Genomic DNA, 56,940 nt, shown 5'->3' with positions numbered 1-56,940 from the left:
TCCACGCGTCGTTCGCGATCATCGGCCCGGGATTGGCGGCTTTTACGTAGTCGCAGGTGTCGCTGGCGAAGCGGGTCCAGCTGGCCTGCGACTTCGCGAGCGCGCTGGCTGCGTCGGGGCTGCGCGCTTCGAGCTTGCGCGCGAGCGACTGGTACGCGCTGTCGACTGCCTGATGGTTGTGGTCGAGGATGCAGGCCCGCACGTTGTCCATCGTCGGGCCTTGCTGTTCGCAATCGGCGGCGGCGAAAGCGTGGCCGGTTGTCAGCGCGGCGATGGCCAGGAAGCGGGCGGCGAGTCGGATGGCGTGGCGCATGCGCGGCACCGTCGAGAAGGGGGCGCTTACTGACTGTTGCGCGCCGACGCAGGGGGCGACGTATCGCTGACCGGTATCAGGCGGGCCTTCGTGTCGCTCGGCGCTTTGGCGGCTTTCGCGTCGTCGTCGGGTTCGAGCACGAACCGGAACGAATCGACCCGCTGCATCACCTTTGCCGCATACGCGTTGGAACCGCCGTAGCTCTTCAAGCCGGCCTGCACGTTGCCGCCGGCCGCCCTCACGTAGCCCGACAGGATCGCGGAACCGGCTTCGACGTTCGCATTCGGCTCGGTCAGATCCTTCACGTTGCGCAGCATGCCGCGATGCGCGGCTGGCACGACCTGCATCAGCCCCGTGGCGCCATGCTGGCCACGCGCCTTTTCCTGGAAGCGCGATTCGATCGAAATAATGGCGTAAACGAGTGCCGGCGGCAGCGAATATTTCGTCGCAGTGACGCTCACGATATCGGCGAGCTTCGCGGCGCGTTCCTTCGCGACGCCGAACTTCTTCGTCAGGTAGGACGTGATGCGGCGGTTTGCTTCGTTCGGCTGATCGTTGGCGTTCGCGAGCGGCGCGGAGGCAACGGGCGGCACCGATGCGGCCGCTTCGGGCGCGGACGCAGGCAGTGCAGGCGCTTGCTGCGCCGATGCCTGTTGCGCGATGCCGAGCGAAAGCACGATCAGCCAGAGAAACCGTCGTCGCATGGTCGAGTGCGGGGAAATGGGAGGCGCATAGTATATCGGCCAATCGCGGCGGGTGGTCGAGCGCCGGCTCGAATGAAAGCGATGTGTAGGTTTGTGGCGTTCGCGGTGATCGACAAGCCGATCGTTGCACGGACACGCATCGGAGTCCGGACGAAACGGGCATTTTCGTCCTTTCCCGGGACGCCTCCGCCGTATCGCGGGCATGTCGTTGGCTCGCTTGCCCCATTCCGCCTGCAGTCCAGGCGTTGTTCGAGAATTGGCCGAACGGAGCGCTAGTTGATGATCTCGCCCGTGCCGGTCTCGATGCGGATCCTGAGCTGCTGGATGAACTCCGGATCGTAGGGTTCCCAGCTATCGAGTTCGCCGATGATTTTCAAGGGCAGTGTGCTTCGATACGATCGCGTTGGATTGCCCGGGAATTTTTTATCCGTGACGTTCGGGTCGTTTTCGAATGCTCCGGCGGGCTCGACGATGTAGACCCGCGGCTTGCCGTCGCCTCTGGCCATTTCCGCGGCAAGGCCGGCGCCCTTGGGCAGGGCCGTGAAGTAAACGTGATTCATCACGACGTTGTCCCGATAATTCGATCTGAAGCCGGCTGTCAGCAAGTCGCCGATTCGCAAATCCGCTCTCGTGCCGTGAAAAAACGGGCCGGTGTCGATGACAGCCATGGCTTCTCCTTCGCAACATTTCGCAGCGGCTTCTAGGCGCGCTGCGCGCTCGCCACCCGTGCAATCGCGCCGATCGCATCGCTGACGAGCACCGCGAGCAGTCCGACGATCACGCCGCCTTGCAGCACGAACGCGGTGTTCGATGTTTGCAGGCCCGCGATGATCACGTCGCCGAGCCCGCGCGCGGCGACCGTCGAGCCGATCGTCGCGGTGCCGAGATTGATCACGACCGCGAGCCGGATCCCGTTGACGATCACCGGAAACGCGAGCGGCAGCTCGACCGACACCAGTTGCTGCCAGCCGCTCATCCCCATGCCGCGTGCGGCATCGACGACGTCGCGCGGCACGTCCTCGAGCCCCGCGATCGTGCTCTCGAAAACCGGCAGGAGCCCATACAGTACGAGCGCGATCAGCACGGGCTTCAATCCGAAGCCGACGGCCGGCACCGCGAGCGCGAGTACGGCGACGGGCGGGAAGGTCTGGCCGATGTCGACGACGCTGCGCGCGAGCGGCAGGAAATCCGCGCCGGACGGCCGAGTGACCGCGATGCCGGCCGCGACCGCGACGATCGTGCCGATCAGGCTCGACAGCGCGACCGTGCCGAGATGCGCGAGCGTGAGATCGAGCAGGCTCGCGCGATCGTAGATAACGGGTGCGCCATTGTCCGCGAACGGCGCGAACCAACCCTGCAGCCATGCGGGGCGCAACAGCAACACGAGCAGCAGCGCGAGCGCCGCCGCGCGCGCGACGTACGCGGGAAGCGCCGAACGCGTGGGCCGCACGCTGCCGTGCGCCGTCATGCGGGCTTCCTCGCGTGCGCGCGGATCGCGTCGAGCGTGATTCGGCGCGCGCGGCGTGCGTTGCTGCGGCCGCCATCGTCGACGGGCAACGCATCGACACCGCGCCACAGCAACTCGGATACCGCGTCGCGCAGCGTGCGCGTCGCGGCGATCGGTTCGCCGTCGGCATGACCGGGTTCGGCCACCGTCTCGATCGGCGTCAGCGCGAGCAGGCGCAGCGGCCGGTCCACGCCCGCGACGAGCTGCTCGACGACGCCGGCCGCCGGCTTGCCGAGAATCTCGGCCGGCGTCGCGACCTGCAGCAGCCGGCCGCCGTCCATTACCGCGATCGTGTCGCCGAGCTTCAGCGCTTCCTCGATGTCGTGCGTGACGATCACGACCGTGATGCCGAGGCGGCGCTGCAACGCGAACAGGTCGTCCTGCGCCTTGTTGCGGATGATCGGATCGAGCGCGCCGAACGGCTCGTCCATCAGCAGCATCGCGGGCTCGGCCGCGAGCGCGCGCGCCACGCCGACGCGCTGCTGCTGGCCGCCCGACAGTTCGTGCGGCAACTTGCCTGCGAACTCGGCCGGCGCGAGATGGAACAGCTCGAGCAGTTCGTTCACGCGTGCATCGATGCGATCGGACGACCAGCCGAGCAGGCGCGGTACGGTCGCGATGTTGCGCGCGACGCTCCAGTGCGGGAACAGGCCATGCCCCTGGATCGCGTAGCCGATGCCGCGCCGCAACTGCTCGGGTGCGACGGTCGCGGTATCGACGCCGTCGATGCGGATCGTGCCGCTGGTGGGCGCGATCAGCCGGTTGATCATGCGCAAGAGCGTCGACTTGCCGCTGCCCGATGCGCCGACGAGCGCGGTGATCGTGCCGCGCTGCATCGTCAGCGACACGTCGTCGACGGCAGCCACATCGCCGAAGCGTTTGCCGACCCGTTCGATCTCGATCATCCTGCACGCCCCTTCGCGAGCGACGTCGCGGCTTCGAACACGACGGCGGCCGCCAGTGCGAGCGCGATCGTCGGGATCGCGCCGAGCAGCACGAGATCGGCGGCCGATTGCCCGATCCCCTGGAAGATGAAGGTGCCGAATCCGCCGCCGCCAATCAGCGCGGCCACCGCGGTCAGGCCGATGTTCTGCACGAGCACGATGCGCACGCCGCTCAGGATCACCGGCAGCGCGAGCACGAGATCGACGCGCAGCAGCCGCTGCACGCGCGTCATGCCCATCGCGCGCGCCGCCTCGGTCACGTGCGGCGGCACTTGTTCGAGCCCGACCACGACGCTCGATGCGATCGGCAGCAGCGAGTACAGGAACAGCGCAAGCAAGGCCGGCGCGACGCCGATCCCGCGGATGCCGAGCGCGGCCGCGAGCGGCACGTGCGCGGCGAGCAGGCCGAGCGGCGCCATCATCAGCCCGTACATCGCGATGCTGGGGATGGTCTGCACGACATTGAGCACGGGCATCGCGACGGTCCGCACGGCCGCGATCCGCGCGCATGCGATGCCGAGCGGCAGGCCTGCGACGAGCGCGGCGGCGACCGAGCCGCCCGCGAGCGACACGTGACGAAGCGCCTCGCGCCAGAAATCGTCGCTGCGCACCGCGTATTCGCGCATCACGGAGAGGCCGTCCCACCAGCCGCTTGCGAGCGGCACCGAAATCGCTGCAATGGCGACGACGAGTGCGACGAGGCGCCGCCACGGGCCGAACGCGAGGCGGGCGAGCGCGTCGGCGATGAGCACGGCCCATGCGAACAGCAGCAGCCAGACGCCCGCATCGGGCGAGACGCGGGCCAGCATGTCGTCGGCCGCGACGACGTGCGTCGCGGCCGCACCGGCCGCGTACGCGAGCGTGGCGAGCCCGGCACTGCCGGCCGCGAGCCGCCATGCCGGACGGCTCGCCGTCATCGCCCACAGCGCGCCGGCGGTCCATAGTGCGGCGAGCGCGGCACCCTGCATCGCAGGCAGCGCGGCGAACACCGACAGCCCGGTGCCGGCCGCGATCCGGTTCGGCCGCAGCACCGCGAACGGCAGGCCGAACACCGCGACGATCGTGAGTACCCCGATCAGGATGCCGACCTTGTCGAGTGTCACGCGCCGCGCGGACGCCGCCGCGCGATCCGTCATTTCACGAAGCCCTTCGCTTTCAGGTAGCTTTTCGCGACGCCGGCGGCAGGCTCGCCGTTGATCTGGATGCGGGCGTTCAGCGATTGCAGCGTTTTCAGGTCGAGGCTCGCGAACACCGGCTTCAGGTAGTCGGCGATCTGGGGGTGCGCTTTCAGCACGGCTTCGCGGATCACCGGCGCGGGTGCGTAGACGGGCTGCACGTGCTTGTCGTCGTCGAGCACCGCGAGGCCGCTCGACGCGATCCCGCCGTCGGTGCCGTAGACCATCGCGGCGTTCACGCCGTCGGTCTGGTTCGCGGCGGCCTTGATCGTCGCGGCCGTGTCGCCGCCGGACAGCACGACGAGCTGCTCGGGCTTCAGCTTGAAGCCGTACGCCTTCTCGAACGACGGCAGCGCCGACGCGCTGTTCACGAATTCGGCCGATGCCGCGAGCTTCACCTTGCCGCCGCCGGCCACCCACTTGCCGAAATCGGAGAAGGTCTTCAGGTGCTGCGATTGCGCGACGGGTGCGAGCAGCGCGACGCCCCACGTGTTGTTCGCGGGTGCCGGTGCAAGCCACACGAGATGGTTCGCCGCGTAGTCGAGTTTCTTCGCGGTGTCGTAGCCTTGTCCGGCGTTCTTCCACACCGGGTCGTCGGCCTTGTTGAAGAAGAAGGCGGCGTTGCCCGTGTATTCGGGGTAGATGTCGATCTCGCCGCTCGTGAGCGCCTTGCGCACGATCGGCGTCGCGCCGAGCGCGATCTTTTCGGTGACCGGAATGCCGTGGGCCTTCAGCACCTGCGCGATGAGGTTGCCGAGCAGGTTGCCTTCGGTGTCGATCTTCGACGACACCACGACGGGCGTGTCGGCGTGCGCGCCGGGCGCGACGATGGCGGCGGCGAACGCGAGGCCCAGAATCCGGGCGGGCAGGGCGAGCTTCATCGGGGCCAATCTCCAGGACGGGGGCGTACGCCGAAAGTTACTTGACTGAGCCGGCTTTGGCAAACCGCGTGCGGCGGCGCGTCCACAGCCGGTGTGGGGATAACCCGCAGCGGTCATGCAGGCTTGTTACACTGAAATTCATTCCCGTCTGTGGACATTTGCTGACATGAAGCCCGAGTTGCTCGTCCTCATCGCATTGCGCGGCGACGCGCATCGCGAGATCGCCGCGTCGTTCGACGTGCGCCATGCTCCGACACCCGACGAACGCGAACGCGCGATCGCCGAACACGGCGGCGCGATTCGCGCGGTGCTGACCAACGGCAGCACGGGGCTGACTGCCGCCGAGATCGACCGGCTGCCGCAACTCACGTTCGTCAGCGCGCTCGGCGCGGGCTACGAGCACATCGACGTCGCGCATGCGAAGGCGCGCGGCGTCACGGTGGTTACGGGCGCGGGCACCAACGACGATTGCGTCGCCGATCACGCGTTCGCGCTGCTGCTCGCGGCGGTGCGCAACGTCGTGCAGCTCGATGCGAAAACCCGCGCGGGCGTATGGCGAGACGGGCTGCAGATGCCGCCGAACGTGTCGGGCAAGAAGCTGGGCATCGTCGGGCTCGGCAAGATCGGCGAGAAGTGCGCGCGTCGCGCGGCCGGCTTCGACATCGAGATCGGTTATCACAACCGTTCGCCGAAGGCCGTTCCTCACCGCTACTTCGACCGCGTCGACGCGCTCGCGCAGTGGGCCGATTTCCTGATCGTCGCCACGCCGGGCGGCGCCGGCACGCGGCACCTGATCGATCGCGCGGTGCTCGACGCGCTCGGCCCCGGCGGCTTTCTCGTCAACGTATCGCGTGGCAGCGTTGTCGATACCGCTGCTTTGGCGGACGCGCTGCGCGAACGGCGCATCGCGGGCGCGGGGCTCGATGTGTACGAAGGGGAACCGGAACCGCCGCGCGCGCTGACGGATCTCGACAGCGTCGTGCTGACGCCGCACATGGGCGGCTGGTCGCCCGAGGCGCTCGATCGTTCGGTGCAGCAGTTTCTCGACAACGCGGCGCGGCATTTCGCGGGGCAGCCGGTGCTGACGCCGGTGTGATCGCCGGAAAGCGCGCGGGCGCGAATCAGTCCGCCTGCCTGCAGAAGGTCCAGTAGAAATCCGGCAGGTTCGCCGGCTTGTCGGCATCGAGGTCGATCCAGGCGAACTGGTTGTGCTCGTCGCTCAGGACGATTGCATGACGATCGACCTGGCACTGGAAGCACACGATGAGCACGCGCTTGCCCGGCACGACCTCGCACGAACGGCTGGCCACGTAGCGGATCGCCGAGGCGACGATCCCGCATTCTTCTTGCACTTCGCGGATGACGGCTTCTTCGAGCGATTCGCCTGCTTCGGGCCAGCCGCCCGGCAACTCCCATTCGTCGCGCGGATTGCGCAGGAACAGGACCGAGCGTCCGTCGCGGACGATGGCTTTGGCGCTGAGGGGGATCATGCGGGTTCACCGGAGAGGTTCGACTTCCGCAGCCTAACGCAGGTGTCCCGTTCTTGCAGCGATCCCCCGCCCGCGCCGATGAGCGCACGGACGGGGGAGGCAGTGCCGTTACGCCGGCAGCCGGCGTGCGGCTACGCGCCCGTCGTCGACGAAGCCAGCGGCACCGTCACCGACGTGCCGGCCGGATCGAGCGTCAGGCCCGTGCCCGGCGTCGGCCGCAGCGTCGCCTCGTAGTCGCTGGAGAGGACAACGAGCCCCAGCCGGTGGCCGGCTTCCAGCTTGTAGTCGCGCGGCATGAACGTCAGCTTCAGGTCGTACGGCATGCCGGGCAGCACGGGTTGCGACACCCAATCGGACAAGCGGTTGCGCGGGTCGGTCCAGGCACGCGTGACGATCGTGGCCGTGCCGTCCGGTGCGCGATCGACCAGCAGCGCGGTCACGTTGGCCACCCCGGTGAAGGTCAGCCTGACGCGTGCGGTCGCGGAGCCGGAGAGGCGCGTCGCGGCCGTCAGCGGCGCGGTTTCGAAGCGGCTGCGGTTTTCGCCCGTCGGTGCGTTCGCCAGCGTGAGCGCGGGAATGCGCGCATCGTCGGTGAAGCGCGTGAGCGGGCCACCGGTCGGCAGTCGCAGCAGCGTGCCGGTGCCGGCGCCGTCGCCGCCCGCGAAGTACGTGACCGGCGTCGCGCGGCGTGCGGCCCAGTCCGCTTCCTTCAGCAGCGTGCCGTCGGCCTGCTCGATCACCGCGCGCGGATCGCGTTCGACGCCGTTGTTGTAGCCGATCAGGTAGCGCGTGAACCACCGGTTGACCTCCGCGGTCCACGCTTCGCCCATCGCCGGCACGCGCGTCGGGTCGGTGTGTTTCAGACGGTGCAGCCACAGCTGCGTCGGCACGCCCTGGCGACGCATCGCGAGATACCACGACGTCGACTGGTCGACGCGCACGTTGTCGTCGGTCAGCCCCTGCGCGACGAGTGCCGGTGCCACCGCGAATCCCGTCGGGATGTCGCGCGCGGCCCAGAACGGCGAATAGTCGCCGGTCTTGCGGTCTTCCTGCTGCAATGCTTCGTCGATCAGGTGCGTGCAGCGCTCCGGATGCGCGTTCGTCAGCAGCGCCTTGATGTACACGTCGACATCTTCGCCCTGATAGCCTTCCGGCGCGCGCACGAGGCCGCCCGAGCGGTAGTAGCCGTACATGTTCGTCAGCCCGGCGATCGGCACGATCGCGTCGAGCCCGCGCGTGCGCAGGCTCGCGACCATCTTCGGCAGCGTGCCGTCGTACGATACGCCGTACATGCCGACGTGGCCCGTCGACCAGTTCGCGACGACCGTCTTGCCGTTGGCGTCCTTCGCGGTCGCGTCGCGGCCGAGCCAGCGGATCACCGATGCCATCGCGACCGATTCGTCGCGCGTCAGGATCGTCGGGCAGCCGTCCGAGCCGGCGGTGCCGAGCGAATCCGCGTAGACGATCGTGAAGCCGCGCGGCACGAAGTAGCTTTCGATCCACGAGCGGCCGGCGGCGGCCGCTTCGACCTGCTGCAGCATGCGCGACTGCGGCGCGGCGGCCAGGATGCGCGTGGACGCCGAGGCCGGTGCGCCGGCGGCCGCGGCCGGATGCGGCGTGCCGTCGAGCTCGACGTCGACGTTGTGGTCGGGGCTGTCGGCGAGCCCTGCGTAGTACGGGCTCGCAAGCACGATGACCGGCGTACGCGCGCCGTTCGCGGTTTCGGACGGCCGCACGATGCGCACGTGGATGCGGTCGCGCGTGCCGTCGCCGTCGGAATCGACCGGCGTGTCGACCCACGCGTTCTCCTCGATCGTGCCGCCCGACAGCGACGGCTGCACCTGGCCGTTGCTGATCACCGGCTTGTAGCGTCCGTTGCTGGCCGGATTCGCGTACGGGACGCCGGACGGCGACACGTGCGACGCGAGCGACTGCGCATCGGCCGCCGCGGCGGCGGTTCCCTCCTGTTGACCCTGCGCGAGTGCGGATACCCCCGCCACGCTGCCGCCGTCGTCGCCGCCGCACGCGGCGAGCGTCGTGGCCGCCACGAGCGCGGGAAGCCACGCGCGCCGGAATCCGGTTCGATGAATGTTCATTGAATCGACCTCGTCTCTTGTGATTGTCTGGAACCGGCGCGGCTCGCGATACGCCCCCTGCGGCCTGACCGGGTACTGCGTCGGATGAAACGGAACTGCACCATCAAAACCGGCGGGCGAGACGCACGGGGTCTCGCCCGGTGCCGGCACGCGTCACGCGATGCGCAACGCGGCCGGGGCCGGGGCGATCGCTTTGCCCCGGGCGGAATTCGTCAGGGCGGCGTCGGCACGAAGTAAATGCAGGAGTGCGAATCAAATGCGGGCATGCCCGAGCTTCCTTCAGGTTTCGGATGAAACGGAACGGCACGATGCGATGAGGCGGGAATGTTGCGAACGGCGGTGCTGCAACGGCAGGAAAGCGCGACGCGAGTCGGCACGGCTGGCCGGATTGCTTTCCGGAAGCTTGCGCAAAAGTTATCTCAGTGAAATGTCCGTGTCAAACTTTTTTAGTGTGGGTCAAACAAAGTTTTGGCATACGAGCGGCATGCCGTCTCAACTTCCCCGGAATCCGTCCGTAAACAGGAAAAAACATTCTGAAAGGAGAGAGAGGGCATGACGATTTCGGTCACGGCGGCGGGCGGCCTGTCGCTCGCGCAGCGGGCGCAGGCGGCGCTCGACGGACGCCAGGAGATGGACGCGACAGCGTCCGGCAAACCGCAGGACCCGCCGATCGGCATCCGGGCGCTGGATCCGGAAGCGATGCAGGCGGCGCTAACGAGACAGTTGTCGATGGTGGGCGACCTGACGATGAAGCTGCGCGGCGTGACCGACGCACTCGCGACGAGCATGCAGGACATCGTTGCGAAGCGCCCGGATCTGGCCGATGCGCAATTCGACTTCATGACCGACAACGGCCGGATCAAGGTCGTGTCGAAGACGATGACGGACAGCGATCGCACCTGGGTCGAGTCGACGCTGAACGCGAACGCCAGTCTGGTGCTCGCAACGCGCGATTTTCACCAGCAGGCCGTCGATATCGCCGCGCAAGGCGCGGCCGTGCGCGGCGATACGTTCACGGACGGCGATCGCGCGGCGGCCAGCCAGGGCGCCGACGCGCGCTTCCAGTTCATGAGCCTGCTCAACCGGTCGGTCGCGGACAACCCGCCGCCGGTGCCGCCCGGCGGGCACTTCACCGCGCAGGACGGCACGGCGCTGACGATCGACGCATCGGCCGGCAGCGCGCGCGGCACGCTCGCGCTGCTGAACACCGCGCGCCAGTTGTCGTCGGGCGCGGCGATCTTCGTCGACCGGTCCGGCGAGAAGTCCTATGGCATGCGCATGGAGCTGTTCGGTGTCGGCTTCGACGTGCTCGCCGGCTACACGCCGGATGGCAGCAACAGCGTCGGCTTCCACGAGATCGCGTAACGCCGCGCCGGTTGCGCCGGTTGCGCCTATTCGTCGCGCAGCGCTTCGGCTGGCCGTACCCTGGCGGCGCGCCAGCTCGGATACAGCGTCGCGACGCACGACATCAGGAACGCGGCCGACGCGATCTCGAGCACGTCGACCGCCGAGAGCTTCGACGGCAGCGAACTGAGGAAGTACACGGACGGCGTCAGGAAGCGGATGCCGAGCAACTGCTCGATCGCCGGCAGCACCCACGGGATGCTGACCGCGATCGCGCAGCCGAGCGCGACGCCCGCCAGCGTGCCGGCGAGGCCGATCGTCATCCCCTGGATCGCGAAGATCTTCATGATCGACCGGGGCGGCGCGCCGAGCGTGCGCAGGATCGCGATGTCGCCCTGCTTCTGCGTGACGGTCATCACGAGCGACGACACGAGGTTGAACGCGGCGACCGCGACGATCAGCATCAGGATCAGCGACAGCATCCGTTTCTGCAGCCGCTCGGCCTCGAACCACGTGCGGTTCTGCCGCGTCCAGTCGCGGATATAGAGGTCGCCCGACAGCGTGCGCGACAGCGCCAGCGCGATCTCCGGCGCGCGCTGCAGGTCGTCGAGACGCAGCCGGATGCCGGTCGGCGCACGCACGTTGGACAGCTTCTGCGCGTCGCGGATGTGGATGTACGCGAGCGCGCTGTCGTACTGGTAATGGCCCGATTCGAACGTGCCGACCACGTTGAACTGGCGGAACTGCGGCAGCGCTTCGCCGATGCGCGCGGTGTTGCCGGGCGCGAAGAACGTGATGCGGTCGCCGATCTTCACGTGCAGTGCGTCGGCGAGCGCCGAGCCGAGCACGATGCCCATCTCGCCCGGCACGAGCGCGTCGAGGCGGCCGGTCTTCAGCTTGCGCGCGATCTCGGACACGCGCGGCTCGAGCACGGGGTCGATGCCGCGCAGCGCAACGCCCGTCACGCTGCCCGCGTTCGTCAGCAGCGCCTGCGCGTCGACATAGGGCGCGACCGCGCGCACGGCCGGGTTCTGCAGCGACTCGTGCGCGGTCAGCCGCCAGTCGGGCATCGAGCCGGACGGCGAGAAGATTTCCACATGCGCGAGCACCGACAGCATCCGGTCGCGCACCTCGGTCCGAAAGCCGTTCATGACCGACAGCACGACGATCAGCGCGGCGACGCCGAGCGCGATGCCGGCCATCGCGGCGCCGGCAATGAACGACACGAAGCCGTCGCCGGCCGAGCGCCGGCCGCCGCGCGCGTAGCGCAGCCCGATCTGCCATTCGAACGGGAGTTTCAAGCGGTTTCCTTTCATTTCGATTCGATCCTGCCGAGCCGCGCATTCTAGCGAACGCGGCGCGGCCGCGTGCAGAGGTCGCGCGCGCCGGACCCAGGCCCGTCCGACCGGCCGGTCATCTGGCGGCGTTGCGCGCCGGCACGCCGATATTTCCATCGTTTCGGGTCTGATCGATAATGGCGGCCAGCATCCGGTCGAACATACCAAGCAATACGGCGCAACCGGGCCGCGCCGTCACAGACCCATAACAATTCGGGGAAGGTTGCCGCGTCGGGCAGCATGTCCTTGACAAGGAAATAACAAATGGATTTGCTGCGCTTCCTGCTGCTTCTGCCGATTCGCGTCGCAGGCTTCGTCTGGTGGTTGCTCGGCTGCGCGCTGCGGCCGCTGGTCGGCGACGTGTCGTGGACGGCGCCCGCGTGGATGGGCACCACCGCCGCGGCCGTGCGCCGCCGTCCGTGGCATGCGGGCGGCCTCGTGCTGCTCGCGGCCGCGCTCGGCTATGGCGGGTACTGGTTCAAGCACCGCCCGAAGCCGCCCGAGCCCGAAACCGTCAGCTTCACCGTGAAGGCGCCGGCGATCACCACCTATGAGGTGGACGATACCGACAAGCCGAAGATCACCGTGCATCCGCTGGAAGTCGTGTTCGCGCAATCGGCCGCGCCGATCGAACGGGTCGGCAAGCCGGCCGGCGACGGCATCGAGATGACGCCCGCGCTGAAGGGCGCGTGGGAGTGGGTCGACGACAAGACGCTGCGTTTCACGCCGGCGGCCGACTGGCCGGTCGGCGCGCACGTCGAGGTGCGTTTCGCGGTGCATCGCGTGTTCGCGCCGCAGGTGATCATGCGCGACGATCGATTCGCGTTCGACCTGCCGGCGTTCGCCGCAACATTCGGCAACAACGAGTTCTACCAGAACCCCGACAATCCGGCGGAAAAGCAGGCGCTGTTGCAGTTGCACTTCAACTATCCGGTCGATCCGGCCGAATTCGAGAAGCGCATCGGCCTCGTGCTGGTCGGCCGCGACGGCAAGACCGCGTCGCCGCTGCGCTACACGGTCAACTACGACAAGATGAAGACGAGCGCGTGGGTCTACTCGCAGCCGCTCGAGATCCCGCGCGATCCGCTGTCGGTGCGGCTCGACGTCGACAAGGGCGTGAAGAGCGCGCGCGGCGGCAACGGCACGCCGGACGTGCTGCATGCGTCGGTCGGTGTGCCGGGGCTGTACAGCCTGTCGATCGCCAACGTCGCGCCGACGCTCGTCGACAACGAGCGCTACGAGCCCGAGCAGGTGCTCGTCGCCGAAACGTCCGACGGCGTGCGCAGCGTCGATCTCGCCGCACGCGCGAAGGCATGGGTGCTGCCGAAGCGCAAGCCCGGTGTCGAGCAGTCGGACGACGATCCGCCGTACGAATGGAACGTGGCCGACATCAGCGACGCGGTGCTGAAGCAGTCGAAGCCGCTGCCGCTCGAAGCGGTGCCGACCGAGAACGATTTCGCGACGCTGCAGAGCTTCAAGTATCACGCGACACCGGGCGACCGCGTCGTCGTGCGGTTCGAGGGCGACCTGAAATCGGCCGGCGGCTACCTGCTCGGCAAGCCCGTGACGAGCGCGTTCACGGTGCCCGACTATCCGAAGCTGCTGCGCTTCATGGCCGATGGCTCGCTGCTGTCGATGAGCGGCAGCAAGCGGCTGTCGGTCGTGTCGCGCAACCTGCCGGGGATGAAGGTCGAGATCGGCCGCGTGCTGCCCGACCAGATCCAGCATCTCGTGAGCTTCAACAACGGCACGTACGCGCGGCCGGAGCTGTCCTATTCGTTCAGCGAGGACCACATCGTCGAGCGCTTCGTGCAGACGCGCGCATTCCCGGCCGGCGAGCCCGGCAAGGCGCATTACGAAGGCATCGATCTCGGCCAGTACCTGAAGGGCGGCAAGCGCGGCGTGTTCCTGCTGCACCTGTCGCAGTACGACCCGGCGGCCGAGAAGAAGAAAGCCGACGATGCGAAGGACGGCGATGCATCGTCCGGCGACGGCAGCCAGGATCAGTCCGGCGATGCCGATTCGGGCGACAGCAGCGGCAATGGCGACAACAGCGACAGCGCACTCGGCGACACGCGCCTGATCGTCGTGACCGATCTCGGGATGCTGGTCAAGCGTTCGCTGGACGGCAGCCAGGACGTGTTCATCCAGTCGATCCGCACCGGCAAGCCGGTTGCGGGCGCAACCGTGTCGGTGCTCGCGGTGAACGGCCAGGCGCTGTTCACGCAGACCACCGGCGCCGACGGCGTCGTGCATTTCCCCGCGTTCAAGGGGCTCGACCGCGAGAAGCGTCCGCAGCTGTACGTCGTGAAGAAGGACACCGACCTGTCGTTCCTGCCGGTGGCGGGCCGCGATCGCCAGCTCGACTTCTCGCGCTTCGACGTCGACGGCGAACGCAACGCGACGGGCCAGGGGCAGCTGTCCGCGTACCTGTTCTCGGATCGCGGCCTGTACCGGCCCGGCGATCCGTTCCACATCGGCCTGATCGTGCGTGCGGCCAGCTGGGCGCGCAGCCCGGCCGGCGTGCCGTTGCAGGCGGAGATCGTCGACCCGCGCGGGATCACCGTCGAGCGCAAGCCGGTGACCGTCGACGCGACGGGTTTCACCGAGCTCGGCTATACGACCGCCGAAACGGCGCCGACCGGCACGTGGACGGTCAACCTGTATATCGTGAAGGACGGCCAGCCGGGTGCCGAACCGATCGGCAGCACGACCGTGCAGGTGAAGGAATTCCTGCCCGACCGGATGAAGGTCGACGCGAAGCTGTCGCAGCAGGTCGTCGAAGGGTGGGTGAAGCCGAAGGGGCTGAAGGGCATCGTCGATGCACAGAACCTGTTCGGCACGCCGGCCGAGAAACGCCGCGTCGCGGCGACGCTGACGCTGCGTCCCGTGTGGCCGTCGTTCCGCAGCTGGCAGGGCTATCACTTCTTCGATGCACGCCGCGCGAAGGAGGGCTATACGACGACGCTGCAGGACGGCACGACCGACGACCGCGGCCATGCCGAATTCGATCTCGATCTCGACAAGTACGCGGACGCGACCTACCAGCTCTACTTCCAGGCGAAGGCGTATGAAGCGGAAGGCGGGCGCAACGTCGCCGCGAACGCGCAGACGCTCGTGTCGAACAACGACTGGCTGGTCGGCTACAAGTCGGTCGACGATCTCGGCTACGTGAAACGCGCCAGCCCGCGCACGGTGCGGCTCGTCGCGATCGACCCGGGCGCGAAGGCGATCGACGTGAAGGACCTGCGCGCGCAGCTCGTCGAGGAACGCTACGTGTCGGTGCTGACCAAGCAGGATTCCGGCGCGTACAAATACGATTCGCGGCTGAAGGAAGTGCCGGTCGACGAGAAGCCGCTGTCGATTCCGGCGGCCGGGCTCGACTTCGCGCTGCGTACCGACAAGCCGGGCAGCTATGCGCTCGTGATCCGCCGCGCGGACGGCACCGCGGTGAACCGGATCGAGTATTCGGTCACCGGCGCCGCGAACGTCACGCGCTCGCTCGACCGCAACGCCGAGCTGCAGGTGAGCCTCGCGAAGCACGACTTCAAGCCGGGCGAGCAGGTGGAAATTGCGATCCGCGCGCCTTACGCGGGGAGCGGCCTGATCACGATCGAGCGCGACAAGGTGTATGCGCACGCGTGGTTCCATGCGGATACGACGAGCTCGATCCAGCACATCGCGGTGCCGGCCGGTTTCGAGGGCAACGGCTACATCAACGTGCAGTACATCCGCGATCCGTCGTCGGACGAGATCTTCATGAGCCCGCTGAGCTACGGCGTCGTGCCGTTCTCGGTGAACCTCGACGCGCGCCGCAACGCGGTGAGCGTCGATGCACCGGCGCTTGTGAAGCCGGGCGACACCGTCAACTTCACCGTGCATTCCGCGAAGCCGGCGAAGGTCGTCGTGTTCGCGGTCGACGAAGGCATCCTGCAGGTCGCACGCTACAAGCTCGGCGATCCGCTGAAGTTCTTCTTCCGCAAGCGGATGCTCGAAGTCGGCACGTCGCAGATCCTCGACCTGATCCTGCCGGACTTCGAGAAGCTGATGGCGATGGCCGCGCCCGGCGGCGACGCCGACGATGCGATCGGTCGCCAGTTGAACCCGTTCAAGCGCAAGCGCGACAAGCCGGTCGTCTACTGGTCGGGGATCGTCGACGTGAACGGCGATACGCGCCTGAGCTACACGGTGCCCGACTACTTCAACGGGAAGCTGCGCGTGATGGCCGTGTCGGTGTCGCCGGACCTGGTCGGCACGTTCGAAGGCGCGACGACGGTGCGCGGCGATTTCGTGTTGTCGCCGAACGTGCCGACGACGCTCGCGCCGGGCGACGAGGCCGACGTCAGCGTCGGTGTCGCGAACAACCTGACGGGCGTCGGCAACCAGCCGGTGCCGGTGGCGGTCACGCTGAAGACGGGCCCGCAGTTGCAGGTGATCGGGCCGGCGACGCAGAACGTCGCGCTCGCGCCGCAGCATGAAGGCGTCGCGATGTTCCGCGTGAAAGCGACCGAGACGCTCGGCTCGGGCGCGCTGTCGTTCGGCGCGCGTTACGGCGCGAAGGGCGCTCAGCAGCGCGTCGACGTATCGGTGCGGCCGGCCGCCGCGTTCCGCACGCAGCTCGACATCGCTCGCGTCGATCCGGGCAAGAAGGCGAGCGTGCCGAACCTGCGGTCGATGTACGACGCGTATGCGTCGCGCGACGCGAGCATCTCGACCGCGCCGCTGGTGCTGTCGGAAGGGCTGTCGTCCTATCTCGTCAACTTCGACCACTACTGCAGCGAGCAGATGGTGAGCGCGGTCGTGCCGCGCGTGTTCGCGGCGAAGTGGCTGTCGGTGCGCGCGCTGACGAGTGCGATGCATGCGCCGGAAGCCGGCGCCGATGCGGCAAACGCGACCGCGATCACGCAGTTCCTTGACGTGCTGCGCGGCCGGCAGAACGCGCAGGGCGGCTTCGGGTTGTGGAGTGCAACGCCCGATGCCGATCCGTTCGTGTCGGCGTATTCGATGCACGTGCTGCTCGATGCGCGCGATCGCGGTGTGGCGGTGCCGAAGGACATGCTCGACGCGGGCAATGCGTATCTGCAGAAGCTCGCCGCGAACGATTCGCTCGGCTCGCTCGACCTGCTGCGGCAGCGCGCGTATGCGGTGTACCTGCTGACGCGCCAGGGCAACGTGACGACCAACAGTCTCGCGGCCGTGCAGAAGCGGCTGCAGGATGCGTATCCGAAAGACTGGAAGAACGATCTCGCGGCGGCGTGGCTCGCCGCGTCGTATCAGTTGCTGAAGCAGGACAAGGAGGCCGCCGCGCTGATCGCGGGCCCGCAGGCGTTGCTCGAGCGCAAGCGCGCGTCCGACGGCGACTACGTGACCGGTTACTACATCGACCCGCTGACGCGCGACGCGAGCGTGCTGTACCTGCTCGCGAAGCACTTCCCGGAACGCGTGAGCAAGCTGTCGCCGCGCGCGATGGACAACATCGCCGCGCCGCTCGTCGACAACCGTTACAACACGCTGTCGTCGGCAATGACGATCCTCGCGCTCGACGCGTATGCGGCGTCGAACGCGGGCCAGCTCGACCAGCTCGCGATCGACGAAGTGCGTGCGGGGGCCGGCGCGAAGGACGTGTCGTCGATCCAGGCGAACCTCGTGCGTTCGGGCACGTGGGCGGCCGGCGCGTCGCGCGTCGACTTCGTGAACGGCAGCGCGTTGCCGGCGTGGTGGATCGCAAGCCAGTCGGGTTACGATCGCGGCACGTCGACGAAGGCGATCAAGAGCGGGCTGGAGATCGTGCGCGACTACACCGACACGAACGGCAAGCCGCTCGACAAGATCACGCTTGGCCAGGAGATCGACGTACACCTGAAGATCCGCGCGACGGGTTCGGCGAGCGTCGGCAACGTCGCGATCGTCGATCTGCTCCCGGGCGGCTTCGATCCGGTGATCGCGCCGCCACCCGTGACCGACGCGCAGGAGGGTGACAGCACCGGCGGCGGCGCGCCGGCGCCGGTGGCCGATGCGCCGTGGCGTTCGCCGATCGGCGTGACGGGGTCGACGTGGCAGCCGCAGTTCGCGGATGTGCGCGAGGACCGCGTGGTGATCTACGGCACCGCGACGACCGACGTGCGCGAATTCGTCTACCGGATCAAGGCGAGCAACGCGGGCCGCTTCATTGCGCCGCCTGCTTACGGCGAGTCGATGTACGACCGCCGCGTGCAGGCGCAGGCGCCGGGCGGCGCGGCGCTGACGGTGGAGCGCGTGCGATGACGGCGCGGCTGCAGCGGCGTGGCAGGCCGCGCCGAAAGCGAGGAGTCCCCGCGCGTGGCTGAAGCACCCATGCTCCGGCGGGCGCTGCACGGCGCCGGCCGCTGGCTGCATCGCTGGCAGAACTGGCTCGTCGGCGTGCTGCTCGTGTTCGGCGTGCTGGCCGCATGCCGGCTGTGGCCGCATCCGCCGTTGCGCGACTGGAAGCCGTCGTCGGTCGCGGTGACGGACGCGCAGGGCCGGTTGCTGCGGCTGACGCTCGCGAAGGACGACCGCTACCGGCTGTGGGTGCCGCTCGACCGGATGTCGCCGCAGCTCGTCGAAGCGGTGATGCTGCACGAGGACCGCTGGTTCTGGTGGCACCCGGGCTTCAACCCGTACGGGCTCGCGCGCGGCGCGTGGATCACGTACGTACGCGGCGGCAATCCGCAGGGCGGCTCGACGCTGACGATGCAGCTCGCCCGCTCGCTGTGGAAGCTGAACACGCGCACGCCGGCCGGCAAGCTCGCGCAGGTCGCGCGTGCGATGCAGCTCGAACTGTTCTACTCGAAGCGGCAGATCCTCGAAGCCTATCTGAACGACGCGCCGTACGGCCGCAACGTCGAAGGCGCGGGCACCGCGAGCGTCGTCTATTTCGACCGGATGCCCGATGCGCTGACGCTGCCCGAAGCGCTCGCGCTCGCGGTGATTCCGCAGGACCCGGCGCGGCGCGTGCGTGGCGGGCAGGACGAGATCAACCGCGCGCTGGCGGCGTCGCGCAACCGGCTGTATGCGCGCTGGCTGACGGCGCATCCGGGCGATGCGTCGCTGAAGCCGCTGTTCGCATTGCCGCTCGCGATGCGGCCGCTGTCCGCGCTGCCGTTCGACGCGCCGCATGCGGTTGCGCAGGCGCTCGCCGCGCGCAGCGCGTGGCGCGCGACGTCGGGCGGCGCGGCGGACGACAGCGATGCCGGCGCGCGGCTCGCGACGACGCTCGACCTCGACCTGCAACGCACGCTGGAGCGGCAGATCGCACGCTATGTCGCGCGCAACGATACGCGCGGCGTGCGCAACGCGGCGGCCATCCTCGTCGATACGCGCGACATGGGCGTGAAGGCGCTCGTCGGCTCCGCGAACTTCTTCGACCGCTCGATCGACGGGCAGGTGAACGGCACGCTCGCGCGGCGCTCGCCGGGCTCCACGCTCAAGCCGTTCATCTATGCGCTCGGTTTCGACCAGGGTGTATTGCATCCGCAGACCGTGCTGCGCGACGTGCCGACTTCGTTCGGCCCGTACGCGCCGGAGAATTTCGACGGTCACTTCCTCGGGCCGATCACCGCGACCGATGCGCTGAACCGCAGCCGCAACGTGCCGGCCGTGTGGGTCGCGTCGCAGCTCAAGTCGCCCGACCTCTACCAGTTCCTGCAGGAAACCGGCGTGCGCCGGCTCGCGAGCGCGCAACACTACGGGCTCGCACTCGTGCTCGGCGGCGGCGAAGTGACGATGCAGGATCTCGCGGCGCTGTACGCGATGCTCGCGAATCGCGGCGAGTTCCGGCCGCTGCGGCTGCGCGCGGACGAGCCGGCGCTGCCCGGCCGGCGCCTGCTGAGCGCCGACGCGAGCTACATGACGATGGACATGCTGCGCCAGCACTTGCGCCCCGACGAGACGAGCGGCGCGCAGCCGTCGAGCGTGCCCGTGTACTGGAAGACCGGCACGTCATGGTCGTTCCGCGATGCGTGGACGGCCGGCGTGTTCGGCCCCTATGTGCTGGTCGTGTGGGTCGGCAACTTCGACAATTCGACCAATACGGCGTTCGTCGGCGTCGATGCGGCCGCGCCGCTGTTCTTCCAGGTCGTCGATGCGCTGAATGCGGAGCGCACGCTCGTCGAGCCGCCGCGCGCGGTGCCGCCGCGGCTGAAGCGCGTGCGGATCTGCCTCGCGAGCGGCGATCTGCCGAACGAGTGGTGTCCGCAGCAGGGCTGGACGTGGTTCATGCCGGGCACGTCGCCGATTCGCGTGAGCACCGTGCACCGGCCCGTCGTGATCGACGACGCGACGGGGAAGGCCGCGTGCCCGCCGTACGACGGCAAGCGCACGCATACGGAAATCTTCGAGTTCTGGCCGTCGGATCTGCAGCAGGTGTTCGCGCAGGCGGGCATTCCGCGCCGGCGGCCGCCGCAGAATGCGGACTGTCGCGAGGCGGGGCAGGTCGAAGGCGATCCGCCCCGCATCACGTCGCCGCTGCGCGGCAGTACGTATGCGATGCGGGTGAAGCGCACGGAGGAAACGCGCATCGCGTTCAACGCGACGGCCGATGCGAGCGCGCATGCGCTGTACTGGTTCGTCAACGATGCGTATGTCGGCAGCAGTACGCCGGGCGATGCGCTGTTCTGGCAGCCGCGGACGGCCGGCAACTATACGGTGCGGGTGGTCGACGATCACGGGCGCAGCGATCAGCGGCCGTTGGGCGTGGGGTTGGAGCAGTAGGGGGCGGCAGTGTTTCCTTTGCTGCGTTTTTCAGTTGTCCGCTTTCGGCTATACCGGAGTGACCATGACACACCCTGTTTCGCAATCCGTCGACGGCTTGGCACGGCACACGCGCGCCGTCGCGCTGGTCGCGCTGATCCTGGGAAGCGCCGGCACGGCCTTCGCTGGCCAACTCGAGGATGCTGACAGGGCGTTTCAGCATGCGGACTACGCAACAGCCTTTGCACTTTGGCGCCCGCTTGCCGAACACGGCAACGCACGAGCGGAAGTCGGTCTGGGCAGGCTCTACGACTCCGGATTTGGCGTGCCAAAAGATCACGCGCAAGCCACCGTCTGGTTTCAGAAAGCCGCGAATCAAGGTGACGCCGAAGGCGAATGCATCGTCGGTCTGGGATATGTGATTGGGGCGGGCGGCCAGCCTCAGGATGTTTCGCGGGGAGTGGCCCTGATGAAGAAGGCCGTCGATCACGGAAATGCAGGATGTGCAAATCAGATCGGAGAACTCTATCGAAACGGTTTGTTTGGCGTACCCAAGGATCACGTCGAGGCAGTCGCATGGCATAGACGTGGCGCGGAGATGGGGGATGCGTTTGCCGAAGGGCGACTGGGGACAGACTATGAGCTCGGCATTGGCGTGCGTCAGGATTCCACGCTGGCTGCATACTGGCATGGAAAATTTGTAGAACACGTGCGCAAAGAGGCTGATCGAGGCGATGCCGTTGCGCAACTGATCTTGGGCGAATCCTATCAATGGGGCGGATCGGGCCTTGTCACGGACAAGGCTGCGGCCATGTATTGGTGCAAAAAGGCGGCGCAACAGAAGAGCCGCGTTGCAGATTCCGCCAAGCAATGCGTCGCGCAGATCGAACGGGCATCATTCGCTACCGAGTCAAAGTGACGATCGCGTTGGCGTCGTGAATGGCGGATCTCTGCGCTCCTCGATCGCGGAACGGGGCGGCAAGCGTCAACCGGAGGAACCGGTGCCCCGCCTTGACGCGCATCCCGTCACCCCAGCTCGAACGACGTCACCCCGAACACACGATCGATCGCAATCGCGGGTGCGTGTTGCGTGTACATCCGCGCGGTTTCGAACACGCTCGTCATGCCGTGCCGTTCCGCCAGCGCAACGGCCGCGGGATTCGTTTCCGGTACGTCGAGCACGATGACCTCGCCGGGCATGCGTGCCGCCAGCGCACGAAACAGCCCGGTGGCGACATCTGCGTCATCGGCGAATAACGGGCCGATCTTGCAGCCGGCCTCGCAGCGTCGTATGACACCGTATCCGGCGATACGGCCGGCATCGACAGTTGCGAGCGCAATGGCATCCGGCTGCGCGATCCACGCCGAGATGAAAGGTTCGCGCGCGGCGGGGAAACACTGGCGATCGTACGCGAGCAATTGCCCGAGCGGCACATCGGCCGCCGCAGTCACCAGCGCGCATCCGATACCGCTCACAAGCCCCTGATAGCGAATGTTGCGATATGCGAGCCGGAAGCCGGATTTCCGGTAGTTCGCCTGCTGCGCGACGACGCCATCGAGTCCGATGTTGCGTTCTCCAAGGTAGCGCATCCCGTGCTGCCAGATCCGCATGCCGAAGCCTTGGCCGCGAAACCCGGGTTTGACGATGTAGAGGCCGATGAAGCCGAAGCGGTCGTCGTAGGCGACGGCGGCGAGGCATGCGACCGGTTCGTTGCGCCAGACGCCAACGAAGAAGCCGGCCGGGTCGGCTTCCCTGAAGCAGGGCGGGTCATGCAGGCCGGGGTTCCAGCCTTCCGCGGCCGCCCATTCGACCGACAGGGCGACCTCGTCGGCCGACATGGTGCGCACGATGAAGTCTTCGTCTCGATCCATGGTTCGCCCTCGCGCTGCTGACCGAATCATCATAGTCGCGGGGGCGGCAATCGGCACGGGCATTTCATGCCGTCACCGGCGCGCGGGTTGCCGGTGGAAGCGGACGGGGCGGTCTGCGCTTCCTTCAACTGCCCCATCACCCGTCATCCGCCTTCGCCTGCAAATCCTTCAACCCCTGGATCACGACCAGCAGCGCGCGGCCGTGCTCGTCCGACCCGTCCCATGCGTCGACGATCGCGTCGCGCAGCAGGTCGTTATAGCGGCGGCGCGTCGGCTCCGTATCGACTCCATAGAAACTGCATAGCTTGGTGAATGGCGCGCTGCGGCGCAGCCGCCGCCCGTTCGATAGCCGCAGGCGCGACACGGTCGGCTGGCTGACCCCGGAAAGTCGCGCAATTTCGCTGGACGAGCGTGTATCTGCCATCAGGCGGCGCAACAGGTCTTGAACGGGAAAATCTTGGTCCGGGGCTTCCATGCGATGCATTATACCTATACAGTTACGGCTGTTGAATGGGCTTGCTGTCACCAGCGAGGCTGTATCCCGAGAAAGTTGATGACACTGAAACACCTCCCACCCACGTTCTGCTGGACCAAGATCGGTACCGAGTCCGGCGAGGAACTGCCGACCGTCGTGCTCCGCAAGGAATGGGAGCGCCGGCTCGGGGGCGGACGTTTTCTGTGGGGCATCAACCAGCCGCTCGGCAGCAGCGCGCAAGTCGCCGCGCATCGCACGGGCTCGCTGCTCGCGCTGTTTTCGCCGGTCGCATCGCGCCCGCGCGCGGGCGAGCGCAAGGACGCGCTGCTGTGGAATGCATGGGTCGACGCCAGTGGCCAGGTGCGGCCGTTGCCGCCGCATACGTTCATCGCCAGCCGCTCGACGTTGCCGTCGGGCCGGCGCCGCGAACAGCACTACGCGCTCGTGTGTGCGTCGTCCACCGCGCTGACGGTGGGTACGCAGTTGCGCGTGTTTCCCGATCACCTGCGCAGCGTGAGCACCGGCCAGCCGCTGGGTGCCGCACAGGGTGCGGCCGTGGTCGATTGCGTCGGGCGGGCGAAGGAGCAGACGGGCAAGAGCTACCCGCTCGCGCTGTCGGTCGAACTCGAGGCGCCGTATTTCGTGCGGCTTGCACAGCCGTGCGTGCTGAAGGCGCGCGATCTCGCGGAGGTGAACAAGGCGACGCGCGCGGGCGATTTCGATCGCTTCGTCGAGCTCGTCGCGCGCTTGCGCGGCCGTTCGCCGACGGATGCCGTGCGCGGCGTCACGCGCGATTTGTTCGACGTGCCGCCGATCGAAACGGCGGCCGCGTATGTTGCGCCCACGCATGCGGCGCGCTTGCGCAACCGGCCGGCAGCCGAGCATCCGCGCGATCTCACCGGCGACCTGTTCGACCTGTCGCCGGGCGAGGCGGCCGCGTTCGCGGGTCTTGCGCATCCGCGCATCGGGCGCGCGTGACGCCCGGCGCGAAGCACATCGCGCAAGAATTTGTTGCAATCTCGCCGTAGCGGATCGGCGAGCGTAGAGGGACAATCGGCACGAAGCGCGCTGCGCGGCGGCCGATGCGTCGACACTCGATGGGTCGCGGTTCACGCCGCCGACATGCGCACCACGCACACTGAGCGTCGGCGTGCTTCACACTGCAATCCTGAGGGAGGAGTGTCGATGTCGACCCACATCTGTTCGCGGGAAGCGCAGGCCGCACAACGCTTCGTCGAAGCCACGCGCAACGTCGATCAGGCGTTTCGCGCGGTGCGCGGCGAAAGCGACGACGACGCTTCGTCGGCCGAATACGCACGCGCGATGTCGCGCCTCGATTGCGCGCTCGACGAGCTGGCGCGTGCACAGGAATGCTTCGATCGCGTCGTCGGCGCAGGCGCTGCGCACGGCAACTGACCATTCGTCGCTGCTGCTTGATTCGCGCGTCGGACGACGCGCGTGCCTCTTCATGCCGGGCGTGTCGCCCGGCATGTCCGTTCATCCTCCCGTTCCGGCTTCAGACCTGGCGGCCTTCGACCGGATAGCCGGGATCGGTATAGCCGTGCGTCGATACGTGCCCGGGCGGCACGAGTGCATCGACGAACCGTTCGTCGTCGGGGCCGAGTTCGAGCGTCAGCGCATCGATGTAGCTGTCCCAGTGCGCTTCGGTGCGCGGCCCCGCGATCGTCGAACTGACGATGCGGTTCTTCATCACCCATGCGAGCGCGAACGCGACCGGCGTCGTGCCGCGCGCGGCCGCATGCGCAGCCACCTGCTGCGCGATATGCAACGATTCGGGGCGCCATTCCGTTTGCTGGATGCGCCGGTCGCCACGGCCGGCGCGCGAATCGGCGGGCGGTTGCGCAGCCATCGCGTATTTGCCGGTCAGCACGCCGCGTGCGAGCGGGCTGTACGGCACGACGCCGATCCCGTAATGCGCGGCGGCAGGAAGCTGTTCGACCTCGGCCGTGCGATCGACGAGGTTGTACAGCGGTTCGCTCGCGACCGGACGATCGATGCCGAGCTGATCCGCGAGCCGCACGATCTCGGCGATGCGCCAGCCCTTGAAGTTCGACAGTCCGAAGTAACGCACCTTGCCCTGCCGGATCAGGTCGGCGATCGCGCGCATGCCTTCGTCGAGCGGCGCGTCGGTCAGCGCGCGATGGAAATAGAGGATGTCGATGTAATCGGTACCGAGCCGCTTCAGGCTCGCGTCGACCGATTCGACGATCCATTTCCTCGACTGGCCCTGCCGGTTCGGCCCGGCGTCCGGCCCGCCCGGATAGCCGAACTTCGTCGCGACGATCCAGCTGTCGCGACGCGGCGCGATCGCGCGGCCGACGACCTGTTCCGAGCGGCCGGCGTGATAGACGTCGGCCGTGTCGATGAAATTGACGCCCTGGTCGAATGCCTTGTCGATGATGCGCGCCGACGTCGCTTCGTCGGTCTCGCCGCCGAACATCATTGCGCCGAGACACAGCGGCGACACCTTCAGCGCGCTGCGCCCGAGATAGCGGTAATCCATGTGAGGCTCCATGCAGGCGTGCGCCTGCCGGTTGAATGAAGGGCCGCGCTCAAACGCCGGCTTCGTCGAACACGCGTTGTGCGATCGGCAGCGCCGAGCTTGCGGTCGGCCAGCCCGAGTAGAACGCGAGGTGCGTGATCGCCTCGATCAGCTCGTCGCGCGTGAGGCCGTTGTCGAGCGCTTTCTTCAGGTGGAACGGCAGTTCGTTCACGCGATACAGCGACACGAGGCTGGCGACCGTGACGAGGCTGCGGTCGCGCGGCGACAGGCCGGCACGCTGCCAGACGTCGCCGAACAGCACGTTGTCGGTGTAGTCGGCAAGCGCGGGCGCAATCGCGCCGAATGCCTTGTGCGCGGGGGAAGTCGGTTCGGACATCGAGGGCTCCGGAGAACGTGGGGAATACCGGCGATGGTAGTCACCGACGCCCCTATCGATAATCCCCAACAATTCGCATGCACTTATCGACCGGATTCATGAATCGCGGCGGGTGGGCGATATCCGCGGTTCGGCCCGGTCCGGCTCAGGCTCACGCTCACGCGCGAATTCGCAGCGCCTCGACGATCACCGCGAGCGCACGCGACGACTGCCGCCGGCTGGCGTAATACAGGTGATGGCCGGGGAACGTCGGGCACCAGTCGTCGAGCACGCTGTCGAGGCGGCCCGCTTCGACGTGCGGCGCCGCGAGTTCGGCGGGCACGTACGCGAGCCCGTAGCCCGCGAGCGCCGCGTCGAGCATTTCGTACGTGCCGTTGAACGTGACTTGCCCGTCGACGCGCACTTGCAAGGCCTCGTCGCCGCGTGCGAGTTCCCACGCATACAGCGCGCCGTGCGTCGGCAGGCGCAGGTTGATGCAGTCGTGCGTGACGAGATCCTGCGGCGTGCCGGGCCGCGCACGTTCCGCGAAATACGCGGGCGCGCCGACGATCGCCATCTTCAGGTCGGGCGAGATGCGCACGGCGATCATGTCCTTCGCGACCTGGTCGCCGAGCCGCACGCCGATGTCGAAGCGTGCCGCGACGATGTCGGACAGCCCGTAGTCGGTCACGAACTCGACCTTCAGGTCGCGATAGTCGCGCAGCATCGGCGCGAGCTTCGGCCATAGCAGCGTGCGGATCACATAATCGGTCGCGTTGATGCGCACGGTGCCGGCCGGCTTGTCGCGCAGCTCCGCGAGCGCGGACAGCTCGGCCTCGATTTCGTCGAAGCGCGGCGCGAGGTTTTGCAGCAGGCGTTCACCGGCTTCGGTCGGCGCGACGCTGCGCGTCGTGCGCGTGAGCAGCCGCACGCCGAGGCGCGTTTCGAGCGAACGGATCGTATGACTGAGCGCCGATTGCGACACGCCGAGCCGGGCGGCCGCACGCGTGAAGCTGCGCTCGCGCGCGACGGCGATGAAGGCGAGCAGGTCCGCAAAGTTGTCGCGCGGCATGGAAGGAGTCGGGTGGTCGATTCCAGCGCATCGTATCACCGCGTTCGGCGGGCCGCGCGGCGGCGCGGCGCGTGCGTCAGCCCGCGCGCGTCATGCCCGGCGCAGCGGGCGCGGGGCGGTACGCGTAGCCGCGATGCTGGAACGAGGACGCGAAGAACCGCATCTGGTAGCGGATCGCGTTCGACCAGTAATCCCAGGTATGACCGCCGGGCCGTTCCGTGTAGTCGTGCGGCACGCCGAGCGCGACGAGCCGTTCGTGCAGCGCGCGGTTCGAGCCGACGAACGAATCGTCGCGGCCGCAATCGATCGTCAGGTCGAGATGCGCGCGCACGAACGCACGCGCGCTTTCGACGATCACGTTGCGATTCCAGAACGACGGATGGCGGCCGGGATCGCCGAACACGTGGTCGATGCCGGGCTCGTCCTCGCAGCAGCGCGGATCGACCGCGCCGCTGATGCTGCCGACCGCGCCGAACGTGTCGGGCCGGTCGAGCGCGATGCGCAGCGCGCCGAAGCCGCCCATGCTGAGCCCCGTGATCGCGCGCGCGTGCTGGGTCGCGATCGTGCGGAAATGGAGGTCGACATAGGACACGACTTCGTCGCCGATGAAGGTTTCGTAGCGGCTGCCCGAATCGAACGGGCTGTCGATGTACCAGCTTTCGTGTCCGCCGTCGGGCATCACGAGGATCACGTGATAGCGGTCGGCCAGCGCGGCGATGCGCGTGTTCGACGTCCAGTCGGTATGGTCGCCGCCCGAGCCGTGCAGCAGATAGACGACCGGATAGCGTTCGTCGCCGCGGTTGCTGCGTGCGTAATCGTCGGGCAGCACGACGGTCGCCTGGAGCGTCTCGCTCATCGCGGCGCTCGGGATCGCGACGACCCGCGCATGGAACGCGAAGGCAGGGCTCGCGACGGCGATCAGCAGAAGCAGCCAGAAGGTACGTGCCAGGTTCATCGATCCTCGCATGTGTCGACCCAGTCCGGCGCGGGGCGCCGGGAAAACCCTGTTCCGGCGACTCTAGCAACCGCGCCTTTCAACCATATTTCGGCGAATCCTACGGGTTGTCAGGCAGGCGGCGCGCATGCAATGCGCTCGATGGCGGCGCGCAACGCGTCGGGCCGCTCGGCCGGGATCAGGTGCCCGCAGCGCCCGATTGTCTCGAAGCCGGCGCAGCGTGCGAGCGCCCAGTCGGGCACATGCCAGCCCGCGCGCGAGCGTTCTCCGGCGACCAGCCAGACGGGGTGGCGCTCGAACACCTTCTCGAGCACCGGCAGGTAGCCCGCATCGCCCGTCGTCGCGACCACCGAGCGGCCCATCGCGCGCAGCGTCGATGCCGGCTGGTGCGCGAGCCAGCGGCGCGCGTCGTCGAGCTGGCCCGGCGACGGTGCGTCGATCGCGCCACGCAGCCAGTCGAGCGGGGCCGCGCGCAGGCCGATCAGCATGGCATCGGCTTCGCCGGGCGTCATGCGGCCGACCGATGCCGACCAGAACGCGTCGTCGAGCGTGAAATTGCCTTCGACGTTGACGATGTACCGCACGCGTTCGGGGTGCGCATGCGCGAACAGCATCGCGATTGCACCACCGACCGAGTGGCCGACGATATCGGCCGGCTGCGCGCTGAAATGTGCGTCGATGGTTTGTCGCACGTGCTCGACCTGCGCATCGAGCGAGATCGCATCGAACGGCACCGCGCGATACGCGCCGTAGCCGAGCAGGTCGGGGCAAAGATGCGGGCCGTTCCAGTCGCGCACGTCGAACGTGCCGATGAAACCGTGCACGAAGACGACGGGTGTGGGCCGGGTCATTCCGCGGCTCCGGAGGGCAGCGGCGGCAATTGGAGTTCGGCGAGCAGTTCGTCGAGTTCCAGCACGTGCGTGCGGTCGTGATCGAGCAGTTCGCGCACGAGTTCGTCGAGCGACATGCGGCGGATGCCGTCGCGCAGACCGCAACGGGCGAGTTGCGACGGCTTCAGCGCGGCCGCGGTGGCGCACAGCGCGGCGCGGCCGGTGCGGAACGCCGCGACCGCGTGGTCGAGCGGCTGGGCGAGGTAGTCGCGTTGCGCGGCGAGCACGGTGCCGTCGACCGATGCGATCACCGGCAGCTCCGCCGTGCGCACGGCGTCGATGCGTTCGGCGAACACCGAGTCGAGATCGCGCAGGTGGCACGCATGTTCGACGAGCGAGAAGCCGGTACCGGCCGGGCGGCGCGTGGCCAGCGCGGCCGGCACATGCGAGGTATACGCGGCGAGCCGGTCGGGCATGCGCGCCAGCGCGGCGGCGACGTCGGCGAACGGCAGCCGGTGCGGAAACGGGCTGAACACCGCGCCATAGCTGAACAGCGCACCGCCGAGCCGCCCGCGCGCCTGCACGACCTCGTGACGGTGGCGGCGCATGACTTCCGCGACCATCGCGCCGCAGAACTGGCGGGCCGTCGTGTCGGTTTCGATTTCGGGGAATGTGCGCGCGATCTCGTCCTGGATCGCGCCGATCGCGGCCACGCCGACGCGCGACAGCGCCGCGAATTCCGGATAGCGCTCGGGTTGTGCAATCAGCGCCTCGAGCTGCATGCCGAGCGTGGTGGTGCGGAAACGGTCGAAACGGGAATGCATGGCGAACCGGCCCTGGCTAGTAACGTATCAAAACGATACGTTACTAGCCAGGGCCGCGTCAATTGCCCGGCGCTAGCCGGCGAGCGCCGTGAGCAGCTGGTTCCGGACGATCGCGGTCGCCAGCGGCTGGCGGCCGAATTCGTACCACCCGATGTGGCGCCGCCACGTCGCGCCCGGAATCGGCTTCACGAACAGCAGCGGATCGTCGCTCCACGCGGCGTGCCGCAGGCGCGGCACGATCGTCACGCCGACGTTCTGCCGCACGAGATCGGCGATTGCGGCGATCGAGTTCATTTCGAGCACGGGATTCACCTCGACGTGCAGGCGGCGCAGCAGGCTCGTGACATGCCGTCCGGTCGGCGACGCGGCTTCGAAGCCGATGAACGGATGACGCTTGAGCAGCGACGCCACCGATGCATCGGCCGGCGCGAGCGCCGGGTTGGCCAGCAGCACGAGCGGTTCGTCATACAGGTACTCCCACGATTCGGGCAGCGTGGTCGCGCGCGGCTCGCCGATCAGCACGGCCGCATCGATCTCGCCGGCGCGCACCTGGCGCTCCAGTTCCGGGCTGCCACCGTGCGTGAGCCGCACGTTCAGGCCCGGATACTGCACTTTCAGCCGGATCACGTTGGCCGCGAGAAACCCCATCGACGACACCGTCGCCCCGATCGTGATCGACCCTTCGATGCTGTGCTGCCCGCTCACGCCGCGCACCAGCGAGTCGTACGCGGCCACCACCGAGCGCGCCTGCTCGAGGATCGAACGGCCGGCATCGTTCAGCTGCACGCTGCGCCCGCTGCGGTCGAACAACTGCCGCTGGCATACGCGCTCCAGCGTGCGCATCTGCGCGCCGACCGCCGCGTGCGTCAGCGCCATGCGGTCGGCCGCGGCGGCCATCGTGCCGTGTTTCTCGATGGCCAGGAACGTCCTCAGCATTCGAATCTCGCTCATCCCTCTCTCCTGGAAGCCGTCCGGCAACGTGCGCGCGCAGCACGTTCGACCGGTGTCGCGATGCGCCGGATGATCGCACGAAACTAAAAAAAATCTTTCGTTTATGGAAAGAAAATAACGCTTTTTATTTTGTTTATCGCGCCCGAGAATCGTTTCGTCCGATTCAGCGCAAGGAGTGTTTCGATGTCGTCCATCCAGCCTTTTCCCTTCGTCAGCGTGTCCGGCAAGCCGTACGAGCGGGGCGTGCAATACGGCCGTGCCGTCGCGGCGCGCGTACGCTTGAGTGCGTCGCGTTACGGGCAGACGCTGCGCAACCTCGGCTACGGCGCGGCCGCGCAGGCAGCGTTCATCCGCTCGCTCGAACAGGCGATCGGCGCGTTCCAGCCGGCCTGTCTCGACGAGATGCGCGGCATTGCCGACGGGGCCGATGTGGCGTTCGACGACATCGTGCTCGTCAATGCACGTACGGAAGTGCTCGCGAAGGCGCGCGCGGAGCACGCGCTGCCGGCCGGTGCGGACGCCGAGGACGAAGATGGCTGCACCGGCGTGCTCGTGCTGCCGTCGCGTTCGGCGACCGGCAAGCTGATCCACGCGCAGAACTGGGACTGGAAAGCCGACTGCGTCGATACCGGCATCGTGCTGCGCGTGCATAACGACGACGGCCCCGACTTCCTGACGTTCGTCGAGGCGGGCGGGCTCGCGCGCAGCGGGCTGAACGCGAGCGGCGTGTCGATCACCGCGAACTATCTCGAATCCGACCGCGATTTCACGCAAACCGGCGTGCCGCTGTCGCTGCTGCGCCGGCGCGTGCTCGAGGAGCCGGTGTTCGCGAATGCGCTGCGCGTGATCGCGACGACGCCGAAGTCGTGCTCGAACAACATCATGCTCGGCATGGCCGACGGCTTCGGCATCGATTTCGAATGCGCGCCGGACGAGGCGTTTCCGGTCTATCCCGGCGACGACGACCTGATCGTCCATGCGAACCACTGGGTCAGCCCGATCGCGCGCACGAAGCTGCGCGACACGGGGTGCGAGAACTCGCCCGACAGCTACTACCGCGACTGGCGTGTGCGCCGGCTGCTCGGTGCGCTGCCGAAGATCGACCGCCAGGCGGTCAGCGCGGCGCTGTTCGACGACTTCGGCGCGCCGTACTCGGTCTGCCGGCCGCCGCGCCCCGGCACGCGCCACACGCTGTCGGCGACGGTCGCGATGATCGTCATGCAGCCGGGCGACGGGGAGATGGACGTCGCGCCGATGCCCGCGCTCAACCGGGTGTTCACGCGCTACAGCCTGACGCGCGAGCCGCTTCGCGAAGCGGCCTGAACGGCGGCCGCCGCCCGCACGCGATCCAGCACACCAGAATCATTCAGGAGACAGACAGATGTTCGATACCGCAACGACGCCGGCCGGTTCCGGCGAAGCCCGCGCAGAGGCGCTGTACGACCTCGGCTCGACCACGGTCTACGCGAGCCGGCACGATGCGCGATTTCCGTACGTGCTGTACGTGCCGGACGACATCCGGTCGCCGGACAACGACGTCGAGCTGGTCGTCGTGATACATGGCACGGGGCGGCAGTTCACGCAGTACCGCGACGCGTTCGCGCCGTTCGGCCGCTGGAACCGCTGCATCGTGCTGTGCCCGCTGTTTCCGGTCGGCGTGTGCGGCGACGGCAATCGCAACGGCTTCAAGCGGCTCGCCGAAAGCGACATCCGCTATGACCGCGTGCTGCTCGACATGGTGAGCGAAGTCGGCGAGCGCTACGGCAAGCGCTTCGACCGGTTCGCACTGTCCGGCTATTCGGGCGGCGGGCAGTTCGCGCACCGCTTCGCGTATGTGCATCCCGAGCGGCTGTGGGCCGTGTCGATCGGCGCGCCGGGCAACGTCACGCTGCTCGATCCGCAAAAGGCGTGGTGGCTCGGCCTCGGCGGCGTCGAGCGGCAGTTCGGCAAGCCGTTCGACGCGGCGGCGCTGGCGCGCGTGCCGGTCCAGATGGTGGTCGGCCGCGCCGATCTCGAGACGTGGGAAATCACGGTGCGCGAAGACAGCGCGATGTACGTGCCCGGCATCAACGATGCGGGCGCGACGCGGCCCGAGCGGCTGCGCGCGCTCGCGGCGTCGTTCGAGGCGGCCGGTGTCCGCGTGCGCTTCGACGCGTTGCCCAACGTCGCGCACAACGGGATGCAGACCGTCGAGACGGTGCAGGACTTCCTTGCGCAGACGCTGCGTGCATTGCGCGCCGGAGGCTAGGCTCATGGAAATCGGCGACGAAGCGGGGCAGGCCCGCAAGGTCATCGTGTCGACCGTGATCGGCGGCACGTTCGAGTGGTTCGACTTCATGGTGTACGGCTACTTCTCGAGCCTGATCGCGCGGACGTTCTTTTCCGGCGTCGGGCGCGGCGAATCGATGCTGCTGACGTTCGCGACGTTCGCCGTCGGGTTTCTCGCGCGGCCGGTCGGCGGCGTCGTGATGGGGATGTATGCGGACCGTGCCGGGCGCATGAAGGCGTTGTCGTGGATCATGGTCGCGATGTCGGTCGGGTCGCTGCTGCTCGGCCTCACGCCGGGCTACGCGACCTGGGGCATCGCCGCGCCGGCGCTCGTCGTGGCGGGCCGGCTCGTGCAGGGGTTCGCGGTCGGCGCGCAGTTCGCGCTGTCGTCGGTGTCGATCTACGAGGTTGCGCCGCCGGGCAAGAAGATGTTCTACGGCAGCTTCAACATGCTGTCGCTCGGGCTCGCGGCGATGTTCTCGTCGGGCGGCAGCTACCTGCTGTCGCGCTACCTGTCGCATGCGGCGATGGCCGAATGGGGCTGGCGCGTACCGTTCCTGATCGGCGCGCTGGTCGGCCCGCTCGGCTTCTACATCCGCCATCACGTCGACGAATCGGCGGCGTTCCAGCGGATGCGCGCGCGGCCGGCCGCGCGGGCGCCGGCCGGCGTGCGCGCCCGCGCGTTCGTCCGCGAGAACGGCGATGCGCTCGTCTGCGCGATCGGCGTGATGATCGCCGGCACGTCGCTGAACTACGTGTGGAATGCGTACCTGCCGAACTACGCGCAATCGCAGCTGCATTTGCCGCTCAGCTCGTCGCTGCAGGCCGTGTTCGTCACGAGCATCCTGTCGTGCGTGCTGTCGCCGCTGTTCGGCAAGCTGGCCGACCGGATCGGCCCCTACCGGTTGTTCTGCTGCTTCATCGCCGGCTGGCTCGTGTGCGTGTTCCCGCTGTTCTGGTATCTGCTGGACGCGCCGACCGCGAACCGGCTGATGATCGTGCATCTGATCGGCATGCTGTTCCTGACGCTGCAGGGCGCCGCGCATCCGGGGATGCTCGTGCAGATCTTCACGGTCGAAGGGCGTTCGACCGGGGTGGCGATCGCATACAACTCGTCGGTGACGCTGTTCGGCGGGCTCGCGCCGTTCTACATCTCGGTGGTCGCGCACCTGACCGATGCACGGTTCATCCCGCCGAGTTACCTGTTCGGCACGAGCCTGCTCGCGATCGCGCTGGTGCTGGCCACGCGTACCGGACGGCGCTCGATACGGCACGACTGCGCGCAGCGCGGGCGCGGCGACGCCGTGCATGCGGGCGAGTTTGCCGGTTCGGGCGGCACCGTTCCGGCGCATGAACGGACGCAGGCGCGGCCGTGACGTTGCCGGTTGCCGCCACGGCCGACGGCAACCGTGCGAAGCGGGGCGGGCGCGAGGTTCACGCCCGCCCGCCGCTCACGACTTCGGCCGGGCGTCGACTTCCGCACGCATCCGCGCTTCCTGCTCCTTCAGCTCGGGCGTGAAGGCGTCGCCGAAATCGGCGGCTTCGAACAGCGGGCGGATCTCGATGTCGGAGTCGCCCGGCATCGGATTCGGGCAGCGCTTCACCCATTCGACGGCTTCTTCCATCGATTTCACCTGCCACAGCCAGTAGCCGGCGACGAGTTCCTTCGTTTCGGCGAACGGGCCGTCGATGACGGCGCGGTTCTTGCCGGAGAAATGGACGCGCTTGCCGTGGCTGCTCGGGCGCAGCCCGTCGGCGTCGAGCAGGATGCCGGCTTTCACCAGTGCCTCGTTGAAGCGGCCCATTTCGGCCATGCTTTCGGTGTCGGGCAAGCGGCCGGATTCGGAATCGGCGGTGGCTTTGACGATGACCATGACGCGCATTGTCGTATCTCCTGAAAAATGAACGGGGCAACCGCCGACGGTATCGACGGCAAAAAAGACCGGTTACGACAACACGACGCACGAGAATGACGCGAATCGACATCGTGCACGAAGAATTTTCGATGACAGGCCGGCCGGCGGGCGCCGCCGCGGAGCGCGCTGCCAAAACTGGTATGCTGATCCTCGCCACGTTGACGCGGAGGGTGCCATGGCTGCTAAGGAAGTCTCGAAGAAGAAGTACCTGAAAATCCTGAACAAACGCCTGCGTGCGGAGCCGAAGGCCCCGGCCGGCGCGTCGTTTGTGTTTTTCCCGCTGGGCGCGAAGGCGAAGCACGCGACGGGTGTCGTGTCCGGCGACGCGCGCAGCAAGGGCGAACTGGCCGTGATGGCCGCGGTCCAGCGCAAGGCGGCCGAAGAGTTCGTCGTCGCCGGCGCCTGACCGGCACCCGCTCGACCTCCATTGGAATGCCGCCGCCGCGGCTTACGCGGCGGCGGCTTCGCAGTGCGCGATCGCGCCGGCGAGCACACGCGGGATGTCATGCGTAATCGCCGGGCCGTGCATCGGCAGGATGAGGTCGAGATCGAGCGCCTGGATCCGCCGCAGTGCGCTCGCCATGTGCGCGAGCGACGGCAGATAGTCCGAGCGCCGGATCGACTCGAGGATGACCGGCAGCGGGTCGTCCGTTTCCTCGTCGCCGAAGCGCATCAGGATGTCCGACGACAGCAGCGCCCTGTACGCCGGCAGGTACACGACCAGCGCATCCCATTGATGGACATGCTTCGTGAAGACCGGCACGACGTCGACGCCTGCAATGGTCGTCGGCTCGCCGTCCTTCAGCAGCTCCGTGCGCACGCCGAAGATGTCGGCCAGCCCGTGCGTGCACATCGGATGGCCGTACGCGACGAGCGCCGGATTGGCCGCGAGAAAGTCGGGCAGCGCGCCCATCTCGTCGACTTCGAAATGCGGCACGATCACGCTGCTCACCATCGACGGCGTGATGCCGACGGTCGCGAGGCTCGCGCTCAGTTGCGGAAAATTGGCGCGCGTGCCCGTTTCGATACACACGACGCCGCCGTCCGGCGCGCGCACGAAGAACTGGCTGAAACCGAGCTTCAGCTTGTCGATGTAGGTCGTTGCGCGAAACAGGCCGCTGCGGATTTCTTCGATTCGGGCGTGGTCCATCGATGCAATCCTCGCGCGGGGAGGGGGAGCGGGACGGCACCGTCGCGCGCTCGCCGCGACGTATTGAACGAGGGCTGCGCGTGAACCGGTGCGTCGATGCAGTCTAGCAGCGTCGCCCCGGATCCGAAGCCTGCCGGTTTGCGTAGCGGCCGGGAACGGCGCTGAACGCGTTCCCTGCCTGACAGCCAACCCCGACGGTCAGGACAACTTGTCGGCCGCCGTCGCCGGATAGCGGCCGTTGCCGCCTGTCTCGTCGCCTGCCGCCAGTTGCTCCAGCGCGAGGCCCTTCGTCTCGATCCCGAGCGTCCACACGGCGATCGCCGCCGCGATGAACGACAGCGCGCCGAGCGTGAACACACCGCCCTGGCCGAACACCGGCAGCACGACGCCGACCACGTAAGGCCCGATCAGCGAGCCGACGCGCCCGATCGCCGATGCAAAGCCCGAGCCCGTCGCGCGCGCGCCGGTGCCGTACAGCTCGGGCGTGTACGTGTACAGCGCGGCCCACATCCCGAACAGGAAGAACTGCATTGCGAGGCCCGTGACGATCAGTAGCGTCGTGCTGCCGCCGTACAGCGCGCTCTGGCCGTAGGCGTATGCCATCGCACCGCCGCCGATCAGCGACGCGATGCAGGTCGGCTTGCGCCCCCAGCGTTCGACGAGCCACGCGGCGCACAGGAAGCCCGGCACGCCGCCGAGCGAGATCAGCACCGTGTAGAACACCGATTTCGTGACTTCGAAGCCGGCTTGCTGCAGCAGCGCGCCGAGCCACGAGGTGAGACCGTAGAAGCCGAGCAGCGCGAAGAACCACAGCAGCCACACCATCACCGTGCGGCGACGGTACACGCCGCTCCAGATCTCGCGCAGCGCGCCGTGGCCGCGTGCCACAACCGGTTCGGCGAGCCGCGACGGCGGCGGCAGCGTCGTGACGCCGGCCGAGCGCATCACCTTCGCCTCGATCGTGTGCATCACGGTGTCGGCTTCCGTGTGCCGGCCCGCATGTTCGAGCCAGCGCGGCGATTCGGGCACGATCCGGCGCACGACGAGCACGAACACCGCGGGAATCGCGAGCAGCGCGAACACGGTGCGCCAGCCGAACTGCGGCAGCACGAAGTACGCGACGACGCCGGCCGTGATGAAGCCGAGCGGCCAGAAGCCGTCCATCAACGCGATCAGGCGGCCGCGCTTCTCGGTCGGCACGAACTCGGACAGGAGCGTCTGCGCGACCGGGAATTCCATCCCCATCCCGATGCCGAGCAGCACGCGGTAGACGATCAGCGCGTCGACGCTCTGCGCGGTCGAGCACAGGTACGACGCGGCGCCCCACAGCACCATGCTCCACTGGAACACCGGCCGGCGGCCGAAGCGGTCGGCGAGCAGGCCGGCGACGGCCGCGCCGAGCACCATCCCGACGAAGCTCGCGCTCGCGACGAGGCCGGCGGCCGCGGTCGACAGACCGAACTCCTTGCGGATCGAGCCGAGCACGAACGTCATCGTGCCGAGGTCGACCGAGTCGAAGAAGAACGCGATCGCGATGATGAAGAAGATGCGCTTGTGATAGCCGGAGAACGGCAGGCGTTCGAGCCGGGCAGCGGCGGAGGCGGGAGCGGTGGCGGCGGGCATGGCGTCCTCTGAAATGAAAAAGGGGCCGCGCAGCGCATGCTCCAGGGCCCCGATGCTTCACATTCAGTAGACGCGACCACAAACTGCCGCATCAGAGGAAAAGCGCCGCCTGCTTGCCCAAATGCGTCATCGGCGGGCGGCGCGTGCCACGTCAGTTCTTCAGCTTGTAGCCGGTGCGGAACATCCACGCGACGATCGCGAGCAGGATCACGAGGAACAGCCCGGTCGCGGCGAGGCTGATCCATACGTGCACGTCGGCGAGCCCGTAGAACGACCAGCGGAAACCGCTGATCAGGTAGACGATCGGGTTGAACAGCGTGATCACGCGCCATGCGGGCGGCAGCATGTCGACCGAATAGAAACTGCCGCCGAGGAACGTGAGCGGCGTGATGATCAGGAGCGGCACGAGCTGCAGCTTCTCGAAGCTGTCGGCCCAGATGCCGATCACGAAGCCGAACAGGCTGAACGTGATCGCCGTCAGCACGAGGAACAGCACCATCCAGAACGGATGCAGGATGTGCAGCGGCACGAACAGGCCGGCCGTGGCGAGGATGATCACGCCGAGCAGCATCGACTTCGATGCGGCCGCGCCGACGTACGCGATCACGATCTCCCAGTACGACACCGGCGCGGACAGGATCTCGTAGATCGTGCCGGTGAAGCGCGGGAAGTAGATGCCGAACGATGCGTTCGAGATGCTCTGCGACAGCAGCGACAGCATCACGAGGCCCGGCACGATGAACGACCCGTAGCCGATGCCGTTCACGTCGCTGATGCGCGAGCCGATCGCGGAGCCGAACACGACGAAATACAGTGACGTCGAAATCACCGGCGCGATGATGCTCTGCATCAGCGTGCGGCGCGTGCGGGCCATTTCTGCGCGGTAGATCGCGCGGATTCCATGCCAGTTCATGCGTCAGGCTCCTTGCACGCCGTTGCGGCGGTTGTCGATCAGGCTGACGAAAATGTCCTCGAGCGAGCTCTGCGTCGTGTGCAGGTCGCGAAAGCCGATGCCGGCCGAGCCGAGCGCGTTGATCAGTTTTGCGATGCTCGCGTCGTCGCGCTGCGAGTCGTACGTGTAGACGAGCGCGGCGCCGTCGTCCGCGCGTTCGAGCCCGAACGGCGCGAGCGCAGGCGGCACGTCCGCGAGCGGGTGCTCGAGCTGCACGGTCAGCTGCTTCTTGCCGAGCTTGCGCATCAGCTCGCGCTTTTCCTCGACGAGCACGAGCTCGCCGCCGAGGATGATGCCGATCCGGTCGGCCATTTCCTCGGCTTCCTCGATGTAGTGCGTGGTCAGCAGGATCGTCACGCCGCTTTCGCGCAGCGAATCGACGAGCTTCCACATGTCGCGGCGCAGTTCGACGTCGACGCCGGCCGTCGGCTCGTCGAGGAACAGGATGCGCGGCTCGTGCGACAGCGCCTTCGCGATCATCACGCGACGCTTCATGCCGCCCGACAGCGTCATCAGCTTGTTGTCGCGCTTGTCCCACAGCGACAGCGCCTTCAGCGTCTTCTCGATGTACGCGGGATCGGGCGCCTTGCCGAACAGGCCGCGGCTGAACGACACGGTCGCCCAGACGGTTTCGAACGCGTCGGTGGTCAGTTCCTGCGGCACGAGGCCGATCATTTCGCGCGCCGCGCGGTATTGATCGCGGATATCGTTGCCGCCGACCGTCACACGGCCTGCGGTCGGCGTGACGATCCCGCAGATCGAGCCGATCAGCGTCGTCTTGCCGGCGCCGTTCGGCCCGAGCAGCGCGAAGATCTCGCCGGGGCGGATGTCGAGGGTCACGTGCTTCAGCGCCTGGAAGCCGGACGCGTAAGTCTTGGAGAGGTCGGAGACGGAAAGGATCGGTTGCATGCTCACGGATGGCACGGCCGGCCGGCGCGACGCGGGGTGCCGCGCGTGCCCGGTGTCGCCGCCGCTGCGAGGCGGACGGGACCGGGGACGGCATGGCGAACGGGCGTCATGTCGAACGGCGTTGTGGTGCGGGATCGCGGGACCGCCATATTAGCAATCGGTAGATCGAAATGCATTCTGATGGAAAGGCGGGGCATTGCCGATACCGGATTGGCATGAACTGAGCGGTCATCAGTCAATAAAAAAGAGCTTTATTTGAATTGAGCGAACAATTCCGGGCATTTTCCGCAAACCGGGCCGTGACCGCGTCGCCGCGCGTGCGGCCGGCCGACTGTGCTGCCCGAAGGACCTTGCGCCGTATCGGGACGGAACGCATCGCGCTCGCGATAATGCGTTCCTTTCATCGTTTACGGAGCGGCGCGCATGTCTTTGATCGATTTCAAATCCGTGGCGGACGCCCAGGCCGCCGCATGGAAATCCACGATCGTCGGCGAGGTCGGGCCGGCCCGGATCAAGGTGCTGCGCATGGATGCGCAGCCCTACGAGGCGGAAGTGCACGACTACAACGAGGGATTGCTGGTGCTCGACGGCACGCTGATGCTCGAAGTCGAAGCGGAAACGGTCGTGGTCGGGGCCGGGCAGATGTATCTCGCGCGGGCCGGCATCCGTCACGCGGTGCTGCCCGGCAGCCACGGCACGCTCGCGATCATCGACGTGTAAGGTTGCGCTGCAACATGCGCGGCGGCCGCTGAAGGCCGGCTGGCTTGGCTCGGCGCGGATTGGCGGTCGCCGTTCAAACGCGTGTTCCACGGCCCCGGTATTTGTCTGAGCAAATAAAATGAAGGCTGTTTGAAAATCTGTCAAATACCGTGTAAACGCTAGGATCGCGCGGGTTCATTCGTTTGGAACTCTGCATCCATTTACTTGTTTGAATGGTCCGATCATAGTCTCGACAAACGACGCATCACGATAACGAATCAAGCGTACGGATGGAGACCACACCATGAGACGCCTATCCGCGGGGCCAGCCGGACTGCCGTTTCCCGATTTTTCGCTGCATGCAGGCGCGACGCAGGTCGCATGCCTGCGTCGTCACCTCGCCGTGTAGCGGCGAACCACTTTCCGTTTCGATCGTTCCGACGGCGCCGTGCCGCATGACGGCGCTGCGGGAGCGCGCTCGTCTGCCGCCGCGGCATGTGCCGCATCCGCCTGACCGGCATCGCGGCTGCCTTGCGCGCACCGTCATGCGCCGCGCATTCGTGCGGCGGCGCGATACCAACCGGCGGGCCATGCAGCCCGGCCGGACGAGACTTGTCGTACCTGAAAAGGAGGGGTTGATGATTTGCATTCCTGAATGGCGGAAGGCGATCCTGTCGTGCGCGGTAGTCGCTTTGCCGTTCGTCGCCGGTTGCGGCGGCGGCGACGATCCGGGGCCGATCAACGTGCCGCAGTGCTCGGGCAGCGCCTGCGGGCCGAGCGGTGCTGAAACGACGCCGCCAGTGGTGACGAAGCTGTGTCCGGACGCGCTCGATTACACGACGACGTATACGGGCGGTTCGGGCAGCGGCGAATACGTGAAGGTGAAGTTCGACACGACGAAGCTCACCTATCAGATGCAGTTCATCGACTCGTCGGTGCCGACCTCGGCAGGGCAGATCAACAACACGCGCGCAGGCCTGACGATCAGCGGCGCGTTCCATCATCCGACCAATCTCCCGACGGCCGAGCAGAATCGTTGCGCGTTCGTGCTCGACAGCGGCGCGACGAGCGACGGTACGTATTCGGTGACGATCAACCGCGCCGATCCGCCGATGCTGTTCGTCGGCAACGGCGTGGTGGGCGGCGGGATTCCGGGCGCGACGATCGCGTTCCAGGGCATCGACGTCTTTGGATCGATCATCGGGGCGGTGCCGTCGCGTACGTTCGACTTCTACCCGTTCATTGGCTTCACCAACACCGAAACGGATTTCACGAAGGTGGCCGGCGCGTATAACGAGGTCGGCATTCACCTGTCTCCGCCCGGTACCGGCTATCAGACCAGCACTCCGGAAGGGTGGCAGCCGGACGTCGTGAACTGGAACCAGACGTTCAATGCGGACGGGACGTGCACGATCACGCAAGGCAGCGACTACTCCTGCCAGACGACCGGTACGCCGTGGACGTTGCGTAAAAACGCGGACGGCACACCCGATAACGTATTCGTCAGCAACGCGCAACCGGGGCAGGCCTATCCGACGGCCGGCCAGGGACAGCCGCTGGTGCTCATCGTGCCGAGCCAGGCACACGGCGTGATGATCGTCGGCAAGCTGAATGGCGCGCTGGTGCCGATCGTGATCCGCGTCGGGTATGCGTATGCTCCGGCGGGTAATCCGCTGGGCTCGGTGGCCGATGCGGAAGTCGGCATCTCGATGCTCGCGCCTTCCAAGGCTGTTGCGACCAACCTGCTGAAGGGCGGTTTCATCGGTGCGACGAGCGCATCCGCGTGTGGTGTGGTGACCTCCAACGGGCCGTCGAGTGTCGCAGCAACTTCGAAGCCGAGCTTCAATGCACTCGTCCCGCATCCGGACCTGCCTGGTGTGTACAACACGACGTTCAATTTCTTCATGCCGGCCGCCGGCAACTGCAGCGACGGCACCGCCGTGTCGACCATCGCGGCGAATTACACGTCGACGCTGTTCCAGGGCAATACCGCGGCTTTCATCGACCCCCAGACGTCGTCGGAGACCGCGCAGTTCGGGCTGGACTATACGCAAGCCACACCCGGCAAGATCGCGGTCACGGCCAACAGCGACTTCAACGCGAAGGGCGCGAACGGCAACGTGGCGATCTTCAAGAAGGGCGATACGGGCTGGATCCTGACGGCTGGCAACGTCTACGCGATGGTCGTCAACAACAGCCAGGTCAACCCGTTCTTCACGGTCGGCGCGTTCGTCCAGTAACCCTGCATTGAACACGTAACACCGGCGGCGCATGCGTCGCCGCCGGCGAATAGAATTTCAAGAGGATTCCTATGAATTTGAAACAATGGATGGCTGCGGCGTCGCTCGCGCCCGTGCTGGCCGCATGCGGTGGAGACGGCGACCCGCCGCCCGCGCCGGTGGTCCGGCTGTGCCCGCAGACGATCGACTACAACACGGTGTTCATCGGCGGGTCGGGGTCGGGCGAACTCGTGAAGGTGCAGCTCGACACGACGAAGATGACGTACCGGATGACTTACCTCGCATCGCCGGTGCCGACCACCGCGGGCACCGTTCAGCCGACGCGCGACACGGCCCCCGCGAATGTGGTCGACGGCACGCTGGCCGACGAAACGGGGCTGCCGACGGTGAAGCTGAACCAGTGCACGTTCCGGATGCAGAACGCGAGCCTCGACCCGAGCCGGCCCGCGCGGCTGTTCCTCGGCGAAGGCGTGCTGGGCGGCGCGATTCCGGGCGCGACGATCCAGTTCAACGGCGTGATCGGCGTCGGCAAGATTCCGCAGACGACGTTCCCGTACTACCCGTTCATCAGCTTCTCGTCGCTCGAAACCGACCTGACGAAGATCGCCGGCACGTACAACCAGCTCGGCTATCACCAGGTGCCGTCGCAGAACTTCCAGCCGGTGGCGCTCGACCAGAAGGTGACGATCAACGCGGACGGCAGCTACATCGAGACCGACAACTTCGGCAAGAAGAACGGCGGGCAGCCGCTTGCGTCGAGCGCGACCGTGAACCAGCCGTTCACGCTGCGTCCGGATGCGCCGGCGTTCCAGTCGCTCAACTACCTGCCGCAGATTCCGCCGACACTCGCCGCGCTCGATCCGGCGAAGGCCGGCAAGGGGATCCTGATCGTCGGCAAGCTGCGCAACCAGCTCGTGCCGATCTTCATCCGCACCGGTGCCGCGAACGCGGACCTCACGCAAGGGCCGCCGAGCGCGGACGACGAATCGGGCATCTCGTTCCTGAGCCCGCGGACGGCGATCGCGCAGGGCTCGCAGGACGGCGAGTACACGGGCGTCGACAGTGCGTTCAACTACCGCGCGACCGCGCTCATCGGTGCACAGGCCACGCTGCTCGATCCGTTCAACGCGTCGCAGGCCGCGCTCACGCGCGCGCTGAACCTCGACTACACGCAGAAGGTGCCGGGCGTCGTGACGACCGTGCATGCGGATGCGGCGTCGGGGCCGGCAACCGGCAAGTTCGTGTTCACCGGCGGCGTATTCGGGTTCCTCGACATGAACGATACGAGCAACCCGTACTTCACGGTCGGCGCATTCGTGCAGTGACGCACGCCTGGATGGAGACACGGCGGCGCCGCGCGCAGATGCGCGGCGCCCGGACAGAATGAGGGGAGACTTCATGAAGAAGCTGATTGTCGCGGGTATCGTCGCAGGCGTGTCGACGCTCGCATCGGCCCAGCAGGCGGGCGACAACGTCGCGACGCTGGGCTGGCTGCACATCATGCCGCAGGATTCGACCAACGGGCTGACGACGAATCTCGCGGGCATGCCGATCAACGGGCCGCTGCGCCTGCCCGGTTCGTTCACGTCGCCGGGTACGAGCCTGACGGTCAACAACGCCGATACGGTCGGCCTCACGCTCACGCACTTCTTCACCGACCACATCGCGGTGACGTCGGTGCTCGGCGTGCCGCCCGAGTTCACGCTGACCGGGCACGGCACGATCAAGCCGCCGGGCCCGGCCGGTGCGCTCGGCAGCGTCAACATGGACGACCCGGCGAACCAGCCGGCGGTGAAGAACGCGCGGCAGTGGAGCCCCACGATCATCCTGCAGTACTACTTCAATTCGTCGACGGCGCGGTTCCGGCCGTTCGTCGGGATCGGCGTGGCGTACAGCTGGTTCAGCAACATCGAACTGAACGGCAACTTCGCGAGAGACATCAACCAGAACCTCGGCAGCGTACTCGCGGCCGGCGCCGGCAAGCCGGGGCCGACGTCGGTGGAGGGCAAGGCGTCGTCGTCGTTCACGCCGGTCTACAACATCGGCGCGAGCTATGCGATCGACAAGCACTGGGGGCTGACGGCGACGCTGACGTACATGCCGCTGAAGACCTACTCGTCGCTCGTGATCAAGGCGGCCGACGGCTCGACGCTCGCGACCACGCGCACGAAGTTGAAGGCCGACCCGCTGATCACGTTCGTCGGGATTTCCTACAAGTTCTGAGCCGACCGGCGCGCATGACGCGTGCCGGCGGTTTCCTGCGACCGGCTGGCCGGATCGTTCCGGCCGGAAGGTTGCGTTCCTGGCGGCGTGCCGCCATTTGTAAAGAGAGGGGGCAGTTCAAATGAGCATTCGCAAAATCGTATCGCTTGTTGCTGCAGTGGCTTTCACCGCGGTTTCGGCCGCGCCTGCTTTTGCCGTCACCGTTTCGCGCGTGGACGGTCAGCCGATGAATCCGAACGGCGAGCCGTTTTCCGCGTCGGGGCTCACGAATCTGAGCAAGGGGCAGATCAGCGCGCCCTGTACCGCGACCTTTAACGGCACGATCACGTCGACCGGCATCGTCAACATCACGTCGACGACGTTCTCGGGCGGCGCGACGTGCGGCCTGATCAGCGGCAGCGCGAGCAGCACGTCGCCGTGGACGGGCCAGGCCGACAGCACGACGCAGCTGTCGATCAACAACGTGAAGGTGAACGTCACGCTGCTCGGCGCGTGCGGGCCGAGCAAGGTCGTGACGGCGTGGAGCGATGCGAACTCGTCGCTGACGTTCAACAACGCCACGCTGACGCCGGACTGCACGGTGGGCGGCACCGTTCTGACGTCGCCGAAGTTCCACGTGCAGTAAGCATTGCGGATCGAAGCGGATACCCGTTGCGCGCGAGGGCCGTGCGGTAGGCGCGGCGGGTTTTCGCGGTTTCGATGGGTTCGTGCCGTCGCGCGTATCGGCGCGGCGGCCGGATTCATTCGCAGAGCGGCCGCAGTTCGGGTGGCAGGCCGCCGCATATCGAGAGAGAGGGCCTCACAAATGAAAGCTCGTCGAATCACGTTGCTTGTTGCGGCTGTGGCATTCGCCGCGGTTTCGGCCGTGCCTGCATTCGCAGTGACTGTTTCGCGCGTGGACGGCATGCCGATGAATCCGAATGGCGAACCGTTTTCCGCGACGGGGTTGATGAACGTCGGTAAGGGAGCGATTGTCGCGGTCTGCAGTACCACGTTCAACGGTACGATCTCGGCGACCGGTATCGTCAACGTGACGTCGACGCAGTTCACCGGGGCTCCCCTCTGCGGCTTGTTCGCCGGTAGCGCGAACAGCGCTTCGCCGTGGACGGGACAGGTGGATAGCACGACGCAGTTGTCGATCAATAACGCGCAGATGAACGTCAATTTGCTCGGGGCTTGCGGGCCGGGAAAGATAGCAACGACATGGAAAGACTCGGACTCGTCGCTGACGTTCATGAACGTCGTGCTGCCGCGTGATTGCACGTTCGCCGGGACGCTCGCGACGTCGCCGAAGCTCCACGTACAGTAACCATGACCGAGCGAAGCGGGGCGCCCGCCCGTGCATGAGGATCGTGTGGTTCGCACGTGAGTTTTCGCTTCCTCGATGTATTCGCGTCGTCGCGCTTATCCGCGTGACGGCCGAGCCACCCGTGTCGCGATCCGATTCGGGTGGACTTGCCGGGCTGGCGTGACGTACTGCGCCCCCGACTCGATTGAAACAGAACGATTCCAATTCGACCAGAACTATCCCGGACGACCCATGCTTACCGATCCAGCAAAGTATGGCGAGGCCCGCGGTGCGACGCCTGACCGGCTGCGCACGGCCGCGTGGCTGCAGTACCTGATCGACCATCTCGACGCGATTGCTTGCGCGGCGATGGCGGGCGACGCGTACGACATGACTGTCGTCGCGTCGCACGCGATACGCATGCAGGCCGGCGTCGACCTGTCTCATGAAGCCGCCGCGATCCTCCACCGGCTCGTTCCGTGGATCGCGACGGACGGCGGCGGCTGCGCGTGCGACCCGGCCGATCCGCTCGGCGCATGCTCGCATGTGCCCTCCGCGCAGCAGCTCGCGGAGGCCGAACGTTGCTGCCCCGGCTCGCGCGCCGCATTCGACACCGCGCACGGCGTGATCGATGCGTGTGCGTTCGACGACCCCGAGGTCGGCTGGGCCGCGCTCGAACGGATTGCCGGCGGCGTCGAATGCAGCAACGAAGACGCCGTCGAACGCATCGCCCACGAAAATGACGCGCCCAGCGAGACGCCGCCTGCGAAGAACCTGAGAGAACGACTGACCGCCATCGCGGCGACAAGCGCGCAAACACCGGATCGCCCCGGCGCCGTCATCGACGCGATCGTGTTGCGCGCATGCGGCCCGCGCGACGACGCGGCGCGCATCGACGAGATGGCCGCGCTCGCGATGTTCGCGGCCGAACTCGCCGCCGGCAACGGGGTGTCGGTCGCAGCGTACGGCGGCCAGCACAACCTCGTTGCGCAAGCGATCGGAACGCATCGCGCCGATCTCGCGTCGGTGGACGGGCTGTTCGCGGCGCTATCCGTATGCCGGCTCGATCGACTGACGGGCGCCGGCAGTTTCTGGGCTTACTCCCTGCTGGCGGGCATCGTGATTGCCGCGCCGGACACGGTTCGGGAAGTCGGCCGCCGCTTTCATGGCGGCACGTGGCAAACGTGGCTCGACCACGTGCTCGCGTGGCCTGCGGTCAGCCGCTTCGGGACGAAGGAGGATGTCGCGTTCGACCGTTTGCGCGGCGCGATGAGTCTAACGTCGCGCAGGAACCCGATCATCCGCGCCAAGCGGATGCGGACGCGAGCCGTCGCGATCTCCCGGTTCGGCGAAGACGAGGGCAACGCCGGCTGACGCGAAGCCTTTGCCGAAACGAAACGACGGGTATCGCCCGGCGCGAGCGTCCCGTTTGCGCTGAAGAAACACCGGGCCCCGTTCGCACGCGCGAGCGGGGCGTCACGCCGTCGCGATCCACGCGCGACCGCGCCTCATCCCCATCCGACCGCCCGCGCGGCACCCTCCGTTCCAGGCCTCGTCGCCCGGACGCAGTATGATTCCGCAGGCGATGCGGTCGATCGGCCGATCCGGGCCAACCGATCGACCGCACCGCCGAAGATCCGCCAGGCTGGTTGAAAGCCGGACGCAAGATGCCGCCGCGTAACCGCGCTGCTGCCGACCCGCATCCGGACCCCCTTCATCGAAACGGTCAGTCAGATGTCAAAGCAAAACAAGAAAATCCTGCTCCTGAGCGTCAGCGCCGGCGCCGGGCATACCCGCGCGGCCGAAGCGATTCGCGCATTCGCCGATCTCCATCCGGCCGGCATCGAAGCCACCCACCTCGACGTAATGGATTTCGTGTCCACCGGCTTCCGCAAGCTGTACACCGATTTCTACATCAAGCTCGTCAGCAGCCAGCCCGCACTGTGGGGCTACTTGTACCAGAAGACCGACGAAGCCGATCCGGCCGCCGCGTCGCAGAAGATCCGCCGCGCGATCGAGCGGCTCAACTGCCGCCAGTTGCTCGAGGAGATCGAGCGGCAGCGCCCGGACGCGATCATCTGCACGCACTTCCTGCCGGCCGAACTGTTGTCGCGCGAGATCCGCAAGGCGCGCATCGACACGCCGGTGTGGGTGCAGGTCACCGATTTCGACCTGCACAGCATGTGGGTCGTGCCGCACATGCGCGGCTACTTCGCGGCCAACGACGAGATCGCGTGGCGCATGCATGCACGCGGCATGGCGCCGGAAACGGTGCACGTGAGCGGCATCCCGATCATGCCGGCGTTCGGCCAGCCGCTCGATCGCGCAGCGTGCGCGGCCGAGTTCGGCCTCGATCCCGCGCGTCGCACGTTCCTGATGATGTCTGGCGGCGCCGGCCTCGGCGGGCTCGACGTGCTGGCCGCGCGGCTGCTCGAGATGGACGCCGATTTCCAGCTGATCGCGCTGGCCGGCAAGAACCAGGCGATGCTCGCGTCGCTGCAGGCGCTCGCCGCGCAGCATCCGGGCCGGCTCTTTCCGCAGGGCTTCACGCAGCAGGTCGAACGCCTGATGGCGTGCGCCGACCTCGTCATTACGAAGCCGGGCGGCCTGACGACGTCCGAATGCCTCGCGATGCAGTTGCCGATGATCGTCAACTCACCGATTCCGGGCCAGGAAGAGCGCAACGCGGATTTCCTGCTCGAACAGGGCGTCGCGCTGAAGGCCATCGACGACGATGCGCTCGTCTACCGGATCCGCGCGCTGCTGCAGACGCCGGAGCGCCTGGCCGACATGCGTCGACGCCTCGCGCCGCTCGGGCGGCCGCTGGCCGGCCGTTTCGTGCTCGACCGCGTGCTGGGCCTGGAGCCGGTCGCATGAGCGTTGCGCGTTTCATCCCGGCGCGCCATACGCTGTTCGTCGTCGCCTGGGTCGTGCTGCTCGCGTATTGCTTCGCGAACGTCGAGATCCAGATCGAGGGCAGCGCGGGCTGGGCCGCGAACCTGCCGACCTGGCGCATCGAACATCACTGGCTGCTCGACATCTTCTGGGGCGGGCGGCCGATGACCGGCTACCACGCCTGGGTGTTCCCGTTCGTCGCGCTGTTCTTCCACCTGCCGCCGATCTTCAACGCGCGGTGGTCGTGGCGCATCGAGGCGCGGATCATCGCGTGCATCATGGTGTTCTGGCTGACCGAGGATTTCCTGTGGTTCGTGCTGAATCCGGCCTACGGTCTGTCCCGCTTCAATCCGGCCCACGTGCCGTGGCATATCCACTGGCTGGGCGTCGCGCCGACCGACTACTGGACCATGAGCGCGGCCGCGATCGTGCTGTTCGTCCTGTCCCGCGAGCGCAAGCGCGCATTCTATTGAACCGACATGAAAATCGCCGTCATTGCCTCGCTCGCCGTCACGCTCGCCGCGCTCGTGCAGCCGGCCCACGCGGACCCGGCCTCCGACGCGTCCGCCCGGCCGATCAAGTGGGCGCAGAGCGTGGTCGATGCGCACGTGAACAACCTGCATCGCATCACGCCGACGCTGTACCGCAGCGCGCAGCTGTCGCGCGCGGACGTGCCGGAACTGCAGAAGCTCGGCATCCGCAAGGTCATCAGCTTCCGTTCGTTTCATGCGGACGACACCATTCTGGCCGGCACGCAGATCCGGATGCAGCGCATCCGGATCAACACGTGGGACATCCGCGACGAAGACATGGTCACCGCGCTGAAGGCGCTGCGCACGGCCGACAAGGACGGCCCGGTGCTGATCCACTGCCAGCACGGCGCCGATCGCACGGGCCTCGTGTCCGCGCTGTACCGGATGGTGTACCAGGGCTGGACGCGCGAGCAGGCGCTCGATGAACTGCAGCACGGCGGCTACGGCTTTCATCCGGTCTGGCAGAACATCACGAACTACCTGAAGCACGTCGACGTCGAGCGTTTGCGGCAGGAAGTGAACCGCGGTTGATACCTGCATGAAACAACGCCGCCGACCATCACGGCCGGCGGCGTTTCGTCAGGACCCGATCGACGTTCGGGCGGGGTGCCCGCCCCCGTCAGGCCGTCTCGGGCTGCCGCACGGCCTTCGCGACATTCCGCGCCAGTGCGCCGTTCGCGACGAAGTACGGCACGTCGACGCGTGCGAGCGGCTGGCGGCCGCGGATCTTGTCGGCGATCTTCTCCGCGATCATGATCGTCGGCGCATTGAGGTTGCCGGTCGTGATGATCGGCATGATCGACGCATCGACGACACGCAGCCCTTCGAGCCCGTGCACGCGGCCTTCCTCATCGACCACCGCCATGTCGTCGTAACCCATCTTGCACGAGCACGACGGATGGAACGCGGTTTCCGCGCGGGCGCGCACGAACGCGTCCAGTTCCTTGTCGCTCTTGCAATCGGCGCCCGGGTTCAGCTCGCGGCCGCGATAGCGGTCGAGCGCGGGCTGCCGCATGATCTCGCGCGTCGCGCGGATCGCATCGCGGAACTCGCGCCAGTCGAGCGCTTCGGCCATGTAGTTGAACAGGATGCTCGGATGATCGTTCGGGTCGCGCGAGCGCAGCTTCACGCGGCCGCGGCTCGGCGAGCGCATCGAACCGACGTGCGCCTGGAAACCGTGCATCTCGATTGCGTTCGAGCCGTTGTAGTTGATCGCCACCGGCAGGAAGTGGTACTGAATGTTCGGCCACGGATCGTCGTCGCGCGTGCGGATGAAGCCGCCCGCTTCGAAGTGGTTGCTCGCGCCGAGGCCGGTGCCGTTCAGCATCCATTCGAGACCGATCTTCGGCTGGTTCCACCACTTGAGCGCCGGGTACAGCGAGACGGGCTCCTTGCACTCGTACTGGATGTACATCTCCAGGTGGTCCTGCAGGTTCTGGCCGACACCGGGCAGGTCGAGCACGACGGGAATGTCGAGTGCCTTGAGCCATGCACCGGGGCCGACGCCCGAGCGCTGCAGCAGTTGCGGCGACGCGATCGCGCCGCTGCACACGAGCACCTCGCGGCGCGCATGCGCGGTCGCGCGTTCGCTGCCGCGCAGGTACGTGACGCCCGACGCGCGCTTGCCGTCGAACAGGATGCGGTCGGCGAGCGCGTGCGTGACGATCTCGAGGTTCGACCGCACCTTCGCCTGGTCGAGGTAGCCGCGCGCGGTGCTCGCGCGGCGGCCCTTCGGCGTGACGGTGCGGTCCATCGGGCCGAAGCCTTCCTGCTGGTAGCCGTTCAGATCGTCGGTGCGCGGATAGCCGGCCTGCACGCCCGCGTCGACCATCGCCTCGAACAGCGGGTTCACGCCCGGCTTGCTGGTCGTGACCGACACGGGGCCGCTGCCGCCGTGATAGTCGTTCGGGCCGACGTCGCGCGTCTCGGCTTTCTTGAAGTACGGCAGGCAGTCGAGATACGTCCAGTTCTCGAGGCCCTTGTGCGTTGACCAGTTGTCGTAGTCGAGCGCGTTGCCGCGGATGTAGCACATCCCGTTGATCAGCGACGAGCCGCCGAGCCCCTTGCCGCGGCCGCATTCCATCCGGCGGTTGTCCATGTGCGGCTCGGGGTCGGTCTCGTACGCCCAGTTGTAGCGGCGGCCCTGCAGCGGGTAGGCGAGGGCGGCCGGCATCTGCGTGCGGAAGTCGAAGCGGTAGTCGGGACCACCGGCTTCGAGCAGCAGCACCGTGACGTCCGGATCTTCCGTCAGGCGCGTTGCGAGCACGTTGCCCGCGGAGCCTGCGCCGCAGATGATGTAATCGTATTCGCGTGTCGTCATGACGGTCAGTCTCCTTTCGTGATCCTTAAAACACCGGGTTGTAGCGGCCGAGCTCGACCTGCACCGACTTGATTCGAGTGTAGTGCTCGAGCGTCGTGATGCCGTTCTCGCGTCCGACACCGGATTGCTTGTATCCGCCAACCGGCATCTCGGCCGGCGATTCGCCCCACGTGTTGATCCAGCAGATGCCGGCTTCGAGGCGGTGGATCGTGCGGTGCGCGCGCGACAGGTTCTCGGTCACGACGCCGGCTGCAAGCCCGAAGTGCGTGTCGTTCGCGCGGGCGATCACTTCGTCCTCCGACTCGAAATCGAGGATGCTCATCACCGGCCCGAAGATTTCCTCGCGGACGATCTTCATGTCGTCGCGGCAATCGCCGAACACGGTCGGCGCGACGTACTGGCCGTTGCCGAAGTGGCCGTCGGTCAGGCGCGTGCCGCCCGCGAGCAGCTTCGCGCCTTCCGCCTTGCCGCTTTCGATGAAGCCGAGCACCTTGTCGAGCTGCGCGGCCGACACGAGCGGGCCGAAGTTGGTGTCGGCATCGGCCGGCTTGCCGACGCGGATGCGCTTCACGCGCTCGAGCACCTTCTGCGTGAACGCGTCCTTGACCGAACGGTGCACGAACACGCGCGTGCCGTTCGTGCAGACCTGGCCCGAGCTGAAGAAGTTGGCGGTCACCGCGATGTCGGCCGCACGGTCGAGGTCCGCATCGTCGAACACGATCAGCGGCGACTTGCCGCCCAGTTCCATCGTCACTTCCTTCAGCGACGATGCGCCGGCCAGCGACATCACCTTCTTGCCCGTCTCGACACCGCCCGTGAACGACACCTTCGCGATGTCCGGGTGGCCCGTCAGCAGCGCGCCGACCGAGCCGTCGCCCTGCACGACGTTGAACACGCCGGCCGGCACGCCGGCTTCCGTATAGATTTCCGCGAGCTTGAGCGCGGTCAGCGGCGTGACTTCGCTCGGCTTGAACACCATCGCGTTGCCGGCCGCGAGCGCGGGTGCCGTCTTCCAGCACGCGATCTGGATCGGGTAGTTCCACGCGCCGATGCCCGCGCACACGCCGAGCGGTTCGCGGCGCGTATAGACGAACGATTCGGCGCGCAGCGGCACCTGCAGCCCTTCGATCGCGGTCGCGAGGCCCGCGTAGTACTCGATCACGTCCGCGCCGGTGACGATGTCGACCGCGAGCGTCTCGCCGATCGGCTTGCCGGTGTCGCGCGTTTCCAGCGCCGCGAGCGCGTCGTTGCGCTCGCGCAGCAGGTCGACCGCGCGGCGCAGGATGCGCGAGCGCTGCATCGCGGTCATCGCGGCCCATTCGCGCTGGCCTTCCTGGGCGGATGCAACGGCGCGGTCGACGTCGGCCGCGCTCGCCTGCTGGACCTGCGCGAGCAGTTCGCCGGTGGCGGGATCGAAGGTGTCGAAAGTCTTGCCGCTCGTGGCGTCGACGTAACCGCCGCCGATGTAGAGGCGCTGCAAACCGAATACGGACATGAGGATCTCCTTGAGGGCGACTGCGTGACGCGTCAGGCGGACGCGAGCAGCAGGTCGATGTAATCGTGGGCGAGCTTCAATGCCGCCCGGGTGTCGATCGGACCGCCGGCGAGCGCGCCGCGCAGCCACAGGCCGTCGATCAGCGCGGCGAGGCCGCCGGCGGCTTCGCGCGCTTTCGCGCGCGGCAACGCCTTCGCGAATTCGGCGCACAGGTTCGAATGCAGGCGCCGTGTGTTGACGTGCTGCAGCCGCTTGAGCATCGGGTCGTGCATGCTCTGCGACCAGAACGCGAGCCACGTCTTCATCACGGGCGCGCTGACCTGCGTGTCGTCGAAGTTCGCGGCGACGATCGCGCGCAGCCGCGAACGCGGATCCTTGCGCGCAGCCGTGCGGCGGCGCGTGGTGGCCGACCACAGGTCGCGCAGCACGTGCCGCATCGTTGCTTCGAGCAGGCCGTCCTTGTCGCCGAAGTAGTGGCTGACGATGCCCGTCGAGATGTTCGCGCGTTGCGCGACCGATGCGAGCGTCGTGCCGGGCAGGCCCGCTTCGTCGATCGAGCGCAGCGTGGCATCGATCAACTGTGCGCGGCGAATCTCCCGCATTCCGACTTTCGGCATCGCGACTCCCTTCGCCCGGACGGGCCGTCCATGGAAGTCGAGAGCTTAGCGGTTTTTTATTGATCGTTCAATCAACAAAAAACCGGGGTCGGACGATCAGGCTGCCCTCGATAACGGGTCTCGATTGCGTCCGCAGTCATGTGCAGGTGCGGAAAAACGCATTGAAAGAAGGTTAATTAAATTGGAATCTGTTTAAAACGGTTTCTGATAAATGACGCAATGCGGAGAAAAGTTTCCACTTCCGCATCCATTACAAATAGAAAGAGTGTCGAATTCTGTAATATTATTCGCGATGTGAAATCGTCAATTCGGATTGTGAAGATGCACGGCTTTGTAAAAACCGTTTCAATCGGGCGATTGAAATGAGCCTAGTTATTGAATATAAACGATTATTTGTGATTTTTGAGCGCCGGTGCAACCTGCCCGCAAACGATTGCGATCACCTTTCTGAAAATTCCGCTTACCATAGAAATTGATAAAAAAATTTGAATCCGGCCCATTTCCGGGTGGAGTAGAGGGGATCCTTGGAATGACTTGAGTAAGTAATATCGACCGTATTAGTATGGCGCCGCACTACGAGGAATGAATGGGCGCCGCCGGCAATTGCCGCGGTGCGTCGGCAACGGGCGCGTGGACAGACCGCGCACGGGGCCGGCGCCAGCCATTGCGCACCTGCAGCATGCCGCGACGTCGAGACGCCGCATCCACCGGAGAACGACGATGCCGACCGAAAAACACGTGGTCCCGCTACCGAATGGTCTGAAGGTCTACGTCGAACGGAACGTGTTCGACCCGGCATTCGACACGGCGATGCTCGTCAACGGCGCACTCGCGACGACCGCGTCGTTCGGCCAGACCGTCCAGTATCTCGGCGAGCGGATGAATACGATCTGCTTCGACCTGCCGTATGCGGGGCAGTCGCGTCAGCACAACCCGGGCTGCTACATCCTGACCAAGGACGACGAAGCCGCGATCCTGCAGTACCTCGTCGAGCATTTCGCGCCGGCGTTTCTCGTGTCGGTGTCGTGGGGCGGCGTCGCGTCGCTGTTCGCGCTCGCGCGCGGCTGCCCGAGCGTGCGGCGCGCGGCGATCTGCTCGTTCTCGCCGTTCCTGAACGCCGCGATGGTCGACTACGTGACGCGCGCCCGCGACCACATCGCAGCCGGCGAGAATCTCAAGGCCGCGCAGTTGCTGAACGACACGGTTGGCCGTTACCTGCCGCGCATCATGAAGCTGTACAACTACCGGTATCTCACGCGCCTGCCGCGCGACGAGCAGGACCAGGTCGCGTTCCACGTCGACCAGATCCTGTCGCTGCAGCCCGAGCGCTACTTCAGCGAGTTCGCGAACATCGGCTGCGAGCTGCTGTTCCTGAACGGCGAGCGCGACGACTACACGACGCCGGCTGACGTGCGCCAGCTCGGCGCGCATGTGTCGCGTGCGCGCTTCGCGACGGTGCCGGACGCCGGCCACTTCCTCGACATCGAAGGCCGCGCGCAGCGCGAATACACGCGTACGGCGCTGCTCGACTTCTTCTGCGGCGAGTCGTCCGTCGCGGCCGGCATCGCACGCGCGGCCGCGCATGCGTGCGTGCCCGCGCCGATGCACGCGCTGTCGTCGTGACCTCATCCGTCGTGCGTCGGGCTCGTCCCGCGCATCCGAATTCCCATCCCACCGAGGCAGGCCCGCCGTGAATATCGTTCAGACCATCGCCATCGTCGTTCCGTGGGCCGTGTGGCTCGCGTACTGGATTGCCACGTCGCAGGGCGTGAAGGCGACCGTGCGCAAGGAGGCGTCGCGCTCGCGCACGCTGCAGTCGATTCCGCTGATCGTCGGCGGCGCGCTGATCATCCTGCCCGATCCGTCGTGGCGGGCGCTCGTCCCCGACTGGCAATGCTTCGGGCTGCAGGCGCAGTGCGGGCTCGCGGTGCTGGTGGCCGGCCTGCTGTTCTCGGTCTGGGCGCGGCTGCACCTCGGCACGAACTGGAGCGTGTCGGTCACGCTGAAGGAAGACCACGAACTCGTCCGCACGGGGCCGTACGCGCTCGTGCGTCACCCGATCTACACGGGTTGCCTGATCGCGCTCGCCGGCGCCGCGCTGATCGGCGGCGAATGGCGCGGCGTGATCGGCGTGCTGCTCGTGTTCGCATCGCTTGCGTACAAGGTGCGCGTCGAGGAAAGCTGGCTGACCGGGTATTTCGGGCCGGCCTACGCGCAGTACCGCCGTGAAGTGGCGGCGCTGATTCCCGGCTTCTACTGACCCCGGCGAGGCGCGCGATGGCGAAGATGATCGTGACCGCGATCGGCTCGGCGGGCGACGTGCATCCGCTGCTCGGCGTCGCGCGCACGCTCGCGGCGCGCGGTCACGACGTCGTGTTCTGCACGCACGCGCCGTTCGAGGCGGCCGTGCGCCGCTGCGGCTTCGCGTTCGTGCCGGTCGGTACGGCAGCCGAATACGACGCGGCGATGGAGAACCCGGCGCTGTGGGATCCGCGCACGTCGTTCCGCACGCTGTGGCAGGTGATCGCGCCGACGCTGCGCCTGCACTACGACGCGCTGCATGCGCTGACCGATGCCGACACGGTGCTCGTCGGCACGCTGTGGGCGTTCTCCGCGCGCTTCATGCAGGAGCTGCACGGCACGCCGTACGTGTCGGTGCAGGTGTCGCCGTCGACGCTGCTGTCCGCGCATGCGCCGCCGACGCACCCGCGCCTGACGATTCCCGCGCGCTGGCCGCTGCCGGTGAAGTCGGCGCTGATGACGCTGATCGAGCGCCAGGTGCTCGACCGCGTGTGCGGCCCCGCGCTCAACGCGGTGCGCCGCGAGCTGGGGCTTGCTCCCGCACGGCGCGTGCTCGGCCGCTGGCTGCATTCGACCGACGGCGTGCTGTGCCTGTTTCCCGGCTGGTTCGCGCCGCCGCAGCCCGACTGGCCGTCGAATCATCTGCAAAGCGGTTTTCCGTTGTTCAACGATATTGCGACACCCGACGATGATGTGGCACTCGATGCGTTTCTCGCGGCCGGCGAGCCCCCGGTCGTGTTCACGGCCGGTTCGACACGCGTCGATCACGCGGCATACGCGGGCGCGGTGGCGCATGCGCTGCGCGCGACCGGCGCGCGCGGGATCCTGCTGACGCCGTACGATGCGGCCCCTGGCGACGACCGGCTGCTCGTGCGCCGCTTCGTGCCGATGCGCACGCTGCTGCCGCGTTGCCGCGCGCTCGTGCATCACGGCGGGATCGGCACCGCGGCGCTCGCGTGCGAGGCCGGGATCGTGCAGGTGGTCACGCCGTTCGCACACGACCAGTTCGACAACGCGCAACGTGTCGTCGCGAACGGCTGCGGCGTGCGCGTCGATGGCCCGGTCGACGGCGCGCGGCTCGCCGCGGCGCTCGCGCGCGTGCTCGCCGAACCGGCGTTCGCGGTGCACGCGAAGCGCACGCGCGCGCTGCTCG

At 67.3% G+C, this 56,940-nt stretch carries 51 protein-coding genes (1 of these 51 only partly in view); 24 read left to right on the top strand and 27 right to left on the bottom strand.

All coding sequences use genetic code 11. From position 1 onward, the window contains the following. The 7 genes from BLA15945_RS27640 to osmF form a co-directional block, all read right to left on the bottom strand. Positions 1-313, bottom strand: partial view of a lysozyme inhibitor LprI family protein gene (locus BLA15945_RS27640; RefSeq protein ID WP_174993857.1) — the 5' portion only. Its footprint begins 92 nt before the window's first position; only the first 313 of its 405 coding nucleotides appear in the window; the start codon lies at positions 311-313; its stop codon lies beyond the left edge, outside the window. 26 nt (positions 314-339) lie between these two features. Beyond that, positions 340-1,017, bottom strand: a complete 678-nt coding sequence (locus BLA15945_RS27635; RefSeq protein ID WP_059239120.1) for a lytic transglycosylase domain-containing protein — start codon at positions 1,015-1,017, stop codon at positions 340-342. A gap of 272 nt (positions 1,018-1,289) precedes the next feature. Beyond that, entirely contained in the window at positions 1,290-1,685 is a 396-nt protein-coding gene (gene arr, locus BLA15945_RS27630; RefSeq protein WP_059239122.1) for an NAD(+)--rifampin ADP-ribosyltransferase, read from the bottom strand. A gap of 32 nt (positions 1,686-1,717) precedes the next feature. Beyond that, a complete protein-coding gene (locus tag BLA15945_RS27625) occupies positions 1,718-2,485 on the bottom strand; it encodes an ABC transporter permease (protein ID WP_059239124.1) in 768 nt (255 codons plus the stop codon). Continuing rightward, positions 2,482-3,429: an ABC transporter ATP-binding protein gene (locus BLA15945_RS27620; protein WP_174993856.1), complete on the bottom strand. Its 948-nt coding sequence runs from the start codon at positions 3,427-3,429 to the stop codon at positions 2,482-2,484. The genes BLA15945_RS27625 and BLA15945_RS27620 overlap by 4 nt, the downstream gene beginning before the upstream one ends. Then, on the bottom strand, positions 3,426-4,604 hold the full coding sequence (locus tag BLA15945_RS27615) for an ABC transporter permease (RefSeq protein ID WP_174993855.1): 1,179 nt from the start codon (positions 4,602-4,604) through the stop codon (positions 3,426-3,428). The genes BLA15945_RS27620 and BLA15945_RS27615 overlap by 4 nt, the downstream gene beginning before the upstream one ends. Then, entirely contained in the window at positions 4,601-5,524 is a 924-nt protein-coding gene (osmF, locus tag BLA15945_RS27610) for a glycine betaine ABC transporter substrate-binding protein OsmF (RefSeq protein WP_174993854.1), read from the bottom strand. Before osmF ends, BLA15945_RS27615 begins: the two co-directional genes overlap by 4 nt. Before the next feature lie 166 nt (positions 5,525-5,690). Between osmF and BLA15945_RS27605 the strand changes: the two genes are divergently transcribed. Next, positions 5,691-6,620, top strand: coding sequence for a 2-hydroxyacid dehydrogenase (locus tag BLA15945_RS27605; RefSeq protein ID WP_059239130.1), 930 nt, complete (start codon positions 5,691-5,693; stop codon positions 6,618-6,620). A gap of 25 nt (positions 6,621-6,645) precedes the next feature. Here BLA15945_RS27605 and BLA15945_RS27600 read toward each other — a convergent pair whose 3' ends face one another. Next, positions 6,646-7,014, bottom strand: a complete 369-nt coding sequence (locus BLA15945_RS27600; RefSeq protein WP_059239132.1) for an NUDIX domain-containing protein — start codon at positions 7,012-7,014, stop codon at positions 6,646-6,648. Between the two features lie 131 nt (positions 7,015-7,145). Beyond that, positions 7,146-9,110: a Xaa-Pro dipeptidyl-peptidase gene (locus BLA15945_RS27595; RefSeq protein WP_059239134.1), complete on the bottom strand. Its 1,965-nt coding sequence runs from the start codon at positions 9,108-9,110 to the stop codon at positions 7,146-7,148. Between the two features lie 552 nt (positions 9,111-9,662). On the opposite strand from BLA15945_RS27595, the gene BLA15945_RS27590 reads away from it, so the two are divergent. Then, positions 9,663-10,475, top strand: a complete 813-nt coding sequence (locus tag BLA15945_RS27590; RefSeq protein ID WP_174993853.1) for a hypothetical protein — start codon at positions 9,663-9,665, stop codon at positions 10,473-10,475. Positions 10,476-10,501: 26 nt separating this feature from the next. Here BLA15945_RS27590 and BLA15945_RS27585 read toward each other — a convergent pair whose 3' ends face one another. Next, complete coding sequence (locus tag BLA15945_RS27585; RefSeq protein ID WP_081051989.1) at positions 10,502-11,770, bottom strand: lipoprotein-releasing ABC transporter permease subunit; 1,269 nt, start codon at positions 11,768-11,770, stop codon at positions 10,502-10,504. 285 nt (positions 11,771-12,055) lie between these two features. On the opposite strand from BLA15945_RS27585, the gene BLA15945_RS27580 reads away from it, so the two are divergent. The 3 genes from BLA15945_RS27580 (at position 12,056) to BLA15945_RS27570 (ending at position 21,419) form a co-directional block, all read left to right on the top strand. Then, positions 12,056-18,055: an MG2 domain-containing protein gene (locus BLA15945_RS27580; RefSeq protein WP_174993852.1), complete on the top strand. Its 6,000-nt coding sequence runs from the start codon at positions 12,056-12,058 to the stop codon at positions 18,053-18,055. Positions 18,056-18,109: 54 nt separating this feature from the next. After that, a complete protein-coding gene (gene pbpC, locus BLA15945_RS27575; protein ID WP_217468171.1) occupies positions 18,110-20,521 on the top strand; it encodes a penicillin-binding protein 1C in 2,412 nt (803 codons plus the stop codon). Between the two features lie 64 nt (positions 20,522-20,585). After that, positions 20,586-21,419, top strand: coding sequence for a tetratricopeptide repeat protein (locus BLA15945_RS27570; RefSeq protein ID WP_174993851.1), 834 nt, complete (start codon positions 20,586-20,588; stop codon positions 21,417-21,419). A 107-nt stretch (positions 21,420-21,526) separates the two neighbouring features. Here the strand turns inward: BLA15945_RS27570 and BLA15945_RS27565 are convergent, their stop codons facing one another. Both BLA15945_RS27565 and BLA15945_RS27560 read right to left on the bottom strand, forming a co-directional pair. Continuing rightward, on the bottom strand, positions 21,527-22,372 hold the full coding sequence (locus tag BLA15945_RS27565) for a GNAT family N-acetyltransferase (protein ID WP_174993877.1): 846 nt from the start codon (positions 22,370-22,372) through the stop codon (positions 21,527-21,529). Positions 22,373-22,508: 136 nt separating this feature from the next. Beyond that, on the bottom strand, positions 22,509-22,847 hold the full coding sequence (locus BLA15945_RS27560; protein ID WP_174993850.1) for a helix-turn-helix domain-containing protein: 339 nt from the start codon (positions 22,845-22,847) through the stop codon (positions 22,509-22,511). A gap of 78 nt (positions 22,848-22,925) precedes the next feature. Between BLA15945_RS27560 and BLA15945_RS27555 the strand changes: the two genes are divergently transcribed. Together BLA15945_RS27555 and BLA15945_RS27550 are read left to right on the top strand one after the other, a co-directional pair. Continuing rightward, complete coding sequence (locus BLA15945_RS27555; protein WP_059239147.1) at positions 22,926-23,825, top strand: hypothetical protein; 900 nt, start codon at positions 22,926-22,928, stop codon at positions 23,823-23,825. A gap of 207 nt (positions 23,826-24,032) precedes the next feature. Next, positions 24,033-24,263, top strand: coding sequence for a hypothetical protein (locus tag BLA15945_RS27550; RefSeq protein WP_059240912.1), 231 nt, complete (start codon positions 24,033-24,035; stop codon positions 24,261-24,263). A gap of 100 nt (positions 24,264-24,363) precedes the next feature. On the opposite strand, the gene BLA15945_RS27545 is transcribed toward BLA15945_RS27550, so the two are convergent. From BLA15945_RS27545 to BLA15945_RS27515, 7 genes are all read right to left on the bottom strand, one after another. Continuing rightward, positions 24,364-25,371, bottom strand: a complete 1,008-nt coding sequence (locus tag BLA15945_RS27545) for an aldo/keto reductase (protein WP_059239150.1) — start codon at positions 25,369-25,371, stop codon at positions 24,364-24,366. A 49-nt stretch (positions 25,372-25,420) separates the two neighbouring features. After that, the gene (locus BLA15945_RS27540) at positions 25,421-25,747 is read right to left on the bottom strand and encodes a carboxymuconolactone decarboxylase family protein (RefSeq protein WP_059239151.1); all 327 of its coding nucleotides are present in this window, start codon (positions 25,745-25,747) and stop codon (positions 25,421-25,423) included. Positions 25,748-25,904: 157 nt separating this feature from the next. Continuing rightward, positions 25,905-26,798 (bottom strand): LysR family transcriptional regulator, encoded by an 894-nt coding sequence (locus tag BLA15945_RS27535; protein WP_059239153.1) that lies wholly within the window; start codon positions 26,796-26,798, stop codon positions 25,905-25,907. Positions 26,799-26,874: 76 nt separating this feature from the next. Continuing rightward, positions 26,875-27,753, bottom strand: coding sequence for an alpha/beta hydrolase (locus BLA15945_RS27530; protein ID WP_174993849.1), 879 nt, complete (start codon positions 27,751-27,753; stop codon positions 26,875-26,877). Positions 27,754-27,863: 110 nt separating this feature from the next. Beyond that, a complete protein-coding gene (locus BLA15945_RS27525; RefSeq protein ID WP_174993848.1) occupies positions 27,864-28,604 on the bottom strand; it encodes an alpha/beta fold hydrolase in 741 nt (246 codons plus the stop codon). After that, on the bottom strand, positions 28,601-29,407 hold the full coding sequence (locus tag BLA15945_RS27520; protein WP_174993847.1) for a DinB family protein: 807 nt from the start codon (positions 29,405-29,407) through the stop codon (positions 28,601-28,603). The genes BLA15945_RS27525 and BLA15945_RS27520 overlap by 4 nt, the downstream gene beginning before the upstream one ends. 72 nt (positions 29,408-29,479) lie before the next feature. After that, positions 29,480-30,358 (bottom strand): LysR substrate-binding domain-containing protein, encoded by an 879-nt coding sequence (locus tag BLA15945_RS27515; RefSeq protein ID WP_226196209.1) that lies wholly within the window; start codon positions 30,356-30,358, stop codon positions 29,480-29,482. 183 nt (positions 30,359-30,541) lie between these two features. Here BLA15945_RS27515 and BLA15945_RS27510 point away from each other — a divergent pair, with 183 nt between their 5' ends. The 3 genes from BLA15945_RS27510 (at position 30,542) to BLA15945_RS27500 (ending at position 34,002) form a co-directional block, all read left to right on the top strand. After that, a complete protein-coding gene (locus BLA15945_RS27510; RefSeq protein ID WP_174993846.1) occupies positions 30,542-31,681 on the top strand; it encodes a C45 family autoproteolytic acyltransferase/hydolase in 1,140 nt (379 codons plus the stop codon). A gap of 172 nt (positions 31,682-31,853) precedes the next feature. Continuing rightward, entirely contained in the window at positions 31,854-32,606 is a 753-nt protein-coding gene (locus tag BLA15945_RS27505; RefSeq protein ID WP_174993876.1) for an alpha/beta hydrolase, read from the top strand. 4 nt (positions 32,607-32,610) lie between these two features. Beyond that, positions 32,611-34,002 (top strand): MFS transporter, encoded by a 1,392-nt coding sequence (locus tag BLA15945_RS27500; RefSeq protein WP_174993845.1) that lies wholly within the window; start codon positions 32,611-32,613, stop codon positions 34,000-34,002. Between the two features lie 75 nt (positions 34,003-34,077). Here the strand turns inward: BLA15945_RS27500 and BLA15945_RS27495 are convergent, their stop codons facing one another. Further along, positions 34,078-34,509, bottom strand: coding sequence for a YciI family protein (locus tag BLA15945_RS27495; protein WP_059239170.1), 432 nt, complete (start codon positions 34,507-34,509; stop codon positions 34,078-34,080). Between the two features lie 208 nt (positions 34,510-34,717). Between BLA15945_RS27495 and BLA15945_RS27490 the strand changes: the two genes are divergently transcribed. After that, positions 34,718-34,948, top strand: coding sequence for a hypothetical protein (locus BLA15945_RS27490; RefSeq protein WP_059239172.1), 231 nt, complete (start codon positions 34,718-34,720; stop codon positions 34,946-34,948). Positions 34,949-34,990: 42 nt separating this feature from the next. Here BLA15945_RS27490 and BLA15945_RS27485 read toward each other — a convergent pair whose 3' ends face one another. From BLA15945_RS27485 to BLA15945_RS27470, 4 genes are all read right to left on the bottom strand, one after another. Next, entirely contained in the window at positions 34,991-35,692 is a 702-nt protein-coding gene (locus BLA15945_RS27485) for an oxygen-binding di-iron domain-containing protein (RefSeq protein WP_174993844.1), read from the bottom strand. 198 nt (positions 35,693-35,890) lie between these two features. Continuing rightward, complete coding sequence (locus BLA15945_RS27480; RefSeq protein WP_174993843.1) at positions 35,891-37,315, bottom strand: MFS transporter; 1,425 nt, start codon at positions 37,313-37,315, stop codon at positions 35,891-35,893. Positions 37,316-37,466: 151 nt separating this feature from the next. Next, complete coding sequence (locus BLA15945_RS27475) at positions 37,467-38,228, bottom strand: ABC transporter permease (protein WP_059239178.1); 762 nt, start codon at positions 38,226-38,228, stop codon at positions 37,467-37,469. Positions 38,229-38,231: 3 nt separating this feature from the next. Then, entirely contained in the window at positions 38,232-39,176 is a 945-nt protein-coding gene (locus BLA15945_RS27470) for an ABC transporter ATP-binding protein (RefSeq protein WP_059239180.1), read from the bottom strand. Between the two features lie 423 nt (positions 39,177-39,599). Between BLA15945_RS27470 and BLA15945_RS27465 the strand changes: the two genes are divergently transcribed. The 10 genes from BLA15945_RS27465 (at position 39,600) to BLA15945_RS27420 (ending at position 49,585) form a co-directional block, all read left to right on the top strand. Continuing rightward, positions 39,600-39,896, top strand: coding sequence for a cupin domain-containing protein (locus BLA15945_RS27465; protein WP_059239182.1), 297 nt, complete (start codon positions 39,600-39,602; stop codon positions 39,894-39,896). A 617-nt stretch (positions 39,897-40,513) separates the two neighbouring features. Beyond that, positions 40,514-42,115: a DUF2957 domain-containing protein gene (locus BLA15945_RS27460; RefSeq protein ID WP_174993875.1), complete on the top strand. Its 1,602-nt coding sequence runs from the start codon at positions 40,514-40,516 to the stop codon at positions 42,113-42,115. A gap of 71 nt (positions 42,116-42,186) precedes the next feature. Beyond that, a complete protein-coding gene (locus tag BLA15945_RS27455; protein WP_174993842.1) occupies positions 42,187-43,440 on the top strand; it encodes a DUF2957 domain-containing protein in 1,254 nt (417 codons plus the stop codon). Between the two features lie 73 nt (positions 43,441-43,513). Next, positions 43,514-44,338 carry an OmpW/AlkL family protein gene (locus BLA15945_RS27450; RefSeq protein ID WP_059239186.1) on the top strand — a complete coding sequence of 275 codons (825 nt, stop codon included), beginning with the start codon at positions 43,514-43,516 and terminating at the stop codon, positions 44,336-44,338. A gap of 121 nt (positions 44,339-44,459) precedes the next feature. Further along, a complete protein-coding gene (locus BLA15945_RS27445) occupies positions 44,460-44,963 on the top strand; it encodes a hypothetical protein (RefSeq protein ID WP_059239188.1) in 504 nt (167 codons plus the stop codon). A 180-nt stretch (positions 44,964-45,143) separates the two neighbouring features. Further along, positions 45,144-45,647: an activator protein gene (locus BLA15945_RS27440; RefSeq protein WP_174993841.1), complete on the top strand. Its 504-nt coding sequence runs from the start codon at positions 45,144-45,146 to the stop codon at positions 45,645-45,647. Between the two features lie 231 nt (positions 45,648-45,878). Then, complete coding sequence (locus BLA15945_RS27435; protein WP_174993840.1) at positions 45,879-47,000, top strand: hypothetical protein; 1,122 nt, start codon at positions 45,879-45,881, stop codon at positions 46,998-47,000. A gap of 360 nt (positions 47,001-47,360) precedes the next feature. Continuing rightward, positions 47,361-48,503 (top strand): MGDG synthase family glycosyltransferase, encoded by a 1,143-nt coding sequence (locus tag BLA15945_RS27430; protein ID WP_174993839.1) that lies wholly within the window; start codon positions 47,361-47,363, stop codon positions 48,501-48,503. Next, the gene (locus BLA15945_RS27425) at positions 48,500-48,994 is read left to right on the top strand and encodes a hypothetical protein (RefSeq protein WP_174993838.1); all 495 of its coding nucleotides are present in this window, start codon (positions 48,500-48,502) and stop codon (positions 48,992-48,994) included. Before BLA15945_RS27430 ends, BLA15945_RS27425 begins: the two co-directional genes overlap by 4 nt. Positions 48,995-49,000: 6 nt before the next feature. Beyond that, positions 49,001-49,585 carry a dual specificity protein phosphatase family protein gene (locus tag BLA15945_RS27420; protein WP_174993837.1) on the top strand — a complete coding sequence of 195 codons (585 nt, stop codon included), beginning with the start codon at positions 49,001-49,003 and terminating at the stop codon, positions 49,583-49,585. A gap of 88 nt (positions 49,586-49,673) precedes the next feature. Here BLA15945_RS27420 and betA read toward each other — a convergent pair whose 3' ends face one another. Genes betA through betI form a run of 3 tightly spaced genes read right to left on the bottom strand, consistent with a single transcriptional unit; the run spans position 49,674 to position 53,486 of the window. After that, positions 49,674-51,374 (bottom strand): choline dehydrogenase, encoded by a 1,701-nt coding sequence (betA, locus tag BLA15945_RS27415; RefSeq protein ID WP_174993836.1) that lies wholly within the window; start codon positions 51,372-51,374, stop codon positions 49,674-49,676. A 25-nt stretch (positions 51,375-51,399) separates the two neighbouring features. After that, positions 51,400-52,869, bottom strand: a complete 1,470-nt coding sequence (gene betB, locus BLA15945_RS27410; protein WP_174993835.1) for a betaine-aldehyde dehydrogenase — start codon at positions 52,867-52,869, stop codon at positions 51,400-51,402. 32 nt (positions 52,870-52,901) lie between these two features. Beyond that, positions 52,902-53,486: a transcriptional regulator BetI gene (gene betI, locus BLA15945_RS27405; RefSeq protein WP_059239210.1), complete on the bottom strand. Its 585-nt coding sequence runs from the start codon at positions 53,484-53,486 to the stop codon at positions 52,902-52,904. A 720-nt stretch (positions 53,487-54,206) separates the two neighbouring features. Here betI and BLA15945_RS27400 point away from each other — a divergent pair. From BLA15945_RS27400 to BLA15945_RS27390, 3 genes are all read left to right on the top strand, one after another. After that, positions 54,207-55,109, top strand: coding sequence for an alpha/beta fold hydrolase (locus tag BLA15945_RS27400; protein ID WP_059239211.1), 903 nt, complete (start codon positions 54,207-54,209; stop codon positions 55,107-55,109). Positions 55,110-55,176: 67 nt separating this feature from the next. After that, positions 55,177-55,746, top strand: a complete 570-nt coding sequence (locus tag BLA15945_RS27395; RefSeq protein WP_059239213.1) for a methyltransferase family protein — start codon at positions 55,177-55,179, stop codon at positions 55,744-55,746. A 17-nt stretch (positions 55,747-55,763) separates the two neighbouring features. Beyond that, positions 55,764-56,940 (top strand): glycosyltransferase (locus tag BLA15945_RS27390; protein ID WP_174993834.1); only part of this gene is annotated, 1,177 nt, incomplete at its 3' end.

Source organism: Burkholderia arboris, assembly GCF_902499125.1.
GTDB classification, from domain to species: domain Bacteria; phylum Pseudomonadota; class Gammaproteobacteria; order Burkholderiales; family Burkholderiaceae; genus Burkholderia; species Burkholderia arboris.
This window is presented reverse-complemented; position numbering and strand designations above follow the sequence as displayed.

Bases quoted from the DNA above. Each gene is read 5' to 3' on its own strand.
- BLA15945_RS27635 (WP_059239120.1), bottom strand. From the start codon at position 1,017: ATGCGACGACGGTTTCTCTGGCTGATCGTGCTTTCGCTCGGCATCGCG.
- arr (WP_059239122.1), bottom strand. From the start codon at position 1,685: ATGGCTGTCATCGACACCGGCCCGTTTTTTCACGGCACGAGAGCGGAT.
- BLA15945_RS27625 (WP_059239124.1), bottom strand. From the start codon at position 2,485: ATGACGGCGCACGGCAGCGTGCGGCCCACGCGTTCGGCGCTTCCCGCG.
- BLA15945_RS27620 (WP_174993856.1), bottom strand. From the start codon at position 3,429: ATGATCGAGATCGAACGGGTCGGCAAACGCTTCGGCGATGTGGCTGCC.
- BLA15945_RS27615 (WP_174993855.1), bottom strand. From the start codon at position 4,604: ATGACGGATCGCGCGGCGGCGTCCGCGCGGCGCGTGACACTCGACAAG.
- osmF (WP_174993854.1), bottom strand. From the start codon at position 5,524: ATGAAGCTCGCCCTGCCCGCCCGGATTCTGGGCCTCGCGTTCGCCGCC.
- BLA15945_RS27605 (WP_059239130.1), top strand. From the start codon at position 5,691: ATGAAGCCCGAGTTGCTCGTCCTCATCGCATTGCGCGGCGACGCGCAT.
- BLA15945_RS27600 (WP_059239132.1), bottom strand. From the start codon at position 7,014: ATGATCCCCCTCAGCGCCAAAGCCATCGTCCGCGACGGACGCTCGGTC.
- BLA15945_RS27595 (WP_059239134.1), bottom strand. From the start codon at position 9,110: ATGAACATTCATCGAACCGGATTCCGGCGCGCGTGGCTTCCCGCGCTC.
- BLA15945_RS27590 (WP_174993853.1), top strand. From the start codon at position 9,663: ATGACGATTTCGGTCACGGCGGCGGGCGGCCTGTCGCTCGCGCAGCGG.
- BLA15945_RS27585 (WP_081051989.1), bottom strand. From the start codon at position 11,770: ATGAAAGGAAACCGCTTGAAACTCCCGTTCGAATGGCAGATCGGGCTG.
- BLA15945_RS27580 (WP_174993852.1), top strand. From the start codon at position 12,056: ATGGATTTGCTGCGCTTCCTGCTGCTTCTGCCGATTCGCGTCGCAGGC.
- BLA15945_RS27570 (WP_174993851.1), top strand. From the start codon at position 20,586: ATGACACACCCTGTTTCGCAATCCGTCGACGGCTTGGCACGGCACACG.
- BLA15945_RS27565 (WP_174993877.1), bottom strand. From the start codon at position 22,372: ATGGATCGAGACGAAGACTTCATCGTGCGCACCATGTCGGCCGACGAG.
- BLA15945_RS27560 (WP_174993850.1), bottom strand. From the start codon at position 22,847: ATGGAAGCCCCGGACCAAGATTTTCCCGTTCAAGACCTGTTGCGCCGC.
- BLA15945_RS27555 (WP_059239147.1), top strand. From the start codon at position 22,926: ATGACACTGAAACACCTCCCACCCACGTTCTGCTGGACCAAGATCGGT.
- BLA15945_RS27550 (WP_059240912.1), top strand. From the start codon at position 24,033: ATGTCGACCCACATCTGTTCGCGGGAAGCGCAGGCCGCACAACGCTTC.
- BLA15945_RS27545 (WP_059239150.1), bottom strand. From the start codon at position 25,371: ATGGATTACCGCTATCTCGGGCGCAGCGCGCTGAAGGTGTCGCCGCTG.
- BLA15945_RS27540 (WP_059239151.1), bottom strand. From the start codon at position 25,747: ATGTCCGAACCGACTTCCCCCGCGCACAAGGCATTCGGCGCGATTGCG.
- BLA15945_RS27535 (WP_059239153.1), bottom strand. From the start codon at position 26,798: ATGCCGCGCGACAACTTTGCGGACCTGCTCGCCTTCATCGCCGTCGCG.
- BLA15945_RS27530 (WP_174993849.1), bottom strand. From the start codon at position 27,753: ATGAACCTGGCACGTACCTTCTGGCTGCTTCTGCTGATCGCCGTCGCG.
- BLA15945_RS27525 (WP_174993848.1), bottom strand. From the start codon at position 28,604: ATGACCCGGCCCACACCCGTCGTCTTCGTGCACGGTTTCATCGGCACG.
- BLA15945_RS27520 (WP_174993847.1), bottom strand. From the start codon at position 29,407: ATGCATTCCCGTTTCGACCGTTTCCGCACCACCACGCTCGGCATGCAG.
- BLA15945_RS27515 (WP_226196209.1), bottom strand. From the start codon at position 30,358: ATGAGCGAGATTCGAATGCTGAGGACGTTCCTGGCCATCGAGAAACAC.
- BLA15945_RS27510 (WP_174993846.1), top strand. From the start codon at position 30,542: ATGTCGTCCATCCAGCCTTTTCCCTTCGTCAGCGTGTCCGGCAAGCCG.
- BLA15945_RS27500 (WP_174993845.1), top strand. From the start codon at position 32,611: ATGGAAATCGGCGACGAAGCGGGGCAGGCCCGCAAGGTCATCGTGTCG.
- BLA15945_RS27495 (WP_059239170.1), bottom strand. From the start codon at position 34,509: ATGCGCGTCATGGTCATCGTCAAAGCCACCGCCGATTCCGAATCCGGC.
- BLA15945_RS27490 (WP_059239172.1), top strand. From the start codon at position 34,718: ATGGCTGCTAAGGAAGTCTCGAAGAAGAAGTACCTGAAAATCCTGAAC.
- BLA15945_RS27485 (WP_174993844.1), bottom strand. From the start codon at position 35,692: ATGGACCACGCCCGAATCGAAGAAATCCGCAGCGGCCTGTTTCGCGCA.
- BLA15945_RS27480 (WP_174993843.1), bottom strand. From the start codon at position 37,315: ATGCCCGCCGCCACCGCTCCCGCCTCCGCCGCTGCCCGGCTCGAACGC.
- BLA15945_RS27475 (WP_059239178.1), bottom strand. From the start codon at position 38,228: ATGAACTGGCATGGAATCCGCGCGATCTACCGCGCAGAAATGGCCCGC.
- BLA15945_RS27470 (WP_059239180.1), bottom strand. From the start codon at position 39,176: ATGCAACCGATCCTTTCCGTCTCCGACCTCTCCAAGACTTACGCGTCC.
- BLA15945_RS27465 (WP_059239182.1), top strand. From the start codon at position 39,600: ATGTCTTTGATCGATTTCAAATCCGTGGCGGACGCCCAGGCCGCCGCA.
- BLA15945_RS27460 (WP_174993875.1), top strand. From the start codon at position 40,514: ATGATTTGCATTCCTGAATGGCGGAAGGCGATCCTGTCGTGCGCGGTA.
- BLA15945_RS27455 (WP_174993842.1), top strand. From the start codon at position 42,187: ATGAATTTGAAACAATGGATGGCTGCGGCGTCGCTCGCGCCCGTGCTG.
- BLA15945_RS27450 (WP_059239186.1), top strand. From the start codon at position 43,514: ATGAAGAAGCTGATTGTCGCGGGTATCGTCGCAGGCGTGTCGACGCTC.
- BLA15945_RS27445 (WP_059239188.1), top strand. From the start codon at position 44,460: ATGAGCATTCGCAAAATCGTATCGCTTGTTGCTGCAGTGGCTTTCACC.
- BLA15945_RS27440 (WP_174993841.1), top strand. From the start codon at position 45,144: ATGAAAGCTCGTCGAATCACGTTGCTTGTTGCGGCTGTGGCATTCGCC.
- BLA15945_RS27435 (WP_174993840.1), top strand. From the start codon at position 45,879: ATGCTTACCGATCCAGCAAAGTATGGCGAGGCCCGCGGTGCGACGCCT.
- BLA15945_RS27430 (WP_174993839.1), top strand. From the start codon at position 47,361: ATGTCAAAGCAAAACAAGAAAATCCTGCTCCTGAGCGTCAGCGCCGGC.
- BLA15945_RS27425 (WP_174993838.1), top strand. From the start codon at position 48,500: ATGAGCGTTGCGCGTTTCATCCCGGCGCGCCATACGCTGTTCGTCGTC.
- BLA15945_RS27420 (WP_174993837.1), top strand. From the start codon at position 49,001: ATGAAAATCGCCGTCATTGCCTCGCTCGCCGTCACGCTCGCCGCGCTC.
- betA (WP_174993836.1), bottom strand. From the start codon at position 51,374: ATGACGACACGCGAATACGATTACATCATCTGCGGCGCAGGCTCCGCG.
- betB (WP_174993835.1), bottom strand. From the start codon at position 52,869: ATGTCCGTATTCGGTTTGCAGCGCCTCTACATCGGCGGCGGTTACGTC.
- betI (WP_059239210.1), bottom strand. From the start codon at position 53,486: ATGCCGAAAGTCGGAATGCGGGAGATTCGCCGCGCACAGTTGATCGAT.
- BLA15945_RS27400 (WP_059239211.1), top strand. From the start codon at position 54,207: ATGCCGACCGAAAAACACGTGGTCCCGCTACCGAATGGTCTGAAGGTC.